The following is a 55,426-nucleotide window of genomic DNA, read 5'->3' on the forward strand; positions in this document are numbered from 1 at the left end:
TAGTGGAATGACGCAACACGCATATAGCGCGTCGTCAACCTCCGCTTCAACTTCCCCTGTCAGGCCGGTTCCGACCCATAGCAGCCGTACGCAGTGTGCCCATGCGATCTGTTGGTCACCCTAGGCAAGGCACACAACGATTTCGTTAGTCACGACAACTTGTTTTTAGCGGCAACCCGTCTTTGTAAGCAAGGTATTCAGTGCAGTGACGCCCATGATTCACGTACATCCGCGTTCCGAATGAAGATGCATAGCCTGCTTCACCGAAACTTACTTGACCATCGTGATCGAAATCCATTTCCCGATACGTGAGAGGCGACACATACACCATCCAGCCAAAGATGACCCAATAGGCGATGAACAGGAAACCAGCGACTGTGGCAGCCGTACTCACATTGTTGCGCATACATTCCTCAATGCCCTTTAGTTTTGTCGTCGTCATCGGATTATCTACGACCGCTTTTGGCCGATAGCAGACATCAGAATGGTTCAGTGTACGACCTCGTCGATACATGGACAAGTCGCCGAAATCACGATGAACTGTGGTTTTGTGGGCCGCGAAGATCAGGGTAGCCGCGCCAAGCGTTGCGCTGCGCACGGCCTCGTCGCGTTGGCGCCACGGTTGCCCATCGTAAAGGCTGGCGGCGCCGCCGACCCAGCCATCGGCGGCGGCATCACCCCCGCGTCGACGAACTGCGCCAGGCGCACCAGTTCAGCAATCTCCACGTCGTCGATCGATCGGGCAGGGTGGAACAGGACGGTGGTGCAGCGTTCTTCGATGGTGGTGATGATCGGTTGCGTGATATTGGCATGCCTTTCATGGCTGGTGATCGGTTGGTTCAGCGCAGCGCCGATACCGGTGAAACGTACCGGGCATGCCCACCAGAACAGAATCAGCCGGTACTCAACATCACCTTTCGACGAAGCTGACAGACCAGCACAGATCAGTATTGATCACCCTGCTATGTATGTTTCCGCACCGAATAGTTTTTGGCGCACTCGTATGCTGGATGCGTGAACTGAGTAAATACAGTTTGCAAGTCTGCAGACAGCGGCGCCCCACCTTGCCGCTACCAGCACGAATCAACGTACAACCGGACGCGTCTTGTGGTCAGGCGCGCCGGGAACAGGCATCGCAGAATCATGACGGACCATACACAGACGCTTGATAAGGGAATGCCCGGCGCCATTCCAGGAACGAAGAAAAAGCGTAAAGGCCCGCCCTTGTCGGTGGCGGCGTGGAAGCAGTTCGTCAGCGTCGCCAAGCCGTACTGGCTGGGCGACGAACGCAAGCGGGCCTGGCTGATGCTTGGGCTATTGATCGTGCTGATGCTGGTCGAGACCAAGCTTGCCGTGATGTTGAACAATCAGGCCGGCGAAATGACATCCGCGCTGGCGGGCAGGGAGCGCGACCGCTTCTGGACGTCGGTGCAGGCCTGCCTGATCGTGCTGGCGTTCGCCGTGCCGATCTATGCGTTCTATTACTATATGCGCGACCTGTTCGCGAACCAGTGGCGGCGCTGGCTGACGCGCTCTTTCCTCGATGGCTACCTGAACGGCCGCAAATACTACGAGCTGGGATCGAATCGCGAGATCGACAATCCCGACCAGCGCATCAGCGAGGATGTGAACACGTTCACCGGCCGCTCCATCCACTTCATGCTGATTTTCCTGGGGTCGGTGATGCAACTGGTGGCGTTCAGCGCCGTGCTGTGGTCGATCTCGCATGTGCTGGTCGGCGTGCTGGTCGCCTATGCCTTGCTGGGCACGGTGATCGCGCTGTATGTGTTCGGCAATCCGCTGATCCACCTGAATTTCTGGCAGTTGCGGCGCGAAGCCGATTTTCGGTTCAGCCTGATCCGCCTGCGCGAGAATGCCGAGTCGATCGCCTTCTACGGCGGCGAGGCGCAGGAGCGCGCGCATATCGACACCCGGTTCAACAAGGTGATCCATAACTTTTCACGCCTGATCAAGAAGCAGCGCGCGCTCAATCTGTTCCAGCGCACCTTCAGCCAGCTCACGCTGGTGTTGCCGTTCGTGATCCTGGCCGATGCCGTGCTGTCGGGGCAGCTCGAGGTGGGACGCGCGGTCCAGGCGGCCGGCGCGTTCACGGCGGTGCTCGCGGCGGTGGGCGTCATCGTCGACAACTTCGAAAGCCTGAGCCGCTTCGTGGCGGGCATCGGGCGCCTGCAAACACTGTCCAGCCACGTGCTGCCCGACCCGCTCGCCAAGAATCCGTGCGACGGGCAGTCGCGCATCACGCGCACGCCTGGCGAGCACCTCGAGCTCGAGTCGGTGACCTTGTGCCCGCCGCAGTCTGACCGCGTGCTGATCAAGGATCTGAATCTGACCCTCAAACCAGGCGACGCGCTCTTGATCACCGGCGACAGCGGCTGCGGCAAGAGCTCGCTGCTGCGCGCGATCGCGGGCTTGTGGCACAAGGGCAGCGGGGTGATTCACCATCCGCCGCGCGAGGATTTCTTCTTTCTGCCGCAGCAGCCATATCTGCAGCCCGGCACGCTGCGCAGCCAGCTGATCTATCCAAGCACGAGCACGTCGCTCAGCGATGCACAACTGATCGAGATCCTCGAACAAGTCCACCTGCCGTACCTGGCCGGGCGCGTCGGCGGGCTCGACGCCGTGCTCGACTGGGAAAAGCTGCTGTCGATCGGTGAACAGCAGCGCCTGGCATTCGGCCGCGTGCTGGTACATGCGCCGAGCATCGTGATCCTCGATGAAGCAACGAGCGCGCTCGACAGCGCGAATGAATCGGCGCTGTACAAGCGCCTGCGCGACCAAGGCACGACGCTGGTCAGCGTGGCGCACCGCGCCGGCGTGCTGCGCCACCATACTCATGTGCTGTGGCTGACAGGGGACGGCGCCTGGGAGGTGCACGCCGCTGCCGACTACCAGTTCGACATGACGGCGCTGCCGCGTGGTCAGGCGTCCAGGTCGGCCGCGCAGGCCACGTCTTTCTGCGCCTCGAGTTTGGCCAACCGGTCGATCAGCGCCGCGCGGATGGAGTCGTAGGCGGTCGAGCCCAGCGCGATGCGGCGCGGCGCCGGCGACTGGTCGGCCGAATCGATCATGAACCGCACCATCCGTTCAGGGTCGCCACTGAGCTTGAAACTGCCATCGGCCAGCGCGCGCCGCACGGCGCCCGATGGCGTCGCGTCGTATTCGGCCATGGCCGGCGCCGCATCCAGGCCGGCCGCGAAATTGGTCGGCGTCGGTCCCGGCTCGGCCAGCGTGAATTCGATGCCGAACGGCGCCACCTCCTGCGCGACCGCTTCCACGAACCCTTCGATACCCCACTTGGTCGCGTGATATACGCTGAAGTTCGGATACGCGATCTGCCCGCCTTCGGACGACACCTGGATCACGCGGCCGCCACCTTGCTTGCGCAGCCAGGGCAGGGCGCTGCGAATCAGCTGAATTGACCCAAGCAGGTTGGTGTCGAGCTGGCGCCGCACCTGTTCGCCGGTAAGTTCTTCGGCCGCGCCGAACAAGCCATAGGCGGCATTGCTGACGACGACGTCGATCCGTCCCAGTTCGGTGAAGGCGCGCGCCAGCACCGCGTCGATGGCAACCTCGTCAGTGACGTCCAATTGCGCCACCCAAAGCTGCTCCGGGTAGCGTGCCTGCAGTTCGGCCAGCGCCGACGGCGTGCGCAAGGTGGCTGCGACACGGTCGCCGCGCGCCAGCAGTTGTTCGGTCATGATGCGGCCAAAGCCGCTTGAGGTGCCGGTGATGAACCAGGTGCGTTGCATGATGTTCTCCTGTGGGGTAGGTCAAGGCCCTAGATTAGCGACATTCTTTGCTGCTATCATCCCCGTAATCTTGCATGCATTAGTGAAGGATCGCCAGCAATGCCCCAGCCTGACCTCGACGACCTGCGCGCCTTTGTCGCCATCGCCAACCGCCGCAGCTTTCGCAAGGCCGCTGACGAACTGGGCGTAGCGCCGTCGACGCTCAGTCACATGATGCGGGTGATGGAAGAAAAGCTCGGCGTGCGCCTGCTTCATCGCACCACGCGCAGCGTCGCGCCGACCGAAGCGGGCGAACACTTCCTGCGCCGCATCGAGCCGGTGTTGCGCGAGCTGAACGCCACCTTCGAGGACGTCAACGGTGTCGGGCAGCAGCCCGGTGGCCTGCTGCGCATCAACACCGCCGAGCCGACCGCGCGCTGGCTGCTGCAGCATGCGGTGCCGGTGTTCGAGGCGCGATACCCGGCTGTCGCGCTCGACCTGTTCGTCGACAACGGCCTGGTCGACATCGTCGCCGGCGGGTTCGATGCCGGCGTGCGCCTGGCCGAGGCAGTCCCGCAAGACATGCATATGGCGCGCTTCGGCGCCCCGGTGTGCTTCATGCCAATGGCGTCGCCCGCTTACCTGCAAGCACACGGCGCCCCGAAAGTTCCGGACGACCTGCTTGGCCACCGCTGCATCCGCATGCGCATGCAAAGCGGGAAAATCTACCGCTGGGAATTCGCGCGCCACGGCCAGGCGTTCGCGCTCGACGTGCCGGGCACGCTGGTGCTGAACCAGGTCGGACTGATGGTCGAGGCGGCTCTGGCCGGGCAGGGCATCGCCTATGTGCCCGACACCAGCGCGCGCGACCACCTGGCGGCCGGGCGCCTGGTGCCGCTGCTGCAGGACTGGTGCGAGCCATCGACCGAGCTGGCGCTGTACTATCCCGGCCACCGGCACGTGCCGGCCGCGCTGCGCGCCTTCATCGCCGTGCTGCAGGAAGTATTCGGGCCGCCGTCCCGCCAAAAACCACACGCGCGACGCGGCGCCGACGATAGTGCTTGACCGCGCCACTGACCACGCGGTATTTAATAGCTTCTGGCGCGACCGATCCGGTGACGCGTCGTTCAACCGCGAGCGAACCGATGCGCCGTCATTTCGTCATCCTGCTGCTGTTTGCAATGCCCCTCCAGAGCGCATGGGCGGCCGGCGCTGCCGGTGGCAGCCACGATGACAACGGCGTGCATGCGGCCCATCGCGTCCACGAGCGTGCGTCATCCGAGAACTGCAACGCTGCCGTCCCGGCCAATGGTCAGCCCGTTCACCGCGCCGACGGCGACGCTCGCCGGCGCCTGGCGGCCAGCGCAGTCCTGTCATCGCAACCCAATCTTCCCCTGCCCAAGGGTGCGCCGCACATGCGCGGCGAAACGCGGCGCTACGTGTAGGACGTGCCCGGCCTGACTGCGCCAGCAAAACGCCGACCCGCACCAAAATTCGCACCTGACACGTCCACATCCCGCGCCACCATGGCATGCGCAGCCGCGCGCCGCGCATGGTCCTTTGTCATCGATGGTATCGACGCGTTGACGACTGCCGGTGCCGCTCGATCGGGCGCGGCGCGCACAGTTGCCAGGGGCTCGCAAAATATCCTCTAGCCAACAGAACAATGCCAATTGTCAGGATTGAAAATGGTATAGTTGGATATTTACCAGCACCTTGCCAAAACCAGTCCGAACTTAGCGGGACACTGTGCGGCGCCACTTAATATTTGAGGATACGACAGATGAGCATGAACGATTATGCGGACCGGATCAGCCAGGCAATTCTTGCAGAAGAATCGGGGATAGGCGCGGAATGGCTCGCCCAACTGGAATCGATCACGGTCCGCAGCAGCGGCGCGGCGCGCGAGCAGTTGCGCGCCCACTGCCAGCAGTTGCTGAAAGCGTTCGCTGTCGCGACCCGCAGCGGTGAACTCGACAACATCGAGCACCGTTCGTGGGACGAAGTGCGCGACCTGCTCAGCGAAATCTCGGCCACCCGCGCCAAGGCCGGTTCGACCCCCGCAGAGACCGCCACGCTCGTGTTCTCGCTCAAGCAGCCGCTGTTCGCGCGCCTGCGCGATGCGTTCGCCGGCGATGCCGATGGCCTGGCCACCGCATCCTGGACCGTCAACACGCTGATCGACAAGCTCGGCCTGTTCACGATCGAAGTGTTCCAGAAGACGAAAGACCAGATCATCGTGCGCCAGCAGCAAGAGCTGCTCGAGCTGTCCACGCCGGTGGTCAAGCTGTGGGACGGCATCCTGGCGCTGCCGCTGATCGGCACCCTCGATTCGGCCCGCACCCAGGTGGTGATGGAAAATATCCTGCAAAAGATCGTCGACACCGGCGCGATCATCGCCATCATCGACATCACCGGCGTGCCGACCGTCGACACGCTGGTGGCCCAGCACCTGATGAAGACCATCGCCGCCGCACGCCTGATGGGCGCCGACTGCATCATCAGCGGCATTCGTCCGCAGATCGCGCAAACCATCGTGCACCTTGGCGTGAACCTGGAAGACGTGATCACCAAGGCCACGCTGGCCGACGCTTTCCTGGTCGCGCTCGAGCGCACGGGCGCGGCAATCACGCTCAAAAAAGCCTGAGGCGACGACTATGGAACGTATCCCGATCCTGCGCATGGGCGACCTGTTGCTGGTGACGATCCAGGTCGACATGCACGATCGCCTGGCGATGCAGCTGCAGGATGACCTGACCCAGCGCATCGTGAGCGACAGCGCCAAGGGCGTCCTGATCGACATTTCGGCGCTCGACCTGGTCGATTCCTTCATCGGTCGCATGATCAGCAACACCGCCGCCATGGCGCGCGTGCTCGATGCGCGTACCGTGGTGGTGGGCATGCAGCCGGCGGTGGCGATCACCCTTGTCGAGCTGGGCCTGACCCTGCACGGCGTACAAACGGCGCTCAATGTCGAGAAGGGCATGGCCCTGCTCGGAAAGAGCTACCGATAATGGTCGACGCGCAAACCCAGGCGGTGCTGTTCGATACGCCGCTGCTGGAGCATCGCCTCGGGCAGCGCACCGGGCGCGTGACCTTGCGCCTGCGCTCGGACGAAGATGTGGTGGGCGTGCGCAAGCAGGTGCGCGAGCGCGCGGTGGCGATCGGCCTGTCGCTGGTCGACCAGACCAAGCTGGTGACGGCGGCCAGCGAACTGGCACGCAATACCATCAAATATGGCGGCGGCGGCGAGGTGCATCTCGATGCCTTCGACGACGGCGCGCGCCTTGGCGTTGGCCTGTTGTTCGTCGACGCTGGCCAGGGCATCCCGAATATCGAGAACGCACTGCGTGACGGTTTCACCACCGGCGGCGGCCTGGGCCTCGGCCTGGGCGGCTCCAAGCGGCTGGTCGACGAATTCGACATCGACAGCCGTCCGAAGGAGGGCACTGCGGTGCTGATTATCAAATGGAAGCGCTGATCAGTTCCCAGTCGTCGCACTTCGTCTTCAACATCACCCATGCCAGCGATGTCGCGGCGGTGCGCAGGGCTGGCCAGAAAGTGGCCGACTCGCTGGGCTTCAATGAAATCAAGGCCGGCCAGCTGGCCCTGATCATCACCGAAGCGGCCACGAATATCCTCAAGCACGCCGGCGAAGGCGCCATGCACGTCGGTCCGGCGCAGTCGCCGGCCGGCATCGGCGTCGACGTGCTGGCGCTCGACAAGGGCCCCGGCATCGCCGACATCGACAACTGCCTGCTCGATGGCGTCTCGTCGGCCGGCACCGCCGGCACCGGCCTCGGTGCGCTGCTGCGCCTGTCCGACGAATTCGACGTGTACACGAAACGGGGCGAGGGCGCCGCGTTCTTCATGCGCCTGTGGCGCGACGCGCCCGCACCGCATCCGCGCGGCGTCGAAGTCGGCGCCCTGTGGACCCCGATTGCCGGCGAAGACGAATGCGGCGACGGCTGGGCCGTCTCGTGCGGCGACGACGGCGCTACCATCCTGGCGTCCGATGGCCTGGGCCACGGCCCGAATGCGGCTGCCGCCACGAATGCGGCGATCGATGCGCTGGCGCAGCGCGGGCCGGTCGGCGCGGGCGAGATGGTGCAGGCGGCGCACGAGGCGCTGCGCAGCACGCGCGGCGCGGCGCTGGCGGCGGCGCGCATCGATTTCGCGGGCGACGAACTGACCTTTGCCGGGGTCGGCAATATCGCCGCCGTGGTGATCGACGACACCCGGCGCGCGCTGGTCTCGCACAACGGCATCGTCGGCGCGAACATGCGCAAGGTGCAGGAGTTCGCGGTGCCGTTCCCGACCGGCGCGCTGTGCATCCTGTGCTCGGACGGCATCCAGACCCAGTGGGACCTGAGCAAGTATCCGGGCCTGCACGGCCGCGCGCCGGCGCTGATCGCAGCGGTACTGATGCGCGACTTCATTCGCGGTCGCGACGACGCGATGGTCGTGGTGGTGCGCCGGGTGGCGGGCCTGCCATGACATTGCAGCGCATCCTCAGCGTTGGCCTGGACAGCGAGCAGGATGTGGTGCTCGTGCGCCAGCGCGCGCGCCAGATCTCGGCCTTGCTGGGGTTGTCGCAGCAGGATCAGGTGCGGGTCGGCACGGCGGTCTCGGAAGTGGCGCGCGGCGCCAGTTACGGGGGGCCGGGCGGGCGCGCCATATTCCAGCTGTGCGAGCGCGATGGGCGCCAGCATCTCGAGGTGCTGGTGAGCGCAGGGCGGCCCCGCAACGGTCGCGTGGGCGACCCGGCGGTCGGCGAGATGGGCCCGGACTCGCTGCGCGAACTGGCGATCATCACGGCCCATCGCCTGATGGATGCGTGCGAAGTCGATCCTGGCGAAGCCGGCGCAGCGATCGTCACGGTGCGCAAGGCGTTGCCGGGGCACGAGCGCGTCACGCCGACGCGCCTGGCCGAGATTGGCGCGCGCCTGGCCGACAGCCCGGACGCCAGTCCGGTACACGAACTGCAGATGCAGAACCAGGAGCTGGTCGCGACGCTGGCCGAGCTGCGCGAGCGCCAGGAAGACCTGATCTCGCTCACGCGCGAACTCGAAGACACCAACCGCGGCATCGTGGCGCTGTACGCCGAGATCGAGGACAAGGCCGAGCGCCTGCGCCGTGCCGACGAAATGAAGTCGCGCTTCCTGTCCAACACGAGCCACGAGCTGCGCACGCCGCTGTCGTCGATCCGGGCGCTGGCCCAGTTGCTGCTCAATCGCATGGATGGCGACCTGACCGAAGAGCAGGAGCGCCAGGTGAGCTTCATCGCCACCGCCGCCAGCGACCTGTCCGAACTGGTGAACGACCTGCTCGACCTGGCCAAGATCGAAGCTGGCCGGGTACAGGTAGACGTTGAGCCGGTGGTGGTCGAGAACCTGTTCCGCGCGCTCAAGGGCATGCTGCGCCCGCTGGTGGACGAGGCCCGGGTGGAACTGGTGTTCGAGCCGTCCGGCGTGAACGAGCCGCTGTTTTCGGACGAAGGCAAGATCTCGCAGATTTTGCGCAACTTCATTTCGAATGCGCTGAAATTCACCGAACAGGGTTCGGTGCTGGTATTTGCCGCGCACGACCCCGAGGCCGACACCATCGCGTTTGCCGTGGCCGATACCGGCATCGGCATCAGCCCGGACAACCTGCAACTCATTTTTGAAGAATTCAGCCAGATCGAGCACCCGCTGCAGCGGCGCAGCAAGGGCACCGGTCTTGGCCTGCCCCTGTGCCGCAAGCTGGCCGAACTGCTCGGCGGCCGGGTCGACGTGGCCAGCACCGTCGGCGTCGGCTCGACCTTCACCCTGACCCTGCCGCGCAGCCTGGCGCCATCGCCACCAGCATTTGACTCCCCGGAATCATGAACTCCCATCCGACCCAGATTCTCAACGTTGACGACAACGACGGCGCGCGCTACGCCAAGACCCGCATCCTGCAAAGCGCCGGCTTCGAGGTGCTGGAGGCGGCCAACGGCACCGACGCCCTCGAGATCGTGCGCAAGACGTTGCCGGCGCTCGTGCTTCTCGACGTGAAGCTGCCCGACATCAACGGCATCGAAGTGTGCCGCCGCATCAAGGCAGAATCCGACAGCAGCACCGTGCTGGTGCTGCAAACATCGGCCGCATTGACCGGCCGCGCCGACAAGATCCGCGGCCTGGAAGGCGGCGCCGACAACTACCTGGCCGCGCCGATCGAGGCCGATGAACTGATCGCCAACGTCAACGCGTTGCTGCGCATGCGCCAGATCCAGGTCGACCTGCGCGACAGCGAAGAACGCTTCCGCCAGCTGACCGACAATATCGACGATGTGTTCTGGATGTTCTCGGTGCCGGCGCGCGAGGTGGTGTATGTCAGCCCGGCCTACGCCACCGTGTGGGGCCGCAGCGCCGAGGCGCTGGGCCAGCGGCCCGACGACTGGCTGGCCGCCGTGCACCAGGACGACCGCGCGCGCATGGCCGCACGCTGGGAACGCGTGGCGTTCGAGGCGCATTACGACGACGAGTTTCGCATCGCCGGCGCCGACGGCCAGGTGCGCTGGGTGCGCGACCGCGTGTTCCCGGTACGCGACGCGCGCGGCCAGGTGGTGCGCGTGGCGCGCGTCACCAGCGACATCACGGGCCGGCGCGAGATGGAGGCGCTGCTGCGCGCCGCCGACAGCAACAAGAACCAGTTCCTGGCCACGCTGGCGCACGAACTGCGCAATCCCCTGAGCCCGATCCGCAACGCGGCCGCGCTGCTTGGCGCGATCGGCGATGGCGCGGCCGAGCGCCAGGCGCATGCGCGCGACGTGATCACGCGCCAGGTCGATCATCTGGCGCACCTGGTGGATGATTTGCTCGATGTGGCGCGCATCTCGGAGGGCAAGATCGTGCTGCGCAACGAAGAAGTCGAAATCAAGGGCGTGATCGCCCAGGCCATCGAAACGGCCGCGCCCCTGATCACGGCGCGCGGCCACCGCCTGAGCGTCGAGCAGCCGGACGAGCAGATCTGGGTCTCGGGCGACCCGGTGCGCCTGGCGCAGTCGGTCGGCAACCTGCTGCACAATGCGGCCAAGTTCACGCCGACCGGTGGCGAGATCCACCTGGCCGTGCGCATCACCGCGGTGGAGGGCGGACCTGCGCGCGCGTGCATTTCAGTGCGCGACAACGGCATCGGCATCGCCCAGGACAACCTGCCGCGCATCTTCGGCATGTTCACCCAGGTCGAAGTGCCGCCGGACCGCGCGCCGGAAGGCCTGGGCATTGGCCTGTCGCTGGTGTCGCACCTGCTCGAACTGCACGGCGGCCACCTGTCGGCGACCAGCCCCGGCATCGGCCTGGGCAGCACGTTCACGGTCGACCTGCCGCTGCTGCATGTCAGCGCCGGCGCCGGCAACGTCGCAGCGTCATCGCCCGCACCCGAAGCGCAAAGCGCCGGCATGCGCGTGCTGCTGGTGGACGACAACGTCGATGCGATGGAGATGATGGGGTTCTTGCTGGCCGAGATGGGCTACGAGGCGCACACCACGGCCGACGCGAACGAGATCGAAGCACTGGCGGCGCGCCACGATCCGCAGGTGATCGTGCTCGATATCGGCCTGCCGGGCGTGGATGGCTACCAGGTGGCGCGCCGCATCAAGAGCAACCCGCAACTGGCGCATATCCGGCTGGTGGCGCATACCGGCTACGGCTCGCCGGAAGACCGCCGCCGCGCACACGAGGCGGGCTTTGACGCGCACCTGGTCAAGCCGGCCGAGTTGTCGGACCTGGAAGCGGCGTTGCGGGGATAAGCCTCAAAACGCCCGGCGATGCGCGCAGTGCTGCGACACCGTTACTTGCGTTAGTCCGAGCACGTCGTTCCAGCGAAGGCTGGAACCTCATTCCGCTGCGGGCCGCGATCAAATTTGTGGCTAAGATGCTGAACTTGGGTTCCAGCCTTCGCTGGAACGACGGTTTTCAGGTCAACGGTATCATCCCGGACAGCAGTGCGCCTGCGCGGGAACGACGCTTACGCCAGCAGCGCCACAGCCTTCACCTGCGCCCACACCGCATATCCGGGTGCGATCTCGAGCTCGCGCCGTGAACGCTCGGTGATCCGCGCCAGCAGCGGCGTCTCGCCAACCAGCAGCCGCACCAGCACCTGGCCCGGCGTCCCGCTCGGCCCTACCGCATCGACCCGCGCCGGCAGGATGTTCGTGATGCTGCTGCCGCGCGGCCGCTCCAGCGCCAGGCTCACGTCGCGCGCGTGGATGCGGCAGCGCACGCGGGTGCCGATCGCGGCATCTCGCTGTCCCACCAGCAGCACGCCGCCGGCGAACGCCAGCTGCGACAAGCCATCGGCGTCGTGCGCTTCCAGCCGTGTTTCGATCATCACGCCCGCGTCGTCCTCGAAGTTCGCCGCCAGGTCCAGGCGCGCGAGCGTCGCGGCCAGCGGCCCACTCGCCAGCACCCGGCCTTCTTCCAGCACCACCAGGTAATCGGCAAGGCGCGCCACTTCGTCGGCCGCATGGCTGACGTACACCACCGGCAGCGCCAGCTCGGCGTGCAGGCGTTCGAGATACGGCAGGATTTCAAGCTTGCGCCGCATGTCGAGCGCAGCGAGCGGCTCATCCATCAACAGCAGGCGCGGCGACGCGAGCAGCGTGCGCGCGATGGCCGCGCGCTGGCGCTCGCCGCCCGACAGCGTATCGGGGCGTGCATCGAGCAGGCGTTCGATGCCCAGCAATTCAGCCACCGCCATCAGCTCGAAGCGGCGTTCGCCCGGTGTCAGTCGCTTCTGCCCGAACGCGAGATTGGCGCGCACACTCAGGTGCGGGAACAGGCTCGCTTCCTGGAACACGTAGCCGATGCCGCGCTCGTGGGTCGGCACGAACAGCTTCTTCGCATCGTCCTGCCACACCTCAGCGCCCAGCGCGACGTGGGCGCCGGCCACACGTTCCAGGCCGGCCAGCACGCGCAATACGGTCGTCTTGCCGGAGCCCGAATGGCCGAACAGGGCAGTGACACCCTGGCCGGGCAGCAGCAGGTCGACATCGAGCTGGAACGCGCCGCGGTCGATGCGGCAGCGGGCGGTGATGGCGGTCGTCGACGCGTTCATCGCTGGGTGCCCCGCATCGTTTGTGGATACAAGGTATAGAGGGTGAACAGCACCACGAAGCTGAACACCAGCATGCCGCCGGCCAGCCAGTGGGCCTGGGCATATTCCATCGCTTCGACGTGATCGTAGATCTGGGTCGAGACGACGCGCGTCTTGTCGGGGATGTTCCCGCCGATCATGAGCACGACGCCGAATTCGCCGATCGTGTGGGCGAAGCCAAGGATCGCGCCGGTCACGAAACCCGGCCGCGCCAGCGGCACGACCACTGACCAGAAGGTGTCCCATGGCCCGGCGCGCAGCGTGGCAGCCACTTCCAGCGGGCGCTCACCGATCGCCTCGAAGGCGTTCTGCAAGGGCTGGACGACAAACGGCAACGAGTAGAACACCGAGGCAATCACGAGGCCCGTGAAGGTGAAGGCAAGCGTGCCCAGGCCGAGCGCACCCGTGAGCTGGCCGAGCGGGCCGTTGGGCCCCATCGCCAGCAGCAGGTAAAAGCCGATCACGGTCGGCGGCAGCACCAGCGGCAGGGCGACGAGCGCGCCGACGACGCGCTTGGCGCGCGAGCGGGTGCGCGCCAGCCACCATGCGAGCGGTGTACCGAACAGCAGCAGCAGCAGCGTGACGAGAGTCGCGAGCTTGAGCGTCAGCCAGATCGCGGCGAAGTCGGACGCTTCCAGCATCCGCTCAGACTTCGTAGCCGAAGGTGCGGATCATCGCCTTGGCCTTGTCCGTGCGCAGATAGTCCAGCAGCGCCTGGGCGGCAGGGTTCTTGGCGCCCTTGGTCAGCAGCGCGGCGTCCTGGCGGATCGGCGCGTGCATATTGGCCGGGACGATCCAGCCCGAGCCGGACGTGAACTTACCGTCGCGCCAGACCTGGGACTGCGCCACGAAGCCCAGTTCGGCGTTGCCGGTGCTGGCGAACTGCCAGGCCTGGGCGATGTTCTCACCCTGGACGATGCGGGGCTGCAGGGTCGCGGTCAAACCCAGCTTGTCGATGACGGCGACCGCCGCCGCGCCGTACGGGGCAGTTTTTGGATTGGCGATGGACAGGTGCTTGAAGTTGCCCGTCCCCAGCACCGCGCCGGCCGCGTCGACGTAATCGGCCTTGGCCGACCACAGCACGAGGCGCCCCACCGCATAGGTAAAACGGCTTTTGGGAACGACGTGGCCTTCCGTCTCCAGCTTGGCCGGCGTTTCGTCGTCGGCCGACAGCAGCACCTCGAACGGCGCGCCGTTACGGATCTGCGCGTAGAATTTGCCGGTCGCGCCGCTGGCGACGACGGCCTTGTGGCCGGTATCCTTCTGGAACTGCTCAGCCAGCTTTTCCATCGGGCCGGCGAAATTGGCGGCCACGGCCACTTGTACCTCGTCGGCATGCGCCGTTCCAATGCAGGTCAACACGGCGATCAGGCTGGCAAGGCGTTTCATGGATTCTCCAAAAAGTGAGGGTGGGCGCTATAGTATGAAGTATATAACGAATTGGAAAATAGATGAACGATGACAAGGAAATCGCGCTCGAAGGCAAGGTCTGGATGACGGTCGGCGGCGAGAATCTGGGCGGCACCAATCGGGTAGAATTGTTGACGGCGATCGCACAATCCGGCTCGATCACGGCGGCGGCGAAACAGGTCGGCCTGAGCTACAAGGCGGCCTGGGATGCGATCGACACGATGAATAACCTGGCCGGCGAACCGCTCGTGCAGCGCTCGACGGGCGGCAAGGGCGGCGGCGGCACGCGCCTGACGGCGCGGGGCGCCCAGTTGGTCAGCAACTTCAACATGATCGAACAGGTCCACCATGATTTTCTCGACCGGCTCAATCGCCAGGCGGGGAGCGTGGCAGACGATTTCGCACTATTTACAAGGTTTAAAATGAGAACAAGCGCACGCAATCAATTCTTCGGTACGGTGACCCGGGTCACGCAGGGGGCGGTCAACGACGAAGTCGAACTCGAGATCGCGGGCGGGCAGAAAATCGTCGCGATCATTACCCGCGAGAGTGCCGAGAATCTGGCGCTGGCGCCGGGCCGGCAGGTCTTCGCCCTGATCAAGTCGTCGTCGGTGATCGTCATGACGGCGGGCGAGGGCGCGCGGCTGTCGGCGCGCAATCAGCTGGCCGGCAACGTCACGCGCCTGACGCGCGGCGCCGTCAATTCGGAAGTCGTGATCGAAGTGGCAGGCGGCGGTACGGTGGCCGCGACCATTACCAACGAGAGTGTCGATACCCTCGCCCTGGCCGAAGGCGCGGCCGCGACGGCCTTGTTCAAGGCCTCGAGCGTGATTCTCGGAGTGCCCGAATAAACGGTGGTAAGGTACCGTTTTTCCACCACACGAAAGCGATCATGTTCAAGCGAATGGCGGCAGAAGCACTCGGCATCAGCGATATCGGCGTCATTGTCGGCCCGGCCGACTACGGCAATGTCGATGCGGACGATTACCTGTTCACTGAAGACGGCGAGCAAATCTTCTTTCTCATCAAAAGCAAGAAAGACGAGTACTGCTTCACCAATCTTGGCCTGATCCATGTGGATGGCGACTCGGCCATGTCGTCGAAGCGCTCGATCAAGCGCTACGATTATGCGTCGCATCAGATAACCGGCGTCACCATTGAAACGGCGGGCACGCTCGATATGGACATCGAGCTCAAGTTCAATCTGGACGACACCAAGTTTTCCATCGACGTCAAGAAAGCCTTCATCGAGCAGCTCAAGGATATTTACAAAGCCTTGATCACGATCGGCAAGCGCCAGCAGCGCGATGCGGTATGCCGCAATAATGCGCTGCGCACGCTCGATGCGACGGCCTCGGTCCACAAGCTCAATATCGCCCCGGGTGCCGGCGGCCTGGTCAGCCAGTTCGATGAATTGCTGACGGCGTTGAATACCGCCATGCTCGAGACTTACACCAAGCGTGATTTCAGCGACGTCTTCACCAAATACATTCACAACTGACGACACGCTGTCGGCATACCTTACAACCCTGCCGAAGCAGGGTTGTAAATACGACTGGATTCAAGGGGTTAGCGCTGCGGTACGGTAATTGCTTAGCGACTTGTGGTTAATCAAGTTTCAGCTTCACACACCGCAAGCCTCTACAGGATCCGCCATGACCTTCTTCAGCCGTACTTCCTTCGTTCGCCAAATCGCCAACGCCGCCGTTCTCGCCATCGGGCTCGCCGGCGCGGCCCTGGCGCAGGCCGGTACGCTCACGTTCACCGATACCACCGCCGGTGGCCCGACCTGGAACCGTCCGCTTTCGACAAGCTCGCTGAGCGCCGTCGGCACCAACGTCGCGTTCGACGTCACGCACATCCAGGTCGACCAGAGCGATGTCTACACCTTCCTCAGTACGAGCGTGTTGCCGGTCGCCTGGGATAACTATCTCGTCCTGTACGCGAACGGATTTTCCAGCGCATCGCCGCTGGCGAATATTCTCACACTCAATGACGACTTCGGTAATATCGGCTTGGCAGGTTTCTCGATCGCCCTGACCGCCGGGGTCGATTACTTCCTGGTCGAAACAGGCTTCTCGAATACCAGTGCCGGTAGTTACGATATGGTGGTGACGAGCACCAACGGCGGCACCGCGTTCATCGTCGATGCAGCCGAAGTGCCGGAACCGGCCAGCATGCTGCTGATGGGGCTTGGCCTGGCCGGTCTCGTCGCGGCGCGTCGCCGGACCTGAACTTCTGGCAGAAAGGTGCGTAGTGGTAGGATGCGCCTTTCGTTCAGAAGTCCAGAGGAAGCAATGACCATATTCGCCATGTCCGTCTTCGATGCAACCGTGATCTACGACGGCAAGGAACTGTTCAAGGGGCAGGGCGCCGCCATGGGCTGGGCCGAAAAGCTCGCCAAAGAAATCGAAAGCCGCGTCACCGTTGAAAAGATCGGTACCGGCTGGGCCTTGGTCGGCCGCGTCGATGGCGTCGATTGCCGCTGGGGCATCATGGGACAGCGGCTCAAGCGTCTGGACTGAGCATGCGTAGTTCGAACGGCGGTCTCGTCTATTCAACCGACACCGGATGCATGTGTCCAAGCTGCCGGCAGCCTGTCGCGCAGTGCGCGTGCAAGGCCGGCGGCCATGCCGCGCCAGTGGGCGACGGCAATGTGCGGGTATCGTTGCAAAGCAAGGGGCGGGGCGGCAAGAGCGTCACGCTTGTCAAGGGCGTGGCGCTCGACCCGATGGCCCTCGCTGTGCTCGGCAAGCAATTACGCACCGCCTGTGGCGCCGGTGGCACCGTCAAGGACGGTGTCATCGAAGTGCAGGGCGATCACTGCGACGCGCTTGTACAGGCGCTGGTCAAGCTCGGGCATCGCGCAAAGCGGGCCGGTGGCTGATTCAGATCAGTCGTTGTAATCGCGCGCCGCGCGCGTGGCCAGCGCCACCACCGCAATGCCGGCCGCGACGATCAGCGCATCTTCGATCAGGCCGCTGCGGGTCTGGCCAATTTTGGCCATCGCCTGCTTGCGGGCGGCCAGCGTGGCATACGCCAGCGGCACGGCGGTCGCGACTGCCACGGCTGCGCCAGCCTTTTCACGACCTTCCGGCGCCAGCGCCGCACCCGCAATGCCGGCGCTGGCGATGCGCGCCGCCAGGCCCAGAAACACCGTGCGGTCCGGCGCCGATTTCATTTTGTCGCCGTACAGTTCACCGGCGCCCATGGCCAGCGCGCCGTACTTGAACAGCGGGCGATCGAGCAGGACCAGATTGCCGGACGTGTGACGGCCGGCCAGGCGCGCAGCGGCGAGCGTGGCCATCGGTGTCATCGAGCGGGCGCTGGCGACGGCGCCAATCAGGGCGGAAGCGAGAAGGCTGGTGGTTTTCATGTGAAGTCCTATGCAGTGAAGTTGTTCGACAGCGAATTTGGTGTCGTTTCCATTGCCTTATTTTTAACACAAAAACACAATCCGGCTTGTTCGCCAACCGTGCTAGAGCACGCGGCGCGGCGCGGCCGTCGCCGGGTCGCCGCTGTTGGGCGTGCCGGTCCGTTCGATCAGCACGATCTGCGCCTCGAGAGGCGCGCGCGGCCGGTGCCGCACGCCTTTTGGCACGACGCAGAGCTGGCCGGGATCCAGCGTTACCAGTGTCACCATGGCGCCGTCGTCGAGATCGATTTCAAGCCGGCCTGCGAGCACCAGGAAAAAGTCGTCTGAATCCTCATGTACGTGCCAGTGATAGTCGCCGCGCAGTTTGGCGACCATCACATCATGCCCGTTGAACAGGCTCACCGTGCGCGGTTGCCAGGCCTCGGTGAAGGTAGCCAGTTTGCTGGCCAGGTCGATTGCGGTGCTCATACGTTCTTTCGTGAATGAAAACATCATCGTGCGCCGGCAGGCGGGCAGGGGTCTTGTACAATTGTTGCATGCACCCTGAACCCGCCCGGCCAGTGAACGACGCCACCTTCGCGGCGCTGGGCAATGGCGTCACGCTGATGAAGGCGAGCTTTGCCGATCATGCGTTCGAGCGCCACAGCCATGATTGTTTTGCGATCGGCATCACCACCGCCGGGGTGCAGCGGTTTCGCTGCAAAGGCAGGCAGTACGACAGTCAGGTGGGTGACCTGGTGCTGTTCAATCCGGACGAAGACCATGATGGCAGCTCCGGCACCGCCGATGGTTTTCGCTATTCGATCTGGTATGTGCCGGACGCATTTGTCGCGAGCTGCATCGCGGTCGACGGCGCACGCGCCGACGGCCGGTATTTCGCCACACCATGCGTCACCGACCGCCACATGGCCTCGGCATTCGCACAGATCTCGAGCAGCCTGCTGGCAACGCCGACCGAGTCGCTGCGGGCGGAAACGACGATGCGCGCGTTTCTCGGGTCGATGCTGGCGCGCCACGGCGAGCGTGTGCCCGCCGTGCCGACTGGCGCAGCCGCCGCTGCGCGCCTGGCACAGGTCAGGGACTATATCCGCACGCATTTCCAGCGCGATATCACGGTGGCCGACCTGGCCGCCGTGGCCGGGATGTCCCGTACGCACCTGACGCGGGCGTTCGGCGCGGCGTACTACACGCCGCCGCACGTGTACCTCAACTCGGTGCGCGTCGCCCACGCCCGCACGCTGATCCGGTGCGGGATGCCGCTCGCGGCAGTGGCGCTCGAATGCGGCTTTGCCGACCAGAGTCACCTGACCCGGCGCTTCAAGGGCTGCGTGGGCGTGACCCCGTCAGGCTGGCGCGCCAAGCTGCGCGCCCGGTAGCGCCCGCCCGACTAGGCGGCCGCAGCCGGCCGGATCGTCAGCGTCTGCGCAAAGTGCGCGATCAGCGCCGTCACCTTGGGCGCATGCTGGCGGCTGCGCTGCCACACCAGGTACAGCGGCAAGCCCGGCGTGGCAAGTTCGGGCAGGATTCTCACCAGGCTGCCGTCGCGCAGTTGCTGCTCGACGAGCCAGGTGGCCAGTTGCGCGATCCCCAAACCCATTTCCACGGCCGTCACCTGCGCCTCGGCCTGGCCCAGCACGATGCGTCCGTTGACGTGCTGGCGCGCCGGCGGCCGGGCGCCATCCTTGATCAGCCACGGACTCGTGCTGCCGTCCGCGCGGCCGTACAGCACTGCGTCGTGACCCAGTAACGCGTCGAACGTGGCCGGGGCGCCATGCCGCGCCAGATACGCCGGCGCCGCGCAGAACACGAGCTCTTCGTCGCCCAGGTGCCGGTGGCACAGCGCCGCCGGCCAGGTGTCCGCGCCGCCGATGCGCACCACCACGTCCAGCCCATCCTCGACCGGATCGACGAAACGGTCGGTGAACGACACATGCGGCTGCACCTGCGGATACTGTTCGGCGAATGCCAGCAGCGAGCGCACGGCATGCATGCGGCCGAACGTGGCCGGCATGTCCACGCGCAGCCGGCCCGACGGCGCGATATGGTCGTGCGCCAGCAGGCGCTCGGCCGCTTCGAGTTCGTCCATCACGCGCACGCACACCTTGTAGAACACGGCGCCGGCGTCGGTCATCTCGAGCTTGCGCGCGGTGCGGTCGAACAAGGGGCGCCCCAGGCGGGCCTCGAGCCGGGCAATGGACTTGCCAACGGCCGAATTGGTCAGGTTGAGGCGGTCGGAGGCAGCGGTGAAGCTGCCGGCATCGGCCACCGCAACGAACGTTTCGAGCCCTTTCAGGCGTTCTGCGGGTGTCATGCGGCTTATCCTGGAATTATTTTCTACTTGGTGCGGGAATTCTTGTCCAACACGAGAATTTTTATCTTTTATATCATGGCGGTCAGCTATTTACAGGAGTTTTACCGCAATGCCCAATTCATCCACCGCCACGGTCAGCACCGCCGCACACACCACCCAGACCCAGGGCGGCGCATTGTCCATCGCGATTCTCGCCGTGGCCGCGTTCGTCATCGTGACCACCGAGTTCCTCATCGTCGGCCTGCTGCCGGCGCTGGCGCGCGACCTGTCCATCACGGTGGCCACCGCCGGGCAGCTGGTCACACTGTTTGCCGTGGTCGTCATGGTGTGCGGCCCGTTCCTCACGGCGTGGCTGGCCAACGTCGACCGCAAGAAGCTGTTCGTCGCCGTGCTGGTGCTGTTCGCGGCAACCAATGCACTGGCGGCCGTGGCGCAAAACGTCTGGGTGCTGGCGCTGGCGCGCCTGCTGCCGGCCCTCGCGTTGCCCGTTTTCTGGGGCACCGCAAGCGACACCGCGGCCCAGATTGCCGGGCCCGAAAAAGCCGGTCGCGCCGTCTCCACCGTGTATCTGGGCATTTCGGCGGCCATGCTGTTCGGTATTCCGCTCGGCACGCTGGCGGCCGACGCGATCGGCTGGCGCGGCGCCTTTGCGCTGCTCGCCGCGCTGTCGCTGCTGATCGCCGTGCTGATGTTCTTCAGCATGCCGACCGTGCGCGCATCGCAACCGGTCGCCATGCGCGAACAGGCGAAGATCCTGAAAAGTCCGTTCTTCATGGCCAACGTGGCGCTGTCGATCCTGGTGTTTACCGCCATGTTCACCGGCTACACCTACCTGGCCGAGATGCTGGAAAAATCGGCCGGTGTGGCGCCGGCGCAGGTCGGCTGGTGGCTGATGGGCTTTGGCGCGGTCGGCCTGATCGGTAACTGGCTGGGCGGCCTCTGGGTCGACCAGAAACCGCTGGCCACCACCGCCATCTTCAGCATCGTGCTGGCGCTTGGCATGGCCGCGTCGATGCTGTTCTCGGGCGTGGGCATCGGGTTTGCCATTGCGCTGGGCGTGTGGGGCATTGCCAATACCGCGCTGTATCCGATCTGCCAGATCCGCGTGATGAAAGCGGCCACCGGCGCCCAGGCGCTGGCCGGCACCATCAATGTGTCGGCGGCCAATGGCGGCATCGCGCTGGGCGCCGTGATCGGTGGCGTCGCCGTGGCCAATTGGGGCGCCGGCAATGTCGGCTACGTAGCCGCCGGTATCGCCGTGCTTGCTGCGCTGGCCACAAGCCTGGTGGCGCGCATGATACCGGTGGCCAAAGCGTGACGGCCATGACGCTTGCTCCCATCGGCCCGTTGCCGGCCGAACTGGCAAACCACGCCGGCTACGGGCGAATCTTCAAGCCGGGCAAGCTGACTTTCGGCTTCATCATGCCGCTCGAAGGATATCCGGTGTCGCCGTTTCCCACGCTGGCCAATCATCAGGCGCTGGCGCGCATGGTCGACGACGCCGGTTTTTCGGCACTGTGGCTGCGCGACGTGCCGTTCTACGATCCCGGCTTCGGCGACACCGGGCAAGTGCTCGATCCGATGGTGTACATGGGCTTTCTGGCTGCGCACACGAGCCGCATCGCGCTGGGCACGGCGGGCATCGTGGCGACGCTGCGCGAGCCGCTGATCGTGGCCAAGCAGGCCGTGTCGGTCGACCAGTTGCTCGGCGGTCGCCTGGTGCTGGGCCTGTCGACGGGCGACCGGCCGGTTGAATACCCGGCGTTCGGCCTCGATTTCGACAACCGTGGCGAGCGTTTTCGTGAAGCCTTCGGCCTGATCAAGAGCGTCACCGAACAGGATTTTCCGCGCGTACGCACGACGCACTACGGCAATCTCGACGGCGGCATCGACCTGGTGCCAAAGCCGGCCGCGCCGCGCTTGCCGATGATCGTCGTGGGCCGTGCGCGTCAGGAGATGGCGTGGATCGCCCGCCACAGCGACGGCTGGATCTGGCACCTGAGCGACTTTGCGCGCCTGCCGCAACTGATCGGAGCCTGGCGCGCCAGCCATGAGGCGGGGCAGTGGGTGCGCCCGTACGGCTACGGGACGATGTTCGACCTGGCCGAAGACCCGCACGAGCCGCTGCGGTTTGTGCAGAACGGCATTCGTATCGGGCGCCACGCACTGATCGAGCTGTTCCATCATCAGCAGGAACAGGGTGTCAGCCATGTGGCGCTGAACCTCAAGCCGCTGCGCCGGCCATCGCAGGACGCGCTGGCTGAACTGGCCGAGCATGTACTGCCGCTGTTTTCCGACGACTGAGCGAATCCACCATCTTTTGTCCACGTACGATCAAATAAGGACCATCATGACCATTGATTTCGACCGTAGCGACAACCTGCAGCGTCCGCCGATGGGGCCGACCCGGGCCCCGATTTCCCACCCGCTGATCGTCACGGCGACCTTTGTCAGCCGCGTCGACAGCACACCGCGCAGCGAACGCCCGCAAGACGCCGGCGCATCGAAGAGCAAGCACGGCAACGAGGTGCACCTGCCGAACTGGCGGCCCGGCGCGCTGGCGCTGGAAGGCAATCAAAACCTGGCGTTCGAGCATTGGGATGAATACTGGCGCAAGGTGCACGGCCCCAAATTCGCGTGGGACGAGCCGGGCAGTTCATCCGAGCGCGTGCTGCGCTACGACCAGGTGCACCGCATCGCGTCGGGCCCGTCGTCGTTCTTTCCGCCGCCATACCGCGCGATGATCGGCGCCGACGGCAAGCTGCCGGCCGACCCGGAAAAACACGTGCCGCCGTACGTGCGGCCGCGCTGGGACGGCCTGGCCTACATCACGTATGCCGAACAGGACGATATCGAGCGCACGCTGAGCCAGGAAAAGTTCGCCGAGCGGATCATCGCCGACGAGCAGGTGGCGTTTCGCATGGTCACGCGAGAAATCACGCGCGAATACATCCTGATCCCGAGCGCGCGCCACCGCGACCCGATCAGCCTGGTCAAGATCCACATGCGCGCGCCCGGCTTGTCGCGCGAAGATTTCCAGCGCCGCCTGCTGGACGAGCACGCGCCGCTGGTAATGGCCCAGCCCGCGACGAGCGAGCTGGTGCGGCGCTACGCGGTGCTGCTCAATATCGGCTCGACCCAGAAGGACCCTGAAGGCAGCAAGATCGACGCAGTCTCGATCCTGTCGTTCGCGTCGTTGAACGATGTCGAGGATTACCTGGTCAGCAGCGACCATGCGGCGATCGCGCAATCCGAAGCGGCGCTGACGGGTGAAGGATCCGAATGGTGGACGGCGATTAACTACAGTGTCATGAACCGGCTGATGCCGGAAGTGGCCACCGGGCGCTGACCGGCTACGGTAAAATCATGCCGACGCCGATCGCGCTGATCGGCGCTAACGTCATACTGGGGATTTGCCATGGCCAAGAAGGAAGAAGAACTCGACGAAGAAACGCTGGCGTTCATCAACTGGTGTATCGAGGTCGAGGGGTTTTTAGTCGCGGGCGGCGCTACCGTGCGGCAGGCGCAAGACCATATCGAGGAAGAGATCGAATGGTTCACCGACCAGTTCTACGACTCGCTCACGCCTGAAGAGGCGGCCAAGGAAGCACTGGCATGAACAGACAGGCCTGCACCGCGTGCAGGCCTGTTTTGCTCTCAAACGTGCCGGCGCCTGGATTACACGCGTGCGCCGATGCGGCGGCGCAGTGCGGCGGCGCCCAGCAGGCCGGCGCCGAACAGCAGGTAGCTGGCCGGTTCCGGCACATCGACCGGGCCGCCCGGCTCGGCGATCACGACGCCTTCGCCGCCCAGGGCGGTCAGGCCGGCGATATCGTTGAATTGGCTGTCAAGGAAGATGATGTCGAAGAACGACAGCGCCGACGTGCCCACACCGATCGCTTCGAAGGTGATGCTGGCAAGCAGGCCGCTGCCGGAGGCGCCCGGCACGTCGCCAATCAGGCTGTTGTAGACGAAATCGATCAATCCCGCCGGCTCGCCGACGCCGAGCACGCCCCCGTAGGTGGTTCCTGCGGTGGCCAGGAAGCCGCCTTCGGTCACGCTCACTGCGCGCAGGTAGCGCGCATCGTAATTGAGCGAGAACTGGTACGCGGACAGATCCGCGATATCGTCGATCTCGATGTTATAAGTCACCGTGCTGCCGACCTGCGCGGCCGGTCCGGTGCTGATCGACAGAATGGGGTCGGCCCAGGCTTGCGTGCTGGCGCCCAACAGGACGGCGGCGATAAAGTGCTTCCATTTGCTCATGGTGTGATCCTTGGTTGACGATGCGGTAACAGGTTGAGGCTGGCTGGATAGCGTCATCCGGCCAGCCGGTCAGATCAGTTGCAGACGGTGCCGGCTGGCACGCGCTGGGTCACGAAGTTCAGGTCGCGGATATTGACGATGCCATCGGCAATCACGTCGGCGCGCGGATCGAACCCGGCCTGGCCGGTGCGCTTGTTCAGCGCTGCGCGCACCGCCGCCACGTCGGCGCAATCGATCACGCCGTCGCCGGTCACGTCGCCTGCGACCGGCACGTTCGCCAGCGTGAAGTTGGCGTCCGAAACGTCGAAGAACACATTGCCCACCGCTTCGATCTTGACCCGTGCCTGGGTCGAGGCTACTACCGGGAAGGTGACGATCGCGCTGCCCGAGTTCGGCACGCTCTCGGCCAGGACGGTCGGCCAGGTTGCGCCGCCGTCCGTCGACAGCGTGATCTTCACATTGGCCGCGTTCACCGGCGCCACGTTCGTGTTCGCCACGCTCCAGGTCACGGTTTGCGGGCTGCCGGTATTCACGGTGGCCGCCGTGTTGGGTGACGTGACCAGGAACGGACCGGCTGCTGGCGCCAGCACCAGGGTCGTGGTGGCGCTGTTGACGCCGCCACGGCCGTCGCGCGCCGTCAGCTTGAAGTTCAGCGACGCCGGCGCGGCGTTGACGCCGGCCAGGCCCACGTAGGCAGGCGTTGGCAGGAACTCCGAGTAGCAGTCGATCTGCTCGGCTGTCAGCGGCGAGCTGGCCGTCGGGCAGGCGCCGGTGGCCGCGTTGGTGTTGTTGGCCAGGATCTGCGCCATGTCCGGGAACACGCGGGTCGGGTCGGTCGTGACCTGGTTTTCGCCAGGCGATTCATACTCGATCGTACCGGTGGACGTGACCAGGGCGCGCGTGCCGAACTGGCGGAACAGCGGACCGTTGGTCTTGACATTATTCGGCAGGCCGGTGCCGGTGCTGCCGCCGCGGTCGTTCTGCTCCCACATGTACGTGATGGTGTCATCGTCGCCATCGACGGCGCTGCCAGTCAGGGCAAATGGCGTGCGCACCGGGATCGTGAAGGTCGGGGCCACGGTGACGGCCGGCGCCGTATTGGCCGTGCCGGTAACGGCGCCGCCGCGCGAGGTCAGGCCGCCGCGGGTGATTTCACCGATGAAGCCAGTGCTGCCGCCACTGCTGCCCGAGAGCACCAGCGAAGACACATCCGTGCCGGCGAGCGTGCCGCCGAACGTCACGGTGAAGGCAGTGTCAGTCACGGCCGAGACCGTCACAATGCCGCCGGCTGGCCAGCCGGAAATGGCTTCGATCGCCGCCTTGATGCCTGTCGCGCTGTAGTTGACGCCGCGTACGATCGGGGCTGACAGGTTGCCATTGAAGCCGAGCTGGAATTGCTGGCCGTCGACCGTGAAGCCGGTCAGCGCGCCCATCTGCACTTCGCTCAGGTTCGATTCGGCGCCCGAGGTATAGGCGACGATCTCGTCAAAGCTGCGTTGCGACCAGTACGGATCGCTGTGCGGCTGCAGGTTGTCGGTACCGCAAATGCCGGCGTAGGCCATGATCGACGAGCCGCTGCCCGGCTCGACCGAGGTCGTGGCGCTGCGATTGCCGCCACTGCAGTTGCTGGTGACGCCATTGAACGTGTGGTTGCCGGCGAACTGGTGGCCCAGTTCGTGCGCCACGTAGTCGACGGCGAAGAAGTCGCCGACCGGTGTCGGCAGGCCGGTGCAACCCTGCGCCTTGGCCGAGGTGCCCACCACGCCAAGGCTGGCGACGCCGCCGCCGTTCAGGCCGAGGGCGATGTGGCCCACGTCGAAGGCGCTGGCGCCCACGAGGAGGCCGGTGACGACGCGGTTGCGCGACAAGGTGCCGCCGCCGCAGCTCGATGCCTGGGCGGTGGTGTAGCAGGCCGCGCCGCCGCAGGGGCCGTTGGCGCCGGTCATCTCGGCCGGCGTGTTCAGGTTGAGGGCGTCGGTGCCGTCGATCAGCACCAGGCTGATCGAGGTTTCGTCTTCGTAGACCTGGGTGACGCGGTTGATCAGTGTGACCTTGGCCGCCGTGACGTTGGCGGCGCCGAAGTACGTCGCATAGCTCGGATCGGTGACCAGTGCCAGACGGTAGGTGCGCAGCGCGGCGCCGACGACGGCGTTGGCCGACATGCTGTCATCCACGACGCGGTAGGGCGCGCTGGTGGTGTTGCGCCCGTCGGTGGCGGTGACGTCGAACGCCCCCTGGCGTGACGCGCCTGACGGCAGCGTCGCGCGGATCGCACCGCTCCGGTCGGCGGTGGCGGTGACGCTGTGCAGTGCGGCGCTGTCGCCATCGGCGGCAACGTTCAGGGTCACCGACGCGCCCGGGGTGAAGCCGGCGCCGTTGATCTCGACCGTATCGCCTTCCTTGTAGAACGAGCGTGACAAGCTCAGCTGCGGTTGATCGATGACGCCTTCGATCAGCGGGCCGCGCGGATTGACCAGGTCGGCGCGGTTGTAGCTGGCGTAGACGCTTGTGTCATCGCGATAGTACGGGTCGACATACCAGCCGCCGCCCGGCGAGCGCACCGAGGCGTGCAGGCCAAGGCTGGTGATGTCCATGCGCAGCGTGGCGCGCGGATCGTCGATGCCCTTGCCGCGATAGGTCTTGATGTCGGGGTGCTTGGCCGCCAGACCCAGTTCCATGACGGGCGCTTCTTCCAGCGCGAACCGCTGGTAGCCGCCGTCGGGGTGGGGCAGCGAAATGGTCAGGCTGCTCGACATGGGGCTGCCGCTGCGCGCCATCGGCGCTTCCAGGGCGATGGCCCGCATGCCGGCCAGATCGAGCGTGGCGGCGCGCACGCGGCGCAGTTGCAGGGCCGGGGTCTTGCCGCTGGTGGCAGTACGGGCGGTCGCGGAAGGGGCCGCCACCGTCACGTCTTGCCAGAAGGCCGCCGCGCGCTGGTTCTGCACGTGGACCGGGCCGACCTGCGCCGCGTGCACGGCGGGCGTGGCCGCCGCCAGCGCCAGCGCGATGCACAGCGCGAGCGATCCTTTCATCCGTGGTGCTGCGTGCGACTGGCGTGGCTTGCCGTGGTGCGGCAAGCTCGAAGGCTTCGTTCTCATGCGTAGTCCTTTCGCGACTGGTGGCGTATTGTCGTTGTCGTAAGCGTTGATGTGTCTTCCGGGCTTGTCTGGCTGCCAGCGATGCGTTGCACACCGATTTTCACGATGCCAATAATGCAATGCGAGCGCATCGATATTATTGCCGTATCGATATTGAAAGCAAGTAAATACTTTCTTGTTGTAATGATGTTGAAATAATTATGTTGACGAAGCCATGCACTGGTGGGTCAGGTTTAACCATGTTCAAAATGTAGGTAGCGCCCATGAAAAAGCCCCGCAGACTGCGCGGGGCTTTCGGCAAGGCCGGGCAATCGCCTGACGAACGCGTTACTTGTCCGTCACCGTGAACTCGCCATACGGCTTCAGCTGCTCATCGAGTTTGGCCGGATCGCCCACGATCACGATCGATTGCTTCTCGGGCGCAAAATACTTCTGCGCCACGGTGCGCACCTGCTGCGGCGTGACCTTGCGGATCAGCGGCACGTAGTCGCCCAGGAATTCGGGCGGCAGGCCCACCAGCCAATTGGCGGCCAGCGTGTTGGCCACCGAACGCTGCAGCTGGTTGCTGAGCAGGTAGCCGCCGGCGACATAGCGCTTGTTCATGTCCATTTCGGCAGGGGTGACCAATTCACTCCCCAGGCGCTTGTACTCCTTGAAGTACTCGGCCAGGGACGCGCCCGTCACCTCATTGCGCACGTCGGCGCCGCCGAATATCATGCCGCCCGTGCGGCTCATGCGCGCCCCGGCCGAGGCGCCGTAGGTGTAGCCTTTTTCTTCGCGCAGGTTGGTGTTGATCCGGCTCGAGAAGCCGCCGCCGATGATGGTGCTGGTCAGGCGCAGCGGGATCTGGTCGGCGGCGCTGGCCGCGATGCCGGGGCTGCCCAGGCGCAGCGTCGACTGCACGCTGCCGTCGCGCTTGAGCAGGATGCGGGCTGGCTTCACGCCCGTGGCCACGGCCGGCGTGTCCGGCAGCGCACTGCCGCTGGCTTTCCAGTCGCCGAACGCGGCCTGCGCCAGCTTCATCGCATCGGCTTCGCTGATGCGGCCGGTGATGACCAGGAGCGCGCGGTCGGGCCGGAAGCGCCTGGCGTGTTCGGTGCGCAGCATGTCGGCGGTTACGGCATTGATCGACTCCACGGTCGGGTCGGTGCGGCTGTATGGATGGTCGAGGTAGACCGCCTTCTTGATCGCGCGCTCGGCGCGAAAGCCCGGCTGGGTTTCGGCCACGCGCAGCGATTGCAGTGCATTGGCCTTGGCCAGCGTCACTTCGCTGTCGGGGAACGACGGCTGGCGGGCGATCTCGGCCATCAGGTTCAGCATGCCGCCCGCCTGCGAGGCGACGGCGTTGGCCGATACGACGATGCCGTCGGCGGCCGGGCTGGCAGCCACTTCGCCGCCCATGCCTTGCGCCGCTTCGGCAATCGCACGCGAATCGCGCTTGGCCGTGCCCTCGTTGAGCATGCCGGCGAGCATGGCGGCAAAGCCGCTCTGGGCTGGTGCATCGGCAGCGAAACCGGCGCCGCGCAGGGCCAGCACGAAGTCCACGCGCGGCAAGCCTTCGCGCGGCACGACCCAGACCGTGAGGCCATTGGGCAGCGTCTGCTTGCCGATCTTCGGGGCGGGAATCGATTTTTCCTGGCCATAGGCGGGCATGCCGCTCGGGGCCTTGGGTTGTGCATGCAATGTTGGCGCGAACGCCAGCGAGACGGCAAGCGCGAGCATCAATTTGTTCATGATGCGCTCCTTAGTTAGTCGCGCCGGCAGGCGCGTTGGTGGTGGCAGTGGCGGCGGTTTTCTTGGCGGCCTCGATCATGGCAGCCGGCTTGCGGTCGATGACGGTGCGGTTCGTCGGCACCAGATAGGTCTTGACCACGCGCTGGATGTCGTTTGACGTCACGCCATCGATCCAGCCCGGAATCTTGTTGACGACATTGGCGTCGCCCCACAGCACTTGCATCTTGGCCATCGTGTCGGCGCGGTTGACGAAGCTTTCCAACTTGTTGTTCCAGTCGGCCAGCATGCGCGTCTTGACGCGCTTGAGCGTGGCGTCATCGACGCCGTCTTTCGCGACCTTGGCAATCTCTTCGTCCATGGCCTTGAGGATGGCGTCCGAGCTGCTGTTGGGCTTGTAGAGCGCGTAGACGGTCATCAGGGTCGGGCCGTTGTATTCCCACGGGCTGGTCAGGCCGAACAGGATGTCGACGTTCAGCGCGATCTCGCGGCCTTTCACCAGCCCCTGGTAGAACAGCGACGCATCGCCACCGCCCAGCAACTCGGCCAGCACGGCCACCGGCGCCTGGTCGCGGCTGCCGCGTTCGGGCACTTTCCAGGCTGCGGCGATGGCCGGCACCTGGGCCAGCGCATCGCTTTGCTCGAGGCGTTTTTCGACGGTGTTGAGCGGCTCGCTGAAGTCGGTGCCTTTCGGTACCTGGCGCGCGGGGATGGCGCCGAAGTATTTCTGGGCTAGCGCGAAACCTTGCTGCGGCGTGATGTCGCCGGCGATGGCCAGCACGGCGTTGTTCGGGCCGTAGTAATCGCGGTGGAACGCGCGCACATCGTCCAGGCTGGCGTTTTCCAGGTCTTCGAAGCTGCCATAGCCGTCGTGGTTGTTTTCCCATTTCTGGAACGCGTGCTGGCTGATGTCGATCCACATGAAGCCGCCGTACGGCTGGTTCTTCACGTTGACGCGGATTTCTTCCTTGACGACGTCTTGCTGGTTCTTCAGCGTGGCCGGGCTGAAGTCGAGCGTCTTCATGCGGTCGGCTTCCAGCCACAGGATCGGCTCGAGGCTCGATACCGGGACGGTCTCGATGTAGTTGGTGAAGTCGGGGCGGGTCGAGCCGTTGTTCCAGCCGCCGCCGCCCGTGATCGTGGTATCGAAAATGCCCTTCGGCGCGTTCGGCGTGCCCTGGAACATCAGGTGTTCGAACAGGTGCGCAAAGCCCGTGCGGTTCTTCGGCTCGAGCCGCATGCCGACGTGGTAGACGACCGAGACGCCGACCGTCGGCGAGGTGCGGTCTTCCGACACGATCACGGTCAGGCCGTTATCGAGTTTCTTGGTGGTGACCGGCAGGGTCCACCCGTCGGTCGGTGCGGCAAATGCCGACATCGACAGGGTGAGTCCGGCCAGCAGGACAGGGGTGTGGCGCATGCGCATGGAGACCTCGGATAGGATCGCAAGATGGATGAAGATACAGCGGTGGCGCCCGGGCCACCGGCGAAACATCTTAGCGCAATGGCATGCTTTTAAATAAGGTTTTTATTGTTCAAGCGCATGACATCGGGATGTCATGCCGACGGCATGCACCGTCAACCCCCGCCCCAGCGCAGCTCGGACGGCGAATTCTGCAGTTCATCGCATCGGCGGCGGGGAGGCCTTGATTTTCGCGTTATAGTTTCATCATGACAAGTCTTGGCGCTGGCCCGGGCAAGCACACACTGGAGAACCTCGATGACTTACCTTTTCAAGCTGGGCGCTGCGGCTGCCTTGTTGGGCGCGACGGCCGGCTTCGTGCAGGCTGCGCCGGACACGGTCAGCGAGTCGCGTCCGATCGATGCGCAAGTCGTGCGCGTCAAGCTCGAAGGGGCCGGCAACCTGGTCATCCGCCAGGGCGCGACGGCGACGCTGGTGCTCAGGGGCGACCCGCGCTTGCTGTCGCGCACCACGACGTCCCAACGCGGTGACACGCTCAGCATCGAGACGGAAGGGCGCCGGGCCAGCTTCAGTTTCGGCGGCCCGACCGGCATCCAGGCCGAACTGGTGCTGCCGAACCTGCATGCGGTGGCGTCCGAAAGCATCGGCGCCACCACGGTCAGCGGCTTTGCCGGCGAGACACTCGATATCAATCTGGATGGTGCCGGCTCGATGTCGGTATCATCATCGAATTACCGCTTCATCACGGCCAGCCTGGGCGGCGTGGGCAACCTCAAGATCAACGGCATCGACAGCGAAGGGATCGACCTGAACCTGGGCGGCGCCGGCTTCGTGACACTGAACGGGCGCAGCAAGCGCCTCAAGGCCGAGCTGGGTGGGTTGGGCGGGCTCGACGCGCAGGGCTGCGTGGTCGATTCGGTGGCGCTCGATCTGTCGGGGCTGGGCAACGCCACCGTCAATGTGCGCCAGAGCATCAACGTATCGCTGTCGGGCATGGGCTCGGTAACGGTGCTGGGCAAGCCGGTCAACCGCAAGGTGGCGCTGGACGGCCTGGGCAAGGTCAACTGGAAATGACGGACGCGCGACAACCACGCCGGCCGGGGCCATCCCGGCGGCATCGGCAACGACCCCGATTCTGTGTGCGAGACATGAAGACACCATTGTTTGCAGTTCTCCTGGCGTTGTGCCTGCAGTTCGGCCTGCACGGCAGCGCCCACGCCGGGTTCCCCGAGGGCGCCAGCGCCTACAACGCCCGCAACTATGCGCTTGCGCTGAAGGAAATCACGCCGCTGGCCAAGGCCGGCCACGCCGAAGCGCAACATTTGCTGGGGCTCATGTACTACATGGGCCGGGGCGTCACGCGCGACTACAAGCAGGCGTTCGCCTGGCACCAGAAGGCGGCGGTGCAGGGCAAGGCCGACGCGCAGTATGTGGTCGGCGCGATGTATTACACCGGCAACTCGGTGCCGCAAGACCAGAAGCACGCCGTGACCTGGTTCCGCAAGGCGGCCGAGCAGGGCCATGCCGAAGCCCAGAATGCGCTGGGGCTGATGTACCGCTACCACGTGGCCGGCGTGCCGCAGGATGTCGTGCTCGCGTATATGCTCTACAACCTGGCCGCGGCCGGCGGCAACCGCAACGCGGTCGACCAGCGCGCCGCCATCGCCAAGCGCATGACGCAGGAGCAGATCGAGGAAGCGCAGGCGCTGTCGCGTACCTGGAAGCCGGGTACGCCGCTGCCGACGACGTCGAAGACGGGCGGCGACGCCTGATACAGCAGGCGCCGCGTCAATCCACCAGCGCGCGCGACACCGTCTGTTCGAGCTCGGTGAGCACCACCGGCTTGCGCAGCAGGCGGCTGTGCGGAATCAGGTCGATCGCGCTCGAGTCGGCATAGCCGCTGATGAAGATGATCGGCAAGCCAGGTGCGCGCTGGCGCGCCTTGCGCGCGACCTCGGCGCCGTTCATGCCCGGCATCAGGTAGTCGATGATCGCCAGCGCCGGATCGACCTTGTCGAGCAGGTCGAGGCCGTGCTCGCCGTCGCTCGCTTCGCTGACGTCGTAATCCATGTGCCGCAGCAGTTCGACGATCACGGCGCGCACCTCGTCGTCGTCGTCGATGACGAGCAGGCGCTTGTTGCCTGCGGCCTTGGCCGGCGCCAGGCTCTGGCCCGGCCGGGTGGCGCCGCGCCGTTCGGTGGCGGTGCAGGGCATGCACAGTTCGACCGTCGTGCCGGCCTGGGGTGACGAGGTCAGGTGCAGCGTTCCGCTGGCCTGCTGCACGACCGAATTGACCTGCGCCAGGCCCAGCCCCGGATGCTGCCCCTTCTTGGTCGTGAAGAACGGCTCGAGCGCGCTGTCGAGCGTTTCAACCGACATGCCGCTGCCATTGTCGATGACGTGCACGGTGACGTGCCCGCTGTCGCCGGCGGCGCCATGGAGCGCCGTCGTGATCTTCACGGTGCCGTATTGGGGCGTGGCCTCGACCGCATTGCGGATCAGGTGCACAAAGGCCAGTTGCAGCTGGCCAGGGTCGCTCAGCACCGTGCCGGTCCCGGCGTTCAGTGCCAGTACCAGGTTCAGTTGTGAAGGCAAATGCTCGTGCAGTTCGGCCAGGGCGGCGCGCACGACGGTATCCAGATGCACCGGCTCGGTCTGCAGCCGCTGGGTGCGTGAAAACGCGGCCAGCTGCGCCGTCAACCTGGCCGCGCCCATGACGGTCGACGCGATCTTGTCGACCAGCGGCGCTGTCGCCGGTTCGCCGCGCATGCGCAGCTTGAGCAACTGGGCGCTGCCGCCAATGACCATCAACAGGTTGTTGAAGTCGTGCGCGATGGTGCCGGTAAGTTGCGCGATGACTTCGTAGCGCTTGGCGCGCTCGGCCGTGGCCAGCGATTCGACCTGCACCCGGTGGTGCCGCGCCAGCTCGTTCGACTGCTCGGCCAACTGGCGGTGCATCCGCAGCGCCAGTTGGCCCTCGTTGTCGCGCTGGGCGATCTGCTCGCGCGCGAGCTGGTCGGCGGTGCGGGCATTCTCGAGCACCAGGTACACCATCGGCACGCAGGTGGCGATCACGAGAATGGCCAGCGCCGCCCCGATGCCCGCGCTGTCGGCGAAAACGTGATGCACCAGCACCCAGCCCAGCACCACCGGCAGCGCCGTCAACGCCAGCAGGCGCCGCGACTGCGCCACGCCGATGAACGGCGAACGCAGCGTCATGCCGAGGCGCGTTGCCGGTTCTGCGATCAGGAAGGCGATGGCCAGGCTGGTCACGGACAGGGCGGTCTGCAGCGACATCGTGTTGAACAGGTACACGCCGTACAGGTCGGAAATCCGGTACATATAGCCGAGCAACGCGGTGCCGCCCAGGAGCAGCGCCGCATTCGACGTGGTTTCGATGATGGTCACGGCGCGGCTCGAGCCCGAGCGCGTGGCCAGCACGGCGCAGCTCAACGCCGCCAGTGACAGGGCGGTGGCGATCGACGTGCGGCCGCTGAGGTTTTCAGGCAGGTCGAGCAGCGTGTACGCGAACCAGGGGCTGACGATGTCGGCCAGATAGATGAAGTGGCTGAGCAGGATGACGCTCGCCAGCAGTAAGGTCGCCACGGCAAGAATGGCAGGCAATCTCGCCTGCGCGGGCGGGGCACCGCGCCAGCGCGGCGCAGCCAGACAAAACAGACCCAGCGCGGTCAGGATCGACACGCCTTGCCAGCCGGGAAACGGGGCGAACAAGCGGTCTTCGGCCAGCAGATACCCCAATACTGACAGCGCGGCGGTGCCTATCGCGATCCAGGTCAGCGCGGCTTGTGCGATGTACAACTTGGGCTTGCTGAGCGCGTCTTCCATGGCTTGACGGAAAAAAGATGTGATTCATCGTAGCATGGTGCCCCTCGTTTTCGCGCAATTCACAGGCGGTGCGACGTTCCGACGCGAATTTGCCGACGATGCCGGCTATGCGGACTGGCGAACTGAGCCGAAGGCCAGGGCGGTCCATGATGACGAAAGACCATTTCAAGGGATCCGCAATGGCACAGGTAATCCTGACGCTGAGGACCCACGTGCCGGTCTCGACCGGCGAAGCCTGGGCCTGGTCGACCTCGCTCGACGGCGTGCGCACCGAAATGCGCCCACTGCTCAAGGTCGTGTTTCCCAGGTCGATGACGCATATTCGCCCCGACACGGCACGCAACACGGTCCTGGGCCGATGCCAGTTCCTGCTGTTCGGCCTGTTTCCAATCGATATGTCCAGGCTGCGCTTTACCGAGATGGAACCGGGTCACCGCTTTGTCGAGGAATCCGATCTGCTGTCGATGCATTCCTGGCGCCATGAGCGCGTGATCACGCCGTCGACCGACGGCCGGGGCGCCCGCGTCACCGACCACCTGGCCTTCACGCCGCGCCTGGCCACGCCCCTCGTACGCTATCTCGTGAAGCTGTTTTTCGCGCGCCGCCACAAGAAGCTGGCGCGGGCCCTGGGCGAGCGCGCGGCCGCCGCCGGACGCCGCGCCGCCGATCGTGGCGAAGCCGGCCGGGCGCGCTGACGTGCGCTCGCGTGGTAGGCTTCGGCTTTGACTCACTCGCGCGCCGGCCTGCATCGCGGCGTTGCGGCAATTTGGAGCTTGTATGTTGATTGCCACTCACGGCGGCAAATTCCACGCGGATGACGCGTGGGCCGTCGCCGTCCTGAAGGTGCTGTTCCCCGATGCCGACGTGATTCGCACCCGCGAACAGGCCAGGATCGATGCCGCCGACTTCGCCATCGACGTCGGCGGGGTCTGGGACCCGGCCACGGGCCGGTTCGACCACCACCAAAAGGAATTCAATGGCGCCCGCGCGTCCGGCGTGCCGTACGCCAGCGCCGGCCTCGTGTGGCGCGACTACGGCGCCCGCTGCGTCGCCGCACTGGCTATCCGGCATACGGGCGAGACGCTGTCGGACGATACCGCCCAGCAGATCGCCTACGCCATCGACGTCGATATCGTGCAGTACCTCGATCTGTCGGACGTCGGCGTGGCCAAGAACGCGCCGGGCAGCTATGGCTTGTCGGCCGTGGTCTCGGGCTTCAACCCGGGCTGGCTGGACGAGCAGCGCCTGGGCTATGGCGAAGCGGTCGACGTGTACCGCATGGGGCAATTCATGCGCGCTGTGGAGTTTCTTACTGACATCATGGGCAATGCCGTGCGCTACCGCGTCGGCGCCATGCTGGCCGTCACGCAAGTGCGCCAGGCCGAGGTGCTCGAGGGCGGCAAGCTGCTGTTCCTGAAGAATGCCGCGCTGCCATGGAGCAGCATCGTGCGCAAGGAAATGCCGAAGATCCTGTTCGTCATCAGCCACAGCCTGACCGAGAACCGCTACATCCTGCACACAGTGTCGGTCGACACCGAAAGCTTCGATGCGCGCGCCGACCTGCCCGAAACCTGGGCCGGCCTGCGCGAAGCCGACCTGGCCACCGTGACGGGCGTGCAGGACGCCGTGTTCTGCCACACGGGCCGCTTCATCGCCGCCGCGCGCAGCTACGACGGCATCCGCACGATGGCGCGCCAGGCGCTCGACGCGGTCGAGCAGGGCGTGACCGTCACGACGTACTCGTAGCGCTCGTGCTGCGTCGGCAGGCTGGCGCCGACTCCCGTACAATTGCGGTTTTGCTAATGCGGGAGTCATCCATGCGCGCCATCGAGATTACCAGGCCGGGTCAGCCCGACGTATTGCAACTGTGTGAACGGCCACTGCCGGTGCCGGGCAGCGGCGAAGTGCTGATCAAGGTCCATGCGGCCGGCATCAACCGCCCCGACGTGCTGCAGCGCCTGGGTAAATACCCGGTCCCGCCGGGCGCATCCGACTTGCCGGGCCTGGAAGTGGCCGGCGAGATTGTCGATGGCGACCTGGCCGGCAGCGGTTTTGCCAAAGGCGACCTCGTCTGCGCGCTGGTGCAGGGCGGCGGCTACGCCGAATACTGCACGGCGCCGGTCGCGCAGTGCCTGCCGGTTCCAGACGGGTTGACCCCGCTGGAGGCGGCCACCTTGCCGGAAACCTATTTCACGGTCTGGAGCAATGTGTTCGACCGGGCGCGCCTGCGTGACGGCGAAAGCCTGCTGGTGCAGGGCGGCAGCTCGGGCATCGGCGTGACCGCGATCCAGGTCGCCACCGCGCTGGGCCACCGCGTGTTCGCAACGGCAGGCAGTGACGACAAATGCCGCGCCGTCGAAGCGCTGGGCGCCGAGCGCGGCATCAATTACCGCGACGAGGATTTTGTTGCCGTGGTCAAGGAACTTACCAACGGCAAAGGTGTCGATGTGATCCTCGACATGGTGGCGGGCGACTACGTCGCGCGCGAGATCGATTGCCTGGCCGACGATGGCCGCCTGGTCGTGATCGCACTGCTCGGTGGCGCCAAGGCCAACCTGGACATGGGCCAGGTGCTGCGCCGCCGCCTGACGGTTACCGGTTCGACGCTGCGTCCACGGCCGGTGGCGTTCAAGGCGGCCATTGCGCGCCAGTTGCGCGAGCAGGTCTGGCCGCTGTTTGCGCAGAAAAAGATCAAGCCGGTGATCCACCATGTGTTCCCGCTGGCCGAGGCCGCCGCGGCGCACGCGATGATGGAATCAAGCACGCACGTGGGCAAGATCGTGCTGCAAGTGCTGGCCGACTGATCTTTGCAACATAAAAACAACGGCGCGCCACCCCGGCTGACTCAGCCCGGGTGGCGCTTCCACGGGCGGTTTCAAGCCGGTTGACATCCTCAGCCATTGTTTGACCGCCTCAAACCCGACCGCTAGAATAGCGGGTTATTTGACATGGGGTAGTATGCGTCCCACACTCGTAGTAGGTAACTGGAAGATGAATGGCAGCCGGGCAGTCAACGCCGAGCTGCTGCAGGCAATTCTCGCAGGCCTGGACACCGGCGCTGGCGCTGAAGGTCAGGCGGCGTGCGCGGTGTGCGTCCCCGCGCCGTACCTGTTCCAGTGCGAGCAGTTGCTGGGCGGCAGCCCGGTGGCCTGGGGCGCGCAGGATGTCGCGACCGAGCCGTGCGGCGCCTTTACCGGCGAAGTGTGCGTGTCGATGCTGCAAGATTTCGGCTGCCGTTACGTGATCGTCGGCCACTCCGAGCGCCGCGGCTACCATGGCGAGTCGAACGAGGTGGTGGCGCGCAAGGCGAAAGCGGCGCTGGACGCCGGCCTGACCCCGATCGTCTGCGTCGGCGAAACGCTGGCGCAGCGTGAAGCGGGCGAGACCAACGATATCGTGGGCGGCCAGTTGCACGCAGTGCTGGAACTGGTGGGCTTTGAAGATGTCTCACGCCTGGTGCTCGCTTACGAGCCAGTCTGGGCGATCGGCACCGGCAAGACCGCCACGCCCGAGATGGCGCAAGAAGTCCACGCCAACCTGCGGGCGCTGGTGCGCAAGTGCAACGTCGATGCAGCGGAAACCGTACAAATCCTTTACGGCGGCAGCATGAAGCCGGAGAATGCAGCCGAACTGCTCGCGCAACCGGATATCGATGGCGGCCTGATCGGCGGCGCGGCACTGAAGGCGGCGGATTTCCTGGGCATTATCCGCGCTGCCTGAGTTGAGCAATGCGGTGCGCAATAAGGTACGCAATAGTATTAAATCTCCCGCATTAATTTTGCGAAGATTTTGGAATTACAAAAAATTTGAAACGCTGTTAAACCTTGGAATGGAATTGCAATGATCTGGTCTAATCTTATTATCGTCGTGCAGGTTATCTCGGCCCTGTCCATTATTGGCCTGGTGCTGATGCAGCACGGCAAGGGCGCGGATATGGGTGCGGCCTTCGGTTCCGGCGCGTCGGGCAGCCTGTTCGGTGCATCGGGTTCGTCGAACTTCATGTCCAAGGCAACGGCAGTGGCCGCCGCCGTGTTCTTCGGCACCACCCTGACGCTGGCCTATATCGGCAACGACCGCAGCAGCGGCGACAACGCCGGCGTAATGGGTCGTGCCCAGGCGCCAGCAGCCGGTATTCCGGTCACCGCCCCTGCGCAGACTGCGCCAGCCGATGTGCCAACGCTGCCAGCCGGCAGTGCAACCCCGGCCGCCCCGGCGCCGGCGCCAGCCGTGCCAGCACCGGCCGCCCCGGCGCCAGCAAGCAACTAAGCCACGCAGTCCCGGCGCCATGCGCGCCACTGTCGTTCTAAAACAATGCGCCTTTTATCGGGCGCATTGTCGTTTTTAGGCGTAGAATACTGCGGCGCGTGACGGGGTTAGACAGCCGGCACGTGCAAGCTTGCAATATTGACGGTTGTGTCCCAGTGAAAATTGTCATGCTCATGTCATTAAAAGAGCCTGCAATAGATTGTTCGGCGATATGATTCAAATAAATAGCAAATATCTTTGTGATTGCGCAATTTGAGCATTGAAAGATAGTGCTAAAGCAGGTTAAAATACTGTTCTCCAGCCGACGTGGTGAAATTGGTAGACACGCTATCTTGAGGGGGTAGTGGCGCAAGCTGTGCGAGTTCGAGTCTCGCCGTCGGCACCAAAATTTAGAAAGAAAAGCCAGCAAGGGCGCACGAGTTTTTTACCTCATGCCTGAGCTGGCTTTTTTACGAGGATCTGTCGTACGGTCCTGGTGGCAGGCTTCACGCCAGGTTCGCACGATTCGGTGCTGCATCTTCCGCAGCGTTCCATTAACCGATCGTTCAGAAAGCTTCATCGTGAACCTCGAAAATTATCTCCCCGTTCTTCTCTTTATCCTGGTTGGCATCGGTGTCGGTGTCGCCCCGCAGGTGCTCGGTCGCCTGCTCGGGCCGCACAAGCCCGACGACGCCAAACTGTCCCCGTATGAATGCGGCTTCGAAGCCTTCGAAGACGCGCGCATGAAGTTCGACGTCCGGTACTACCTGGTCGCGATCCTGTTTATTTTGTTTGATCTTGAAACGGCATTCTTCTTCCCATGGGGCGTCTCCATGCGCGAACTGGGCTTCACCGGTTTCGTCACGATGATGGTGTTCATCGCCGAATTCGTCGTGGGCTTCTGGTACATCTGGAAGAAAGGTGCCCTTGATTGGGAATAAGCCATGGCTATTGAAGGCGTACTAAACGAAGGTTTCATCACCACCACAGCCGATAAGCTGGTCAACTGGGCGCGCACCGGGTCGATGTTCCCGATGACGTTCGGCCTGGCCTGCTGCGCGGTCGAGATGATGCACGTGGGCGCGGCCCGCTACGACATGGATCGCTTCGGCATCGTGTTCCGCCCGTCGCCACGCCAGTCGGACGTGATGATCGTGGCCGGCACGCTGTGCAACAAGATGGCGCCGGCGCTGCGCAAGGTCTACGACCAGATGGCCGAACCGCGCTGGGTCATCTCGATGGGCTCCTGTGCCAACGGTGGCGGCTACTACCATTATTCGTATTCGGTAGTGCGTGGCTGCGATCGCATCGTTCCGGTCGATGTGTACGTGCCAGGCTGTCCACCGACCGCCGAAGCTCTGCTGTACGGCATCATGCAGCTCCAGAACAAGATCAAGCGCACCAATACCATCGCGCGCTAAAAACGGACGGCGTACTCCATGACGACAAAACTCGAAACCCTTCAACTCGCCCTGCAGACTGCCCTGGGCGAGGGCGCTGTCATTTCGGCGGCGCTGGGTGAAGTCACGGTGGTGGTCAAGGCCGCCGATTACCTCCGCTCGATGACCGCCTTGCGTGATACGCCGGCGCTGGCCTTTGAGCAGATGATCGACCTGTGCGGCGTCGACTATTCGGAATATGGCGAAGGCACCTACGAAGGCCCGCGTTTTGCGGTCGTCGTGCACCTGCTCTCGCTTGCCCACAACTGGCGCGTGCGCGTGCGGGTGTTCTGCCCGGACGACGACATGCCGCTGGTCGAATCGATCACGGCGATCTGGCGCGCCGCCAACTGGTTCGAGCGCGAAGCGTTCGACCTGTTCGGCATCCTGTTCGACGGTCACGGCGACCTGCGCCGCATCCTCACCGACTACGGTTTCATCGGCCACCCGTTCCGCAAGGACTTCCCGGTCTCGGGCTATGTCGAAATGCGCTACGACCCCGAGCAGAAACGCGTGATCTACCAACCCGTCACGATCGAACCGCGCGAGAACATTCCCCGCGTGATTCGCGAAGAGACCTACGGGACGAAATAATGGCTGAGCTTAAGAACTACACCCTGAACTTTGGTCCGCAGCACCCGGCAGCGCACGGTGTGTTGCGCCTCGTGCTCGAACTCGACGGCGAGGTGATCCAGCGCGCCGACCCGCACATCGGCCTGCTGCACCGTGGAACCGAGAAGCTGGCAGAAACGCGCACCTATCTCCAGTCGGTTCCGTACATGGACCGCCTCGACTACGTGTCGATGATGTGCAACGAGCACGGCTATGTGATGGCCATCGAGAAGCTGCTGGGTATCCAGGCGCCGATCCGCGCCCAGTACATCCGCACGATGTTCGACGAAATCACCCGCATCCTGAACCACCTGATGTGGCTCGGCGCGCACGCGCTCGACATCGGCGCCATGGGCCCGTTCCTGTATTGCTTCCGCGACCGCGAAGACCTGTTCGACGTCTATGAAGCGGTATCGGGCGCGCGCATGCACGCGGCCTACTACCGCCCGGGCGGCGTGTACCGCGACCTGCCAGACACGATGCCACAGCACAAGGCGTCGCCAATCCGCAGCGCCAAGGCGATCGACGCGCTGAACGAACACCGCCAGGGCTCGGTGCTCGACTTCCTCGACGCGTTCACGAAGCGCTTCGACGGCTATGTCGACGAGTACGAAACCCTGCTGACCGATAACCGTATCTGGAAGCAGCGTACGGTCGGCATCGGTGTGGTCTCGCCAGAAGACGCGAAAGCGATGGGTTTTACCGGCGCCATGCTGCGCGGCTCGGGCATCGCCTGGGATCTGCGCAAGACCCAGCCGTACGCAGCGTACGACAAGGTCGAATTCGATATTCCTGTGGGCACCAACGGCGACTCGTACGACCGCTACCTGGTGCGTGTGGAAGAGATGCGCCAGTCGAACCGCATCATCAAGCAATGCATCACCTGGCTGCGCGCGAACCCGGGCCCGGTCATGATCGACAACAACAAGATTGCGCCGCCGAACCGGATGGACATGAAGTCCAATATGGAATCGCTGATTCACCACTTCAAGCTGTTCACCGAAGGCTTCCACGTCCCCGAGGGCGAGGCGTACGCCGCGGTCGAACATCCGAAGGGCGAGTTCGGCATCTATATCGTCTCCGACGGCGCCAACAAGCCATACCGCCTGAAAATCCGCACGCCGGACTATGTCCACCTGCAGAGCCTCGACGAAATGGCGCGCGGACACATGATCGCCGACGCGGTGGCCATCATCGGCACGCAAGACATCGTGTTCGGTAGTATCGATCGATAGTAAAGGGTGGAAGAGACCATGTTATCCCCGCAGTGTTACCAAAAAATCGATCGCGAGCTGGCCAAGTACCCAGCCGATCAACGCCAGTCGGCCGTGATGGCGTCGCTGGCGCACGCCCAGGTCGAACTGGGCTGGCTGTCGCCAGAGACGATGCAAGAGCTGGCCGACTACATCGGCATGCCGGCCATCGCCGTGCAAGAAGTCGCGACTTTCTACAATATGTTCAACGTGAAGCCGGTTGGCCAGCACAAGATCACCGTGTGCACCAACCTGCCATGCGCGTTGTCGGGTGGCGAACGCGCGGCCCAGCGCATCAAGGATGCCCTGAACATCGACTTCCGTGACACCACGGCGGACGGCAAGTTCACGCTGATGGAAGGCGAGTGCATGGGCGCTTGCGGCGATGCACCGGTCATGCTGGTGAACAATCACCGCATGTGTTCGTTCATGAGCGACGCCAAGATCGACGCCCTGCTTGAGGAACTGAACAAATGACCAGCCTGCACGATCGTCACATCAAGCCGCTGATCCTGAAGGATCTGAACGGTTCCAACTGGCACCTGAACGACTACGTCAACCGTGGTGGTTACTCGGCGCTGCGTCGCATCATCGAAGAAAAGATCACGCCCGAGCAGATCATCGCCGACATGAAGGCGTCGGGTCTGCGCGGCCGCGGCGGCGCCGGTTTCCCGACCGGCCTGAAGTGGAGCTTCATGCCGCGCCAGTTCCCGGGCCAGAAATACCTCGTCTGCAATACCGACGAAGGCGAGCCGGGCACGTTCAAGGACCGCGACATCATCCGCTACAACCCGCATGCGCTGATCGAAGGCATGGCCATCGGCGCCTACGCGATGGGCATCACCGTGGGCTACAACTACATCCACGGCGAGATCTTCGAGGATTACCTGCGCTTTGAAGAAGCGCTGGAAGAAGCGCGCGCCGCAGGCTTCTTGGGTGACAATATCCTGGGCAGCACGTTCTCGTTCCAGCTGCACGCGCACCACGGTTACGGCGCCTATATCTGCGGCGAAGAAACCGCGCTGCTCGAGTCGCTCGAAGGCAAGAAGGGCCAGCCGCGCTTCAAGCCGCCGTTCCCGGCCTCGTTCGGCCTGTACGGCAAGCCAACGACGATCAACAATACCGAGACCTTCGCTGCGGTGCCGTTCATCCTGAACATCGGCGCCGAGAACTACATGGCGCTGGGCAAGCCGAACAACGGCGGCACCAAGATCTTCTCGATCTCGGGCGACGTCGAGCGGCCTGGCAACTACGAAGTCCCGCTGGGTACGCCATTTGCGACCCTGATGGAACTGGCGGGTGGCATGCGCGGTGGCAAGAAGATCAAGGCCGTGATTCCAGGCGGTTCGTCGGCGCCAGTGGTGCCGGGCGAGCAGATGATGCAAACCGACCTCGACTACGATTCGATCGCGAAAGCCGGCTCGATGCTGGGTTCGGGCGCCGTGATCGTGATGGACGAGACGCGCTGCATGGTCAAGTCGCTGCTGCGCCTGTCGTACTTCTACTATGAAGAATCGTGCGGCCAGTGCACGCCATGCCGCGAAGGCACGGGCTGGATGTACCGCATGGTGCACCGCATCGAGCATGGCCAGGGCCGACCGGACGACATGGATCTGCTGAACAACATCGCTGACAACATCAAGGGCCGCACGATTTGCGCGCTCGGCGATGCGGCGGCGATGCCGGTGCAGGCCATGATCAAGCACTTCCGCGAAGAATTTGAATATCACATTGAGCACAAGCACTGCCTCGTGCCCTCATACCTTTAAACCAGGTCAGGTAACGATCCCATGGTTGAAATCGAATTAGACGGCAAGAAAGTTGAAGTCCCACCAGGTTCAATGGTGATGGACGCCGCAAACAAGCTCGGTACGTACATTCCGCACTTCTGCTATCACAAGAAATTGTCGATCGCTGCGAACTGCCGCATGTGTCTCGTCGAAGTGGAAAAGGCGCCGAAGCCGCTGCCAGCATGCGCGACCCCGGTCTCGCCTGGCATGATCGTGCGCAGCCACAGCGACAAGGCCGTGCAGGCCCAGAAGTCGGTGATGGAATTTTTGCTCATCAATCACCCGCTCGATTGCCCGATCTGCGACCAGGGCGGCGAGTGCCAGTTGCAAGACCTGGCGGTCGGCTACGGCAAGAGCGGCTCGCGCTACGAAGAAGAAAAGCGCGTGGTGGCCCCGAAAGAAGCGGGCCCCCTGATCTCGATGGAAGAGATGTCGCGCTGCATCCAATGCACCCGTTGCGTGCGCTTCGGCCAAGAGGTTGCCGGCGTCATGGAATTCGGCATGCTGGGCCGCGGCGAACATTCCGAAATCACGACCTTTGTCGGCAAGACCGTCGACTCGGAAGTGTCGGGCAATATGATCGACCTGTGCCCGGTCGGCGCGCTCACCAGCAAGCCATTCCGCTACAGCGCACGTCCGTGGGAACTGCAGCGCCGCAAGTCAGTCTCGCCGCACGATTCGCTGGGCGCGAACCTGATCGTCCAGGTCAAGGGCGGTCGCGTCATGCGCGTGCTGCCACTTGAAAACGAAGCGGTCAACGAGTGCTGGTTGTCGGACAAGGAGCGTTTCTCGTACGAAGCGCTGAACAACACCGACCGCCTGACCAAGCCAATGATCAAGCAGGGCGGCATGTGGCAGGAAGCCGAGTGGCAAACTGCCCTCGAGTACGTCGCTCACGGCCTGCGCAATATCCGTCATGAACACGGCGCCGACGCGATTGCCGCTGTCGCTACCGCGCACTCGACCGTCGAAGAACTGCACCTGCTGAACAAGGCCGTGCGCGGCCTGGGTTCGGACAACGTCGAGTTCCGCCTGCGCCAGAGCGATTTTTCGCTCGACGGCCAGGTCACGCCATGGCTCGGCATGCCGATCGCCCAGCTGAGCACGCTCAAGCGCGCGCTGGTCATCGGCTCGTTCCTGCGCAAGGATCACCCGCTGGTCACGACGCGCCTGCGCGCCGCCACCAAGTCGGGCCTGCGGCTGTCGCTGGTTGCCGGCGCGGATGATGAACTGCTGATGAAGGTCGCGCACAAGCTGATCGCCGCGCCAAGCGACTGGCTCGTGGCGCTGTCCGAAATCGTCGTCGCCATCGCGGCCGACAAGAGCATCGCCGTGCCAGCCGGCTTCGAGCACATCGAAGCGTCGGACATCGCAAAAGCCATCGCCGCCTCGCTGGTCGTCGTCGGCGACGTCGACCTGCCAGGCGCGATCCTGCTGGGTAACGCTGCCGCGCAACATCCGCAAGCATCGAAAATCCACGCCGCCGCGCAGTGGATCGCCGAGCAGACCGGTTGTTCGTTCGGCTACCTGGTCGAATCGGCCAACAGCATTGGTGGCCACCTGGTGGGCGCCACCTCGGGCAAGAACGAAGCACCGTTCGCCACGCCAAAGAAAGCCTACGTGCTGCTGAACGCCGAGCCGCAACTGGACGCCGCCAACCCGCAGCAAGCCACCGCTGCGCTGGCTGGCGCCGAGATGGTCGTGGCCATGTCGGCCTTCAAGCATGGCCTGGACTATGCCGACGTGCTGCTGCCGATCGCGCCGTTCTCGGAAACCTCGGGCACGTTCGTCAATTGCGAAGGCCGCGCACAGAGCTTCAACGGCACCGTGCGTCCACTGGGCGACACCCGTCCAGCCTGGAAAGTACTGCGCGTGCTGGGCAACCTGCTGGGCCTGCAAGGTTTTGATTACGACACGTCGGAATCGATCCGCGACGAGCTGTTCGGCAAGGGCGTCACCGATCTGTCGGACAAACTCAACAACAAGGCCGCGCTGGCCCCGACCGTCGGCGCCTACGCCCCGGCCGGCCAGCTCGAGCGCGTGACCGACGTGCCGGTGTATTTCACCGATGCGCTGGCGCGCCGCGCCGAACCGCTGCAACGCACCGCCGACGCCAACGCGCCGCTGGTGACGCTGTCGAAAGCGGTTGCCGAATCGATCGGCGTCAAGGCTGGCGACAGCGTCACCGTCACCCAGGGCGCCGGTTCGGCCGTGCTGGTGGCGGCCGTTGACGTCACCCTGCCGTCGAACGCGGTCCGTGTCGCCGCCGGCCATCCGGCCGTCGCGACCCTGGGCGCCATGTTCGGTTCCATCCAAGTTGCAAAAGCAGGGGAGAGCAAGTAATGGCCGCGCCCGGTTACATTGATTCATTCAACGCCGGCGGTGCAGACCTGCTCGGCCCGGTCTGGCCAATTGTCTGGACCCTGATCAAGATCATCGCGGTCGTTGCACCGCTGATGATCGCGATTGCCTACGCCACGCTGTGGGAGCGCAAGTTCATCGGCTGGATCCAGATCCGCGTCGGTCCGAACCGCGTCGGCCCTGGCGGCCTGCTGCAGCCGATGGCCGATGGCCTGAAGCTCCTGATCAAAGAGATCGTGATTCCGGCCAAGGCGAGCAAAAGCCTGTTCGTGATCGGTCCGGTCATGACGATCATGCCGGCACTGGCTGCCTGGTCGGTCATTCCGTTCGGCCCGCAATTTGCGCTGGCCGACGTGAACGCCGGCGTGCTGCTGCTGATGGCGATCACCTCGGTCGAGGTCTACGGCATCATCATCGCCGGCTGGGCCTCGAACTCGAAGTACTCGTTCATGGGCGCCATGCGCGCATCGGCACAGATGATCTCGTACGAAATCCCGATGGGCTTCGTGCTGGTGGTCGTGCTGATGGTGACGGGCAGCCTGAACCTGTCGGCCATCGTTGCCGGCCAGCAGATGGGCATGTTCGCCGACTGGGGCGTGAAATTCCTGTCGTGGAACTGGCTGCCGCTGTTCCCGCTGTTCCTGATCTACCTGATTTCGGGCCTGGCCGAGTGCGGCCGTCACCCGTTCGACGTGATCGAAGGCGAGTCCGAGATCGTCGCCGGTCACATGGTCGAGTACTCGGGCATGTCGTACGCGATGTTCATGCTGGCCGAGTACGGCAACATGATCCTGATCGCCTGCCTGGCCTCGCTGTTCTTCCTCGGCGGTTGGTCGGCGCCGTTCGGCTTCCTCGATTTCGGTGGCACCCTTGGCGGCCTCGTCGGCTTCTTCTGGCTGTTCCTGAAAACGTTCTGCCTGGTCACGTTCTTCATCTGGGTGCGCGGTACGTTCCCACGTTACCGTTACGACCAGATCATGCGTCTGGGCTGGAAAGTGTTCATTCCGATCACGCTGATCTGGCTGGTGTTCATCGCCGCCTGGATGCAGACGTCGTGGAATATTTGGAAGTAAGGGGGCGCACATGTCACGTATGAAAGAAATCCTCGGCAGCCTGATGCTGACCGAGTTGATCAAGGGCCTGGCCCTGACCGGCCGCTACGCACTGTCGCGCTCGATCACGGTGCAGTACCCGGAAGAAAAGACCCCGATGTCGAACCGCTTCCGCGGTCTGCATGCGCTGCGCCGCTACCCCAACGGGGAAGAGCGCTGCATCGCCTGCAAGCTGTGCGAAGCGGTGTGCCCGGCCATGGCGATCACGATCGAGTCGACCCAGCGCGAAGACGGCACCCGCCGCACCTCGCGCTACGACATCGACCTGACCAAGTGCATCTTCTGCGGCTTCTGCGAAGAATCGTGCCCGGTCGACTCGATCGTCGAAACGCACGTGCTGGAATACCACGGTGAAAAACGCGGCGATCTCTACTACACCAAAGAGATGCTGCTGGCCGTGGGCGACCGCTACGAAACCGAGATTGCCGCTGCCCGCGAGGCGGACGCCAAGTTCCGCTGAGTGTTAATTACAAGAGGCTCCTGGGTTAGTCATGACATTTACTGATATTTTGTTCTACGTGTTCGCGGCCGTGATGGTGCTGGCCGGCCTGCGCGTCATCACCGCCAGGAACCCGGTTCACGCCGCGCTGTTCCTGGTGCTGGCCTTCTTCAACGCCGCCGGTATCTGGCTGCTGCTGAAGGCCGAATTCCTCGCCATCGTGCTGGTGCTGGTCTATGTCGGCGCCGTCATGGTGCTGTTCCTGTTCGTGGTCATGATGCTCGATATTAATATCGACCGCATGCGCGAAGGTTTCTGGGGCTTCCTGCCGCTGGCGTCCGGCGTCGGCGCGTTGATCGTGCTCGAGATGGGCGCCGTGCTGTGGCACGGCTACAGCAACTTCCAGCAAACACCGGAAGCAGCTGCCCTGAACATCGGCGGCACCAAGGAACTGGGCCTGCAGATCTATACCCGCTACATCTACGGCTTTGAAATTGCCGCCGTGGTGCTGCTGGTGGCGATCATCGCTGCCGTTGCCCTGACGCTGCGCCGCCGCAAGGACAGCAAGGCCATCGACCCGGGCGCCGCCGTGCGCGTCAAGCGCAACGACCGCCTGAAGATCATCAAGGTCGCGACCGTGAACCAGCCGGCCATCGACGCTGCAAACGTGGCCAAGGCGGCAGCCGCCGCTGCTGCTGCCGCAGGCCCGGCCGCGACCGAACCGAAGGAAAGCAAATGACCGTCTCCCTCGCACACTATCTGATCCTGGGCGCGATCCTGTTCGCGATCTCGGTGGTCGGTATCTTCCTGAACCGGAAGAACATCATCATCTTGCTGATGGCCATCGAATTGATGCTGCTGGCGGTGAACCTGAACTTCATCGCGTTTTCCCACTACCTGGGCGACGCGGCGGGGCAGATCTTCGTGTTCTTCATTTTGACCGTCGCGGCCGCTGAATCTGCCATCGGCCTGGCGATCCTGGTGGTCCTGTTCCGCAACCTGGACACGATCAACGTGGAAGACCTCGACAGCCTCAAAGGCTGATCGGTCTCGCTCGATAACTTATAACGAATAAGGTTCAACATGGCGGGGCAAATTTCAACCTCACTCTTACTGGCGGTGCCACTGGCGCCGCTCGCAGGCTCGGCAATTGCCGGTCTGCTCGGTACCAAGTTCCTGGGCAATGTCGTCGGCCGCAAGGTGTCGCATACCGCGACCATCCTCGGCGTGGCGATTGCGCTGGTCATCTCGGTCATGACCCTGATGGCCGCGATGGACGGCTTCACGCTCAACCAGGACCTGTACACCTGGATGACTGTCGGCTCGCTCAAGCTGGCCGTCGGCTTCCAGATCGACACGCTGACCGCGATGATGATGTGCGTCGTCACGTCGGTCTCGCTCATGGTCCACATCTACACGATCGGCTACATGGCCGAGGATGACGGCTACAACCGCTTCTTCTCGTACATCTCGCTGTTCACGTTCGCGATGCTGATGCTGGTCATGTCGAACAACTTCCTGCAGCTGTTCTTTGGCTGGGAAGCAGTGGGCCTGGTTTCATATCTGCTGATCGGTTTCTGGTACACGCGGCCAACGGCGATCTTCGCCAATATGAAGGCGTTCCTGGTCAACCGCGTGGGCGACTTCGGCTTCATTCTCGGGATTGGTCTCATTCTCAGCGCCGCCGGTTCGATGAATTATGTCGAGGTGTTCGCCAAGGCCGACCAGCTGGCCCTGATGACGGTGCCGGGCACCGACTGGCCACTGCTGACCGCTGCCTGCATCTGCCTGTTCATCGGCGCGATGGGCAAGTCGGCCCAGTTCCCGCTGCACGTCTGGCTGCCTGACTCGATGGAAGGCCCGACCCCGATCTCGGCACTGATCCACGCCGCGACGATGGTTACCGCCGGCATCTTCATGGTGTCGCGCATGTCGCCGCTGTTCGAACTGTCTGACGGCGCGCTGTCGTTCATCATCGTCATCGGTTCGATCACCGCGCTGTTCATGGGTTTCCTGGGCATCATCCAGAACGACATCAAGCGCGTGGTCGCGTACTCGACGCTGTCGCAACTCGGTTACATGACCGTGGCACTGGGCGTGTCGGCCTATTCGGTCGCCGCCTTCCACCTGATGACGCACGCGTTCTTCAAGGCATTGCTGTTCCTTGGCGCCGGCTCGGTCATCATGGGCATGCACCACGACCAGGACATGCGCAATATGGGCGGCCTGCGCAAGTACATGCCGATCACCTGGATCACTTCCTTGATCGGTTCGCTCGCCCTGATCGGTACGCCATTGTTCTCGGGCTTCTACTCGAAGGATTCGATCATCGAGGCAGTGCACGCGAGTAACCTGCCAGGCACCGGCTTCGCGAACTTCGCGGTGCTGGCCGGCGTGTTCGTCACGGCGTTCTACTCGTTCCGCATGTACTTCCTGGTGTTCCATGGCGAAGAGCGTTTTGGCAAAGCCCATGCGCACGATCACCACGACGATCACGCGCATGACACGCACCACAAGGCCGCTGCAAACGATCATTCAGATCCGCACGCGCTGCACGATTCGGATGTGCATCATGAAGAGGAATCGCATAGCGATTCCAAACACGACGACCATGGCCACCACGGCCTGGCCCCGGGCCAGAAGCCGCACGAGTCGCCTTGGGTGGTGACAGTGCCGCTGGTCCTGTTGGCGATCCCGTCGATGCTGATCGGTTTCTTCACGATCCAGCCAATGCTGCATGGCACGTTCTTCGATGGCGTCATCACCGTGAACCCGTCCCACCCGGCCATGGCCGAACTGGGCGAGATGTTCCACGGCGCCGGCGCGATGGCACTGCACGGCCTGCAGACCGCACCGTTCTGGCTGGCACTGGCGGGCGTCGTTGCAGCGTACTACTGCTACATGATCAATCCGCGCGTGCCGGCCTGGTTCTACGCCAAGCTCAAGCCGCTGCACACCCTGCTCGACAACAAGTACTACATGGATGCGTTCAACCAGAAAGTCTTCGCTGGCGGCTCGCTGCTGCTGGGCGGCGGCCTGTGGAAAGTCGGCGACCGCGGCCTGATCGATGGCCTGGTCGTCAACGGCAGCGCCAAGGCAGTCGGCTGGTTCTCGACCATCACCCGTAAAGCACAGACCGGTTACATCTACCACTATGCGTTCGTGATGATCGTCGGCGTGCTGGCGGCCATGCTGTACTTCTTCCCGTTCTGGCGCGGTTAATCACAGGCAGAGATAACGAAAAATGATGCAGTCTACAATTTCAACATTTCCACCGTACCTGAGCCTGGCCATCTGGCTCCCGATCCTGTTTGGCGTGCTGATCCTGGCCGTTGGCCGGGACAAGAACGCCGGCATGGTACGCATGCTCTCGCTCGTGGGCGCCATCGTCAGCCTGTTGCCGACGATTCCCCTGATCACGAACTTCGACAATGCCCACGTCGGCATGCAGTTCTTTGAAGAAGCGGCCTGGATCGAGCGCTTCAACATCTTCTACCGCCTGGGCGTCGATGGCCTGTCGCTGTGGTTCGTGCCGCTGACCGCCTTCATCACGATCATCGTCGTGCTGGCGGCCTGGGAAGTGATCCAGGAACGCGTCGCCCAGTACATGGGTTCGTTCCTGATCCTGTCGGGCCTGATGATCGGCGTGTTCTGCGCGCTGGACGGCCTGCTGTTCTATTTCTTCTTCGAAGCCACCCTGATTCCGATGTTCATCATCATCGGCGTGTTTGGCGGCCCGAACCGGGTGTATGCGGCCTTTAAATTCTTCCTGTACACGTTCTTCGGTTCGCTGCTGACGCTGGTCGCGATCATCTACCTGTACAACGCCTCGGGCTCGTTCAACATCCTCGCGTGGCACGACCTGCCGTTGACGATGAAAGAGCAGATACTGATCTTCATCGCCTTCTTCATGGCCTTCGCCGTCAAGGTGCCGATGTGGCCGGTGCACACCTGGCTGCCGGACGCCCACGTCGAAGCGCCAACCGGCGGCTCGGTCGTGCTGGCGGCGATCATGCTGAAACTCGGTGCCTATGGTTTTCTCCGGTTCTCGCTGCCGATCACCCCGGACGCAAGCCAGTACCTGGCGCCGGTCGTCATCGGCCTGTCGCTGATCGCCGTGATCTACATCGGCCTGGTTGCCCTGGTCCAGAAGGACATGAAGAAACTGGTGGCGTACTCGTCGATTGCCCACATGGGCTTCGTCACGCTGGGCTTTTTCATGTTCAACGACCTGGGCATGCAGGGCGGCCTGATGCAGGCAATCTCGCACGGCTTCGTGTCGGGCGCGATGTTCCTGTGTATCGGCGTGCTGTACGACCGTGTGCACTCGCGTGAAATCGCTGCCTACGGCGGTGTGGTCAACACCATGCCGAAGTTCGCCGCCTTCGTCGTGCTGTTCTCGATGGCCAATGCCGGCCTGCCGGCAACCTCGGGCTTCATCGGCGAGTTCATGGTGATCCTGGGCGCGGTCGAGTTCAACTTCTGGACCGGCCTGGCATCAGGGACCGCCCTGATCCTGGGCGCGGCGTACTCGCTGTGGATGGTCAAGCGCGTCATCTTCGGACCAATCGCCAACAAGCACGTTGCCGAACTGGTCGACCTGAACGGCCGCGAGTTCGCCATCCTGTCGGTGCTGGCCATCGCCACCCTGGCCATGGGCCTGTACCCGGCGCCGATCGCCGAGACCCTGCAGGTGTCGGTCACCGACCTCCTGCAACATGTCGCAGTCAGCAAAGTGCCTCAATAAAACGCCATGAATGAAATGACCCCGACCCTGTTATCGGCAGCCGACACCAATCTGGTGCCGGTGTATGCCGAGATCTTCCTCCTGATCGCGACCTCGGCGATCCTGTTGATCGATATGTACATGAAGGCTGGCAAGCGCGACCTGACCTACGCGCTGTCGCTGCTCGCGATCGCCGGTTGCGCCGTGTTCTCCTTCGTCGACTTCAACGCCGGCACGACCGTGTTCACGTTCAGTGGCATGTACGTGTCCGATCCGATGTCGAACCTGCTCAAGCTGTTCACCTACCTGGCCACGGCCATGACCCTGATCTATTCGCGCCAGTATGTTGGCCAGCGCGACATGATGTCGGGCAACCTGGGCGGCGAGTTCTACGTGCTCGCGCTGTTCTCGATGCTGGGCCAGATGATCATGATCTCCGGTAATAGCATGCTGTCGATCTACCTCGGCCTCGAACTGATGTCGCTGTCGCTGTACGCCCTGGTGGCCATGCGCCGCGATCACGCGATCTCGACCGAAGCGGCGATGAAGTACTTCATCCTCGGCGCACTGGCCTCGGGCTTCCTGCTGTACGGCATGTCCATGATCTACGGCGCCACCGGTTCGCTCGACATCACCACCATCGGGCAGGTCACGAGCGCAGGCCAGGCCGACCCGATGATCCTGGTCTTCGGCCTGGTGTTCCTGGTGGCCGGCCTGGCGTTCAAGCTCGGCGTGGTGCCATTCCACATGTGGGTGCCGGATGTGGTGCAGGGCGCCCCGACGGCGGTCACGCTGCTGTTGGGCGGCGCGCCGAAGCTGGCGACGTTCGCCATCGTGATCCGCCTGCTGGTCGAAGCGCTGCCGTCGATGGCAACCGACTGGCAGCAGATGCTGATGGTCGTGGCCGTGCTGTCGCTGGCGTTCGGTAACATCACCGCCATTGCGCAGACCAATATCAAGCGCATGCTGGCGTACTCGACCATTGCCCAGATGGGCTTCGTGGTCCTGGCTCTGGTGGTGGGCAATATCGGTGGCGATACCACCGATGCCGCTGCCGCCTACAGCGCCGGTATGTACTACACGATCATCTATGTGCTCACGACGGTCGGTACCTTCGGCCTGATCATGATGCTGGCGCGCGCCGGCCATGAAGCCGAGCTGATCAGTGACTTCAAGGGTCTGGGCAAGCGCAGCCCATGGTTCGCGATCATCATGACGATCCTGATGTTCTCGCTGGCCGGCGTGCCGCCAGCGGTGGGCTTCATCGCCAAGTACGCGGTGCTGCAGGCGGTTGCCAATGCCGGCATGGTGTGGCTGGCGGTGGTGGCGGTGATGTTCTCGCTGATTGGCGCGTTCTACTACCTGCGCATCGTCAAGACCATCTGGTTCGACGACGCCGTGGACACCTCGGCCATCTCGACCCCGCTGGACATGCGCATCATCATGTCGCTCAATGGCGTGGCAATCGTGGTACTGGGCGTGATCCCCGGCAGCCTGCTGGCAATCTGCTACAGCGCCATGCAGGCCACGCTGGTCAAGTAAGGCGTGGATCTGAATTTGGCCGCCTGGCTGGTGGTGCTGCTCGCACTGGCCGCCGCCAACCTGCCTTTCATAAACGAGCGCCTGTTCGGGCTCGTGGCGCTTCCCAGCCGCAAGCCGGCGGGGGAGCGGCGGGTCAAGCCGTTGATCGTGCGGCTGCTCGAACTGGTGGTGCTGTATTTCGTGGTGGGATCCGTTGCCCGCCTCCTGGAGTCGCGCATCGGGTCGGTCGCCGTGCAGACCTGGGAGTTTCATGCGGTGACCGGGTGCTTGTTCCTGGTGCTGGCGTTTCCCGGGTTCGTGATGCGGTATTTGTACAAGCCGCGCAGGTAGTCGTTAGCTTCAGCACGTCGTTCCCGGCCTCGTCGGCCACCTTGGCGGGAACCCAAGTCAGTCAGCAGGCCACGTACGCAATTGTGGCCAGTGCATGAGAACTTGGGGGGGGCAATGCCAGTGGCATTGTTCCCGCCTTCGCGGGAACGACGTTTTTGGGGTAACGGAAAATGAAAAACTCCCCCGTTTCGCTTATGATTCCTCGTATCGCAGCTACAACGATCTGGAGCACATAGTGTCGGAACTGAAAGAAACCCGCCTCGATGGCGGCGTCGTCTACGATGGCCACTTCCTGAAGGTCGAACGCGACCGCATCCGTCTGCCCGACGGCAAGGAAACCCATAGGGAATACATCCGCCACCCCGGCGCCGTTGTCATCCTGCCGCTGCTGCCCGATGGCCGCATCCTGCTCGAGCGCCAGTTCCGCTATCCGAACGGCAAGGTCTTCATCGAATTCCCGGCCGGTAAAATCGATCCGGGCGAAGACCACCTCGACTGCGCCAAGCGCGAACTGGTCGAGGAGACCGGCTACAGCGCAAGTAAATGGCGCTTCGTCTGCACCATCCACAACGCCATCGCGTATTCCGACGAGCACCTCGAGATCTTCCTGGCCGAAGACATGACGCAGGGCGAGCAACGGCTCGATGCCGGCGAATTCCTCGAACTGTTCACCGTCACCCTGCCCGAACTGCTCGACCTCGTGCGCCGTGGCGAGATCACCGACGTCAAGACGATCATCGGCGCCTTCTGGCTCGAGAAGATCCTGGCCGGCGACTGGACGCCCGCCTGAGCACGATGCACCGTTGGTTGTTCGCGGCAGCGCTGTCCCTGTTTGTCTCGTCGGCGTGGGCGCAGGCACGCACGCCGCTGCAGGCGCGCTGCGAAGACACGATCGGCGAGAGCATCTCGGTGCTGTCCACGCGCGAGCAGGGCTATCGCATCGACAACACGCGCTCGTACCACGACCTCACGCGCCTGATGCCCAGCGCGCGGCGCGGCTCGTGGGTGCTGGGCCTGACGCACACCGAAGCGCGGGTACGCATCAATGTCGGCGGGCGCATGCTGGCCGACCCGGCCACCGGCTACGAATGCGTGGCGCCGCGCATCGATGTGAGCCTCGATTACGCCCCCATCGTCGTGTATGTCAGTCGCGAATTTCCACCTGCGTCGTGCGCCTACCGCGAAGTGCTGGCCCACGAAATGCGGCACCTGACCACGTACCAGAGTTTCATGCCGAACGCCGAAGC

At 64.1% G+C, this 55,426-nt stretch carries 57 protein-coding genes and 1 tRNA gene (1 of these 58 cut by a window edge); 45 read left to right on the forward strand and 13 right to left on the reverse strand.

What is annotated here, in order from left to right:
• Positions 1-145 precede the first annotated feature (145 nt).
• Entirely contained in the window at positions 146-442 is a 297-nt protein-coding gene (locus AB2N08_RS20255; protein WP_367612709.1) for a hypothetical protein, read from the reverse strand.
• 93 nt (positions 443-535) lie between these two features.
• On the opposite strand from AB2N08_RS20255, the gene AB2N08_RS20260 reads away from it, so the two are divergent.
• Together AB2N08_RS20260 and AB2N08_RS20265 are read left to right on the forward strand one after the other, a co-directional pair.
• The gene (locus tag AB2N08_RS20260; RefSeq protein WP_367612710.1) at positions 536-1,018 is read left to right on the forward strand and encodes a hypothetical protein; all 483 of its coding nucleotides are present in this window, start codon (positions 536-538) and stop codon (positions 1,016-1,018) included.
• 125 nt (positions 1,019-1,143) lie between these two features.
• The gene (locus tag AB2N08_RS20265) at positions 1,144-3,030 is read left to right on the forward strand and encodes an ABC transporter ATP-binding protein/permease (protein ID WP_367612711.1); all 1,887 of its coding nucleotides are present in this window, start codon (positions 1,144-1,146) and stop codon (positions 3,028-3,030) included.
• Here the strand turns inward: AB2N08_RS20265 and AB2N08_RS20270 are convergent.
• Positions 2,940-3,770, reverse strand: coding sequence for an SDR family oxidoreductase (locus AB2N08_RS20270; RefSeq protein WP_367612712.1), 831 nt, complete (start codon positions 3,768-3,770; stop codon positions 2,940-2,942). The two genes, AB2N08_RS20265 and AB2N08_RS20270, sit on opposite strands and share 91 nt — an antisense overlap.
• A 99-nt stretch (positions 3,771-3,869) precedes the next feature.
• Between AB2N08_RS20270 and AB2N08_RS20275 the strand changes: the two genes are divergently transcribed.
• The 8 genes from AB2N08_RS20275 to AB2N08_RS20310 all read left to right on the forward strand — a co-directional run bounded on the left by AB2N08_RS20275 (position 3,870) and on the right by AB2N08_RS20310 (position 11,523).
• Complete coding sequence (locus AB2N08_RS20275; RefSeq protein WP_367612713.1) at positions 3,870-4,814, forward strand: LysR family transcriptional regulator; 945 nt, start codon at positions 3,870-3,872, stop codon at positions 4,812-4,814.
• 80 nt (positions 4,815-4,894) lie between these two features.
• Complete coding sequence (locus tag AB2N08_RS20280) at positions 4,895-5,194, forward strand: hypothetical protein (protein ID WP_367612714.1); 300 nt, start codon at positions 4,895-4,897, stop codon at positions 5,192-5,194.
• A gap of 338 nt (positions 5,195-5,532) precedes the next feature.
• Positions 5,533-6,396, forward strand: coding sequence for an STAS domain-containing protein (locus AB2N08_RS20285; protein WP_367612715.1), 864 nt, complete (start codon positions 5,533-5,535; stop codon positions 6,394-6,396).
• A 10-nt stretch (positions 6,397-6,406) separates the two neighbouring features.
• Positions 6,407-6,763, forward strand: a complete 357-nt coding sequence (locus tag AB2N08_RS20290) for an STAS domain-containing protein (protein ID WP_183555342.1) — start codon at positions 6,407-6,409, stop codon at positions 6,761-6,763.
• The gene (locus tag AB2N08_RS20295; RefSeq protein ID WP_367612716.1) at positions 6,763-7,230 is read left to right on the forward strand and encodes an anti-sigma regulatory factor; all 468 of its coding nucleotides are present in this window, start codon (positions 6,763-6,765) and stop codon (positions 7,228-7,230) included. The genes AB2N08_RS20290 and AB2N08_RS20295 overlap by 1 nt, the downstream gene beginning before the upstream one ends.
• Complete coding sequence (locus AB2N08_RS20300; RefSeq protein WP_367612717.1) at positions 7,218-8,246, forward strand: SpoIIE family protein phosphatase; 1,029 nt, start codon at positions 7,218-7,220, stop codon at positions 8,244-8,246. The genes AB2N08_RS20295 and AB2N08_RS20300 overlap by 13 nt, the downstream gene beginning before the upstream one ends.
• Positions 8,243-9,619, forward strand: a complete 1,377-nt coding sequence (locus AB2N08_RS20305) for an ATP-binding protein (protein ID WP_367612718.1) — start codon at positions 8,243-8,245, stop codon at positions 9,617-9,619. The genes AB2N08_RS20300 and AB2N08_RS20305 overlap by 4 nt, the downstream gene beginning before the upstream one ends.
• Positions 9,616-11,523, forward strand: coding sequence for an ATP-binding response regulator (locus tag AB2N08_RS20310; RefSeq protein WP_367612719.1), 1,908 nt, complete (start codon positions 9,616-9,618; stop codon positions 11,521-11,523). Before AB2N08_RS20305 ends, AB2N08_RS20310 begins: the two co-directional genes overlap by 4 nt.
• A 218-nt stretch (positions 11,524-11,741) precedes the next feature.
• Here AB2N08_RS20310 and modC read toward each other — a convergent pair whose 3' ends face one another.
• The 3 genes from modC to modA are packed head-to-tail and all read right to left on the reverse strand — an operon-like array spanning position 11,742 to position 14,258.
• Positions 11,742-12,830, reverse strand: coding sequence for a molybdenum ABC transporter ATP-binding protein (gene modC, locus AB2N08_RS20315; RefSeq protein ID WP_367612720.1), 1,089 nt, complete (start codon positions 12,828-12,830; stop codon positions 11,742-11,744).
• On the reverse strand, positions 12,827-13,510 hold the full coding sequence (gene modB / locus AB2N08_RS20320) for a molybdate ABC transporter permease subunit (RefSeq protein ID WP_367612721.1): 684 nt from the start codon (positions 13,508-13,510) through the stop codon (positions 12,827-12,829). Before modB ends, modC begins: the two co-directional genes overlap by 4 nt.
• Before the next feature lie 4 nt (positions 13,511-13,514).
• Positions 13,515-14,258: a molybdate ABC transporter substrate-binding protein gene (modA, locus tag AB2N08_RS20325; RefSeq protein ID WP_367612722.1), complete on the reverse strand. Its 744-nt coding sequence runs from the start codon at positions 14,256-14,258 to the stop codon at positions 13,515-13,517.
• A 62-nt stretch (positions 14,259-14,320) separates the two neighbouring features.
• On the opposite strand from modA, the gene AB2N08_RS20330 reads away from it, so the two are divergent.
• From AB2N08_RS20330 to AB2N08_RS20350, 5 genes are all read left to right on the forward strand, one after another.
• Positions 14,321-15,130: a TOBE domain-containing protein gene (locus AB2N08_RS20330; RefSeq protein WP_367612723.1), complete on the forward strand. Its 810-nt coding sequence runs from the start codon at positions 14,321-14,323 to the stop codon at positions 15,128-15,130.
• A 41-nt stretch (positions 15,131-15,171) separates the two neighbouring features.
• The gene (locus tag AB2N08_RS20335; protein ID WP_367612724.1) at positions 15,172-15,780 is read left to right on the forward strand and encodes a PH domain-containing protein; all 609 of its coding nucleotides are present in this window, start codon (positions 15,172-15,174) and stop codon (positions 15,778-15,780) included.
• A 154-nt stretch (positions 15,781-15,934) separates the two neighbouring features.
• Entirely contained in the window at positions 15,935-16,513 is a 579-nt protein-coding gene (locus AB2N08_RS20340; RefSeq protein WP_367612725.1) for a PEP-CTERM sorting domain-containing protein, read from the forward strand.
• A gap of 63 nt (positions 16,514-16,576) precedes the next feature.
• Entirely contained in the window at positions 16,577-16,804 is a 228-nt protein-coding gene (locus AB2N08_RS20345) for a hypothetical protein (protein ID WP_367612726.1), read from the forward strand.
• Between the two features lie 2 nt (positions 16,805-16,806).
• The gene (locus tag AB2N08_RS20350) at positions 16,807-17,166 is read left to right on the forward strand and encodes a translation initiation factor Sui1 (protein ID WP_367612727.1); all 360 of its coding nucleotides are present in this window, start codon (positions 16,807-16,809) and stop codon (positions 17,164-17,166) included.
• Positions 17,167-17,172: 6 nt separating this feature from the next.
• Here the strand turns inward: AB2N08_RS20350 and AB2N08_RS20355 are convergent, their stop codons facing one another.
• Both AB2N08_RS20355 and AB2N08_RS20360 read right to left on the reverse strand, forming a co-directional pair.
• A complete protein-coding gene (locus AB2N08_RS20355) occupies positions 17,173-17,655 on the reverse strand; it encodes a hypothetical protein (protein ID WP_367612728.1) in 483 nt (160 codons plus the stop codon).
• A gap of 102 nt (positions 17,656-17,757) precedes the next feature.
• On the reverse strand, positions 17,758-18,123 hold the full coding sequence (locus AB2N08_RS20360; protein ID WP_367612729.1) for a cupin domain-containing protein: 366 nt from the start codon (positions 18,121-18,123) through the stop codon (positions 17,758-17,760).
• A 68-nt stretch (positions 18,124-18,191) separates the two neighbouring features.
• On the opposite strand from AB2N08_RS20360, the gene AB2N08_RS20365 reads away from it, so the two are divergent.
• Positions 18,192-19,031, forward strand: a complete 840-nt coding sequence (locus AB2N08_RS20365) for an AraC family transcriptional regulator (protein WP_367612730.1) — start codon at positions 18,192-18,194, stop codon at positions 19,029-19,031.
• A gap of 11 nt (positions 19,032-19,042) precedes the next feature.
• Here the strand turns inward: AB2N08_RS20365 and AB2N08_RS20370 are convergent, their stop codons facing one another.
• Entirely contained in the window at positions 19,043-19,966 is a 924-nt protein-coding gene (locus AB2N08_RS20370; protein WP_367612731.1) for a LysR family transcriptional regulator, read from the reverse strand.
• A gap of 109 nt (positions 19,967-20,075) precedes the next feature.
• On the opposite strand from AB2N08_RS20370, the gene AB2N08_RS20375 reads away from it, so the two are divergent.
• The 4 genes from AB2N08_RS20375 to AB2N08_RS20390 all read left to right on the forward strand — a co-directional run bounded on the left by AB2N08_RS20375 (position 20,076) and on the right by AB2N08_RS20390 (position 23,585).
• Positions 20,076-21,284: an MFS transporter gene (locus AB2N08_RS20375; RefSeq protein ID WP_367612732.1), complete on the forward strand. Its 1,209-nt coding sequence runs from the start codon at positions 20,076-20,078 to the stop codon at positions 21,282-21,284.
• Positions 21,285-21,289: 5 nt separating this feature from the next.
• A complete protein-coding gene (locus tag AB2N08_RS20380; protein WP_367612733.1) occupies positions 21,290-22,270 on the forward strand; it encodes an LLM class oxidoreductase in 981 nt (326 codons plus the stop codon).
• A gap of 46 nt (positions 22,271-22,316) precedes the next feature.
• Positions 22,317-23,315 (forward strand): EthD domain-containing protein, encoded by a 999-nt coding sequence (locus AB2N08_RS20385; RefSeq protein WP_367612734.1) that lies wholly within the window; start codon positions 22,317-22,319, stop codon positions 23,313-23,315.
• 69 nt (positions 23,316-23,384) lie between these two features.
• The gene (locus AB2N08_RS20390; protein WP_367612735.1) at positions 23,385-23,585 is read left to right on the forward strand and encodes a hypothetical protein; all 201 of its coding nucleotides are present in this window, start codon (positions 23,385-23,387) and stop codon (positions 23,583-23,585) included.
• A gap of 59 nt (positions 23,586-23,644) precedes the next feature.
• Here AB2N08_RS20390 and AB2N08_RS20395 read toward each other — a convergent pair whose 3' ends face one another.
• The 4 genes from AB2N08_RS20395 to AB2N08_RS20410 all read right to left on the reverse strand — a co-directional run bounded on the left by AB2N08_RS20395 (position 23,645) and on the right by AB2N08_RS20410 (position 30,487).
• Positions 23,645-24,232: a cohesin domain-containing protein gene (locus AB2N08_RS20395; RefSeq protein ID WP_367612736.1), complete on the reverse strand. Its 588-nt coding sequence runs from the start codon at positions 24,230-24,232 to the stop codon at positions 23,645-23,647.
• A 74-nt stretch (positions 24,233-24,306) separates the two neighbouring features.
• The gene (locus tag AB2N08_RS20400; protein WP_367612737.1) at positions 24,307-27,330 is read right to left on the reverse strand and encodes a M12 family metallo-peptidase; all 3,024 of its coding nucleotides are present in this window, start codon (positions 27,328-27,330) and stop codon (positions 24,307-24,309) included.
• Positions 27,331-27,657: 327 nt separating this feature from the next.
• Positions 27,658-29,064 (reverse strand): M16 family metallopeptidase, encoded by a 1,407-nt coding sequence (locus tag AB2N08_RS20405; protein ID WP_367612738.1) that lies wholly within the window; start codon positions 29,062-29,064, stop codon positions 27,658-27,660.
• A gap of 10 nt (positions 29,065-29,074) precedes the next feature.
• Complete coding sequence (locus tag AB2N08_RS20410) at positions 29,075-30,487, reverse strand: M16 family metallopeptidase (protein WP_367612739.1); 1,413 nt, start codon at positions 30,485-30,487, stop codon at positions 29,075-29,077.
• 294 nt (positions 30,488-30,781) lie between these two features.
• On the opposite strand from AB2N08_RS20410, the gene AB2N08_RS20415 reads away from it, so the two are divergent.
• Together AB2N08_RS20415 and AB2N08_RS20420 are read left to right on the forward strand one after the other, a co-directional pair.
• Positions 30,782-31,558 (forward strand): GIN domain-containing protein, encoded by a 777-nt coding sequence (locus AB2N08_RS20415; protein ID WP_367612740.1) that lies wholly within the window; start codon positions 30,782-30,784, stop codon positions 31,556-31,558.
• A gap of 86 nt (positions 31,559-31,644) precedes the next feature.
• Positions 31,645-32,256 carry a tetratricopeptide repeat protein gene (locus tag AB2N08_RS20420; protein WP_367612741.1) on the forward strand — a complete coding sequence of 204 codons (612 nt, stop codon included), beginning with the start codon at positions 31,645-31,647 and terminating at the stop codon, positions 32,254-32,256.
• A gap of 16 nt (positions 32,257-32,272) precedes the next feature.
• Here AB2N08_RS20420 and AB2N08_RS20425 read toward each other — a convergent pair whose 3' ends face one another.
• On the reverse strand, positions 32,273-34,330 hold the full coding sequence (locus AB2N08_RS20425; protein ID WP_367612742.1) for an ATP-binding protein: 2,058 nt from the start codon (positions 34,328-34,330) through the stop codon (positions 32,273-32,275).
• A gap of 179 nt (positions 34,331-34,509) precedes the next feature.
• Here AB2N08_RS20425 and AB2N08_RS20430 point away from each other — a divergent pair, with 179 nt between their 5' ends.
• The 23 genes from AB2N08_RS20430 to AB2N08_RS20540 all read left to right on the forward strand — a co-directional run.
• Entirely contained in the window at positions 34,510-35,025 is a 516-nt protein-coding gene (locus AB2N08_RS20430) for a hypothetical protein (protein ID WP_367612743.1), read from the forward strand.
• Positions 35,026-35,107: 82 nt separating this feature from the next.
• On the forward strand, positions 35,108-36,076 hold the full coding sequence (locus tag AB2N08_RS20435; protein WP_367612744.1) for an MYG1 family protein: 969 nt from the start codon (positions 35,108-35,110) through the stop codon (positions 36,074-36,076).
• Between the two features lie 71 nt (positions 36,077-36,147).
• Positions 36,148-37,134 carry an NAD(P)H-quinone oxidoreductase gene (locus AB2N08_RS20440; protein WP_367612745.1) on the forward strand — a complete coding sequence of 329 codons (987 nt, stop codon included), beginning with the start codon at positions 36,148-36,150 and terminating at the stop codon, positions 37,132-37,134.
• A 154-nt stretch (positions 37,135-37,288) separates the two neighbouring features.
• On the forward strand, positions 37,289-38,050 hold the full coding sequence (gene tpiA / locus AB2N08_RS20445; RefSeq protein ID WP_367612746.1) for a triose-phosphate isomerase: 762 nt from the start codon (positions 37,289-37,291) through the stop codon (positions 38,048-38,050).
• Positions 38,051-38,170: 120 nt separating this feature from the next.
• Positions 38,171-38,596, forward strand: a complete 426-nt coding sequence (gene secG / locus AB2N08_RS20450; RefSeq protein WP_367612747.1) for a preprotein translocase subunit SecG — start codon at positions 38,171-38,173, stop codon at positions 38,594-38,596.
• A gap of 300 nt (positions 38,597-38,896) precedes the next feature.
• A tRNA-Leu gene (locus AB2N08_RS20455) sits at positions 38,897-38,981 on the forward strand.
• Between the two features lie 175 nt (positions 38,982-39,156).
• Positions 39,157-39,516 (forward strand): NADH-quinone oxidoreductase subunit A, encoded by a 360-nt coding sequence (locus AB2N08_RS20460; RefSeq protein WP_367612767.1) that lies wholly within the window; start codon positions 39,157-39,159, stop codon positions 39,514-39,516.
• A 3-nt stretch (positions 39,517-39,519) separates the two neighbouring features.
• Complete coding sequence (locus tag AB2N08_RS20465) at positions 39,520-39,996, forward strand: NuoB/complex I 20 kDa subunit family protein (RefSeq protein WP_147933132.1); 477 nt, start codon at positions 39,520-39,522, stop codon at positions 39,994-39,996.
• Positions 39,997-40,014: 18 nt separating this feature from the next.
• Positions 40,015-40,608, forward strand: a complete 594-nt coding sequence (locus AB2N08_RS20470; protein ID WP_367612748.1) for an NADH-quinone oxidoreductase subunit C — start codon at positions 40,015-40,017, stop codon at positions 40,606-40,608.
• Entirely contained in the window at positions 40,608-41,861 is a 1,254-nt protein-coding gene (locus AB2N08_RS20475) for an NADH-quinone oxidoreductase subunit D (protein WP_367612749.1), read from the forward strand. The genes AB2N08_RS20470 and AB2N08_RS20475 overlap by 1 nt, the downstream gene beginning before the upstream one ends.
• Before the next feature lie 18 nt (positions 41,862-41,879).
• Positions 41,880-42,356 carry an NADH-quinone oxidoreductase subunit NuoE gene (gene nuoE / locus AB2N08_RS20480; protein WP_367612750.1) on the forward strand — a complete coding sequence of 159 codons (477 nt, stop codon included), beginning with the start codon at positions 41,880-41,882 and terminating at the stop codon, positions 42,354-42,356.
• Complete coding sequence (gene nuoF / locus AB2N08_RS20485) at positions 42,353-43,648, forward strand: NADH-quinone oxidoreductase subunit NuoF (RefSeq protein ID WP_367612751.1); 1,296 nt, start codon at positions 42,353-42,355, stop codon at positions 43,646-43,648. The genes nuoE and nuoF overlap by 4 nt, the downstream gene beginning before the upstream one ends.
• A gap of 21 nt (positions 43,649-43,669) precedes the next feature.
• Complete coding sequence (gene nuoG, locus AB2N08_RS20490; RefSeq protein WP_367612752.1) at positions 43,670-46,012, forward strand: NADH-quinone oxidoreductase subunit NuoG; 2,343 nt, start codon at positions 43,670-43,672, stop codon at positions 46,010-46,012.
• On the forward strand, positions 46,012-47,103 hold the full coding sequence (nuoH, locus tag AB2N08_RS20495; protein ID WP_367612753.1) for an NADH-quinone oxidoreductase subunit NuoH: 1,092 nt from the start codon (positions 46,012-46,014) through the stop codon (positions 47,101-47,103). The genes nuoG and nuoH overlap by 1 nt, the downstream gene beginning before the upstream one ends.
• Positions 47,104-47,113: 10 nt before the next feature.
• A complete protein-coding gene (gene nuoI, locus AB2N08_RS20500; protein WP_183557692.1) occupies positions 47,114-47,602 on the forward strand; it encodes an NADH-quinone oxidoreductase subunit NuoI in 489 nt (162 codons plus the stop codon).
• 31 nt (positions 47,603-47,633) lie between these two features.
• A complete protein-coding gene (locus tag AB2N08_RS20505) occupies positions 47,634-48,320 on the forward strand; it encodes an NADH-quinone oxidoreductase subunit J (protein ID WP_367612754.1) in 687 nt (228 codons plus the stop codon).
• The gene (nuoK, locus tag AB2N08_RS20510) at positions 48,317-48,625 is read left to right on the forward strand and encodes an NADH-quinone oxidoreductase subunit NuoK (RefSeq protein WP_183557698.1); all 309 of its coding nucleotides are present in this window, start codon (positions 48,317-48,319) and stop codon (positions 48,623-48,625) included. Before AB2N08_RS20505 ends, nuoK begins: the two co-directional genes overlap by 4 nt.
• Positions 48,626-48,664: 39 nt before the next feature.
• Positions 48,665-50,803, forward strand: a complete 2,139-nt coding sequence (gene nuoL, locus AB2N08_RS20515; RefSeq protein ID WP_367612755.1) for an NADH-quinone oxidoreductase subunit L — start codon at positions 48,665-48,667, stop codon at positions 50,801-50,803.
• Between the two features lie 22 nt (positions 50,804-50,825).
• The gene (locus AB2N08_RS20520) at positions 50,826-52,328 is read left to right on the forward strand and encodes an NADH-quinone oxidoreductase subunit M (protein ID WP_367612756.1); all 1,503 of its coding nucleotides are present in this window, start codon (positions 50,826-50,828) and stop codon (positions 52,326-52,328) included.
• A gap of 6 nt (positions 52,329-52,334) precedes the next feature.
• Positions 52,335-53,849, forward strand: a complete 1,515-nt coding sequence (gene nuoN / locus AB2N08_RS20525; RefSeq protein ID WP_370662441.1) for an NADH-quinone oxidoreductase subunit NuoN — start codon at positions 52,335-52,337, stop codon at positions 53,847-53,849.
• 3 nt (positions 53,850-53,852) lie between these two features.
• Positions 53,853-54,179, forward strand: coding sequence for a DUF2818 family protein (locus tag AB2N08_RS20530; RefSeq protein WP_367612757.1), 327 nt, complete (start codon positions 53,853-53,855; stop codon positions 54,177-54,179).
• 232 nt (positions 54,180-54,411) lie between these two features.
• Positions 54,412-54,969 carry an NUDIX domain-containing protein gene (locus tag AB2N08_RS20535; protein ID WP_367612769.1) on the forward strand — a complete coding sequence of 186 codons (558 nt, stop codon included), beginning with the start codon at positions 54,412-54,414 and terminating at the stop codon, positions 54,967-54,969.
• Between the two features lie 5 nt (positions 54,970-54,974).
• Positions 54,975-55,426, forward strand: partial view of a hypothetical protein gene (locus tag AB2N08_RS20540; protein WP_367612758.1) — the 5' portion only. 244 nt of this gene lie beyond the right edge of the window; the window shows 452 of its 696 coding nt (coding positions 1-452); it begins with the start codon at positions 54,975-54,977; its stop codon lies beyond the right edge, outside the window.

The organism is Massilia aurea, from assembly GCF_040790145.1.
In the GTDB taxonomy this organism is placed as follows: domain Bacteria; phylum Pseudomonadota; class Gammaproteobacteria; order Burkholderiales; family Burkholderiaceae_D; genus Telluria; species Telluria aurea_C.

Excerpts from the sequence above, each read along its gene's own strand:
- AB2N08_RS20255 (WP_367612709.1), bottom strand. The coding sequence starts at position 442 with ATGACGACGACAAAACTAAAGGGCATTGAGGAATGTATGCGCAACAAT.
- AB2N08_RS20260 (WP_367612710.1), top strand. The coding sequence starts at position 536 with ATGAACTGTGGTTTTGTGGGCCGCGAAGATCAGGGTAGCCGCGCCAAG.
- AB2N08_RS20265 (WP_367612711.1), top strand. The coding sequence starts at position 1,144 with ATGACGGACCATACACAGACGCTTGATAAGGGAATGCCCGGCGCCATT.
- AB2N08_RS20270 (WP_367612712.1), bottom strand. The coding sequence starts at position 3,770 with ATGCAACGCACCTGGTTCATCACCGGCACCTCAAGCGGCTTTGGCCGC.
- AB2N08_RS20275 (WP_367612713.1), top strand. The coding sequence starts at position 3,870 with ATGCCCCAGCCTGACCTCGACGACCTGCGCGCCTTTGTCGCCATCGCC.
- AB2N08_RS20280 (WP_367612714.1), top strand. The coding sequence starts at position 4,895 with ATGCGCCGTCATTTCGTCATCCTGCTGCTGTTTGCAATGCCCCTCCAG.
- AB2N08_RS20285 (WP_367612715.1), top strand. The coding sequence starts at position 5,533 with ATGAGCATGAACGATTATGCGGACCGGATCAGCCAGGCAATTCTTGCA.
- AB2N08_RS20290 (WP_183555342.1), top strand. The coding sequence starts at position 6,407 with ATGGAACGTATCCCGATCCTGCGCATGGGCGACCTGTTGCTGGTGACG.
- AB2N08_RS20295 (WP_367612716.1), top strand. The coding sequence starts at position 6,763 with ATGGTCGACGCGCAAACCCAGGCGGTGCTGTTCGATACGCCGCTGCTG.
- AB2N08_RS20300 (WP_367612717.1), top strand. The coding sequence starts at position 7,218 with ATGGAAGCGCTGATCAGTTCCCAGTCGTCGCACTTCGTCTTCAACATC.
- AB2N08_RS20305 (WP_367612718.1), top strand. The coding sequence starts at position 8,243 with ATGACATTGCAGCGCATCCTCAGCGTTGGCCTGGACAGCGAGCAGGAT.
- AB2N08_RS20310 (WP_367612719.1), top strand. The coding sequence starts at position 9,616 with ATGAACTCCCATCCGACCCAGATTCTCAACGTTGACGACAACGACGGC.
- modC (WP_367612720.1), bottom strand. The coding sequence starts at position 12,830 with ATGAACGCGTCGACGACCGCCATCACCGCCCGCTGCCGCATCGACCGC.
- modB (WP_367612721.1), bottom strand. The coding sequence starts at position 13,510 with ATGCTGGAAGCGTCCGACTTCGCCGCGATCTGGCTGACGCTCAAGCTC.
- modA (WP_367612722.1), bottom strand. The coding sequence starts at position 14,258 with ATGAAACGCCTTGCCAGCCTGATCGCCGTGTTGACCTGCATTGGAACG.
- AB2N08_RS20330 (WP_367612723.1), top strand. The coding sequence starts at position 14,321 with ATGAACGATGACAAGGAAATCGCGCTCGAAGGCAAGGTCTGGATGACG.
- AB2N08_RS20335 (WP_367612724.1), top strand. The coding sequence starts at position 15,172 with ATGTTCAAGCGAATGGCGGCAGAAGCACTCGGCATCAGCGATATCGGC.
- AB2N08_RS20340 (WP_367612725.1), top strand. The coding sequence starts at position 15,935 with ATGACCTTCTTCAGCCGTACTTCCTTCGTTCGCCAAATCGCCAACGCC.
- AB2N08_RS20345 (WP_367612726.1), top strand. The coding sequence starts at position 16,577 with ATGACCATATTCGCCATGTCCGTCTTCGATGCAACCGTGATCTACGAC.
- AB2N08_RS20350 (WP_367612727.1), top strand. The coding sequence starts at position 16,807 with ATGCGTAGTTCGAACGGCGGTCTCGTCTATTCAACCGACACCGGATGC.
- AB2N08_RS20355 (WP_367612728.1), bottom strand. The coding sequence starts at position 17,655 with ATGAAAACCACCAGCCTTCTCGCTTCCGCCCTGATTGGCGCCGTCGCC.
- AB2N08_RS20360 (WP_367612729.1), bottom strand. The coding sequence starts at position 18,123 with ATGAGCACCGCAATCGACCTGGCCAGCAAACTGGCTACCTTCACCGAG.
- AB2N08_RS20365 (WP_367612730.1), top strand. The coding sequence starts at position 18,192 with ATGCACCCTGAACCCGCCCGGCCAGTGAACGACGCCACCTTCGCGGCG.
- AB2N08_RS20370 (WP_367612731.1), bottom strand. The coding sequence starts at position 19,966 with ATGACACCCGCAGAACGCCTGAAAGGGCTCGAAACGTTCGTTGCGGTG.
- AB2N08_RS20375 (WP_367612732.1), top strand. The coding sequence starts at position 20,076 with ATGCCCAATTCATCCACCGCCACGGTCAGCACCGCCGCACACACCACC.
- AB2N08_RS20380 (WP_367612733.1), top strand. The coding sequence starts at position 21,290 with ATGACGCTTGCTCCCATCGGCCCGTTGCCGGCCGAACTGGCAAACCAC.
- AB2N08_RS20385 (WP_367612734.1), top strand. The coding sequence starts at position 22,317 with ATGACCATTGATTTCGACCGTAGCGACAACCTGCAGCGTCCGCCGATG.
- AB2N08_RS20390 (WP_367612735.1), top strand. The coding sequence starts at position 23,385 with ATGGCCAAGAAGGAAGAAGAACTCGACGAAGAAACGCTGGCGTTCATC.
- AB2N08_RS20395 (WP_367612736.1), bottom strand. The coding sequence starts at position 24,232 with ATGAGCAAATGGAAGCACTTTATCGCCGCCGTCCTGTTGGGCGCCAGC.
- AB2N08_RS20400 (WP_367612737.1), bottom strand. The coding sequence starts at position 27,330 with ATGAGAACGAAGCCTTCGAGCTTGCCGCACCACGGCAAGCCACGCCAG.
- AB2N08_RS20405 (WP_367612738.1), bottom strand. The coding sequence starts at position 29,064 with ATGAACAAATTGATGCTCGCGCTTGCCGTCTCGCTGGCGTTCGCGCCA.
- AB2N08_RS20410 (WP_367612739.1), bottom strand. The coding sequence starts at position 30,487 with ATGCGCATGCGCCACACCCCTGTCCTGCTGGCCGGACTCACCCTGTCG.
- AB2N08_RS20415 (WP_367612740.1), top strand. The coding sequence starts at position 30,782 with ATGACTTACCTTTTCAAGCTGGGCGCTGCGGCTGCCTTGTTGGGCGCG.
- AB2N08_RS20425 (WP_367612742.1), bottom strand. The coding sequence starts at position 34,330 with ATGGAAGACGCGCTCAGCAAGCCCAAGTTGTACATCGCACAAGCCGCG.
- AB2N08_RS20430 (WP_367612743.1), top strand. The coding sequence starts at position 34,510 with ATGGCACAGGTAATCCTGACGCTGAGGACCCACGTGCCGGTCTCGACC.
- AB2N08_RS20435 (WP_367612744.1), top strand. The coding sequence starts at position 35,108 with ATGTTGATTGCCACTCACGGCGGCAAATTCCACGCGGATGACGCGTGG.
- AB2N08_RS20440 (WP_367612745.1), top strand. The coding sequence starts at position 36,148 with ATGCGCGCCATCGAGATTACCAGGCCGGGTCAGCCCGACGTATTGCAA.
- tpiA (WP_367612746.1), top strand. The coding sequence starts at position 37,289 with ATGCGTCCCACACTCGTAGTAGGTAACTGGAAGATGAATGGCAGCCGG.
- secG (WP_367612747.1), top strand. The coding sequence starts at position 38,171 with ATGATCTGGTCTAATCTTATTATCGTCGTGCAGGTTATCTCGGCCCTG.
- AB2N08_RS20465 (WP_147933132.1), top strand. The coding sequence starts at position 39,520 with ATGGCTATTGAAGGCGTACTAAACGAAGGTTTCATCACCACCACAGCC.
- AB2N08_RS20470 (WP_367612748.1), top strand. The coding sequence starts at position 40,015 with ATGACGACAAAACTCGAAACCCTTCAACTCGCCCTGCAGACTGCCCTG.
- AB2N08_RS20475 (WP_367612749.1), top strand. The coding sequence starts at position 40,608 with ATGGCTGAGCTTAAGAACTACACCCTGAACTTTGGTCCGCAGCACCCG.
- nuoE (WP_367612750.1), top strand. The coding sequence starts at position 41,880 with ATGTTATCCCCGCAGTGTTACCAAAAAATCGATCGCGAGCTGGCCAAG.
- nuoF (WP_367612751.1), top strand. The coding sequence starts at position 42,353 with ATGACCAGCCTGCACGATCGTCACATCAAGCCGCTGATCCTGAAGGAT.
- nuoG (WP_367612752.1), top strand. The coding sequence starts at position 43,670 with ATGGTTGAAATCGAATTAGACGGCAAGAAAGTTGAAGTCCCACCAGGT.
- nuoH (WP_367612753.1), top strand. The coding sequence starts at position 46,012 with ATGGCCGCGCCCGGTTACATTGATTCATTCAACGCCGGCGGTGCAGAC.
- nuoI (WP_183557692.1), top strand. The coding sequence starts at position 47,114 with ATGTCACGTATGAAAGAAATCCTCGGCAGCCTGATGCTGACCGAGTTG.
- AB2N08_RS20505 (WP_367612754.1), top strand. The coding sequence starts at position 47,634 with ATGACATTTACTGATATTTTGTTCTACGTGTTCGCGGCCGTGATGGTG.
- nuoK (WP_183557698.1), top strand. The coding sequence starts at position 48,317 with ATGACCGTCTCCCTCGCACACTATCTGATCCTGGGCGCGATCCTGTTC.
- nuoL (WP_367612755.1), top strand. The coding sequence starts at position 48,665 with ATGGCGGGGCAAATTTCAACCTCACTCTTACTGGCGGTGCCACTGGCG.
- AB2N08_RS20520 (WP_367612756.1), top strand. The coding sequence starts at position 50,826 with ATGATGCAGTCTACAATTTCAACATTTCCACCGTACCTGAGCCTGGCC.
- nuoN (WP_370662441.1), top strand. The coding sequence starts at position 52,335 with ATGAATGAAATGACCCCGACCCTGTTATCGGCAGCCGACACCAATCTG.